50 protein-coding genes and 1 pseudogene are annotated in these 47,636 nt (G+C 67.0%); 13 read left to right on the top strand and 38 right to left on the bottom strand.

Going from position 1 to position 47,636, the window contains the following annotated elements; genetic code table 11:
* Positions 1–37 precede the first annotated feature (37 nt).
* Both WEB06_11725 and WEB06_11730 read left to right on the top strand, forming a co-directional pair.
* Complete coding sequence (locus tag WEB06_11725; protein ID MEX2556290.1) at positions 38–1,603, top strand: phosphoenolpyruvate carboxykinase; 1,566 nt, start codon at positions 38–40, stop codon at positions 1,601–1,603.
* 24 nt (positions 1,604–1,627) lie between these two features.
* Positions 1,628–2,347, top strand: coding sequence for a class I SAM-dependent methyltransferase (locus WEB06_11730; GenBank protein ID MEX2556291.1), 720 nt, complete (start codon positions 1,628–1,630; stop codon positions 2,345–2,347).
* 21 nt (positions 2,348–2,368) lie between these two features.
* Here WEB06_11730 and WEB06_11735 read toward each other — a convergent pair whose 3' ends face one another.
* The gene (locus tag WEB06_11735) at positions 2,369–2,998 is read right to left on the bottom strand and encodes a phosphoribosyltransferase family protein (GenBank protein ID MEX2556292.1); all 630 of its coding nucleotides are present in this window, start codon (positions 2,996–2,998) and stop codon (positions 2,369–2,371) included.
* Positions 2,999–3,065: 67 nt separating this feature from the next.
* Between WEB06_11735 and WEB06_11740 the strand changes: the two genes are divergently transcribed.
* Positions 3,066–3,338, top strand: a complete 273-nt coding sequence (locus WEB06_11740) for an Lrp/AsnC ligand binding domain-containing protein (protein ID MEX2556293.1) — start codon at positions 3,066–3,068, stop codon at positions 3,336–3,338.
* 46 nt (positions 3,339–3,384) lie between these two features.
* On the opposite strand, the gene WEB06_11745 is transcribed toward WEB06_11740, so the two are convergent.
* The 5 genes from WEB06_11745 to WEB06_11765 are packed head-to-tail and all read right to left on the bottom strand — an operon-like array spanning position 3,385 to position 8,367.
* Positions 3,385–4,497, bottom strand: coding sequence for a D-alanine--D-alanine ligase family protein (locus WEB06_11745; GenBank protein MEX2556294.1), 1,113 nt, complete (start codon positions 4,495–4,497; stop codon positions 3,385–3,387).
* Positions 4,494–5,678 (bottom strand): aminotransferase class I/II-fold pyridoxal phosphate-dependent enzyme, encoded by a 1,185-nt coding sequence (locus tag WEB06_11750; protein MEX2556295.1) that lies wholly within the window; start codon positions 5,676–5,678, stop codon positions 4,494–4,496. Before WEB06_11750 ends, WEB06_11745 begins: the two co-directional genes overlap by 4 nt.
* A 13-nt stretch (positions 5,679–5,691) precedes the next feature.
* The gene (locus WEB06_11755; GenBank protein ID MEX2556296.1) at positions 5,692–6,663 is read right to left on the bottom strand and encodes a threonine/serine dehydratase; all 972 of its coding nucleotides are present in this window, start codon (positions 6,661–6,663) and stop codon (positions 5,692–5,694) included.
* Positions 6,663–7,694 carry an NAD(P)H-dependent glycerol-3-phosphate dehydrogenase gene (locus WEB06_11760; GenBank protein MEX2556297.1) on the bottom strand — a complete coding sequence of 344 codons (1,032 nt, stop codon included), beginning with the start codon at positions 7,692–7,694 and terminating at the stop codon, positions 6,663–6,665. Before WEB06_11760 ends, WEB06_11755 begins: the two co-directional genes overlap by 1 nt.
* Complete coding sequence (locus WEB06_11765; protein MEX2556298.1) at positions 7,687–8,367, bottom strand: lysophospholipid acyltransferase family protein; 681 nt, start codon at positions 8,365–8,367, stop codon at positions 7,687–7,689. Before WEB06_11765 ends, WEB06_11760 begins: the two co-directional genes overlap by 8 nt.
* A gap of 87 nt (positions 8,368–8,454) precedes the next feature.
* Between WEB06_11765 and cofC the strand changes: the two genes are divergently transcribed.
* Genes cofC through WEB06_11785 form a run of 4 tightly spaced genes read left to right on the top strand, consistent with a single transcriptional unit; the run spans position 8,455 to position 11,289 of the window.
* Positions 8,455–9,096 carry a 2-phospho-L-lactate guanylyltransferase gene (gene cofC, locus WEB06_11770; protein MEX2556299.1) on the top strand — a complete coding sequence of 214 codons (642 nt, stop codon included), beginning with the start codon at positions 8,455–8,457 and terminating at the stop codon, positions 9,094–9,096.
* Positions 9,097–9,124: 28 nt separating this feature from the next.
* A complete protein-coding gene (locus WEB06_11775; GenBank protein ID MEX2556300.1) occupies positions 9,125–10,252 on the top strand; it encodes an LLM class flavin-dependent oxidoreductase in 1,128 nt (375 codons plus the stop codon).
* Between the two features lie 19 nt (positions 10,253–10,271).
* On the top strand, positions 10,272–10,478 hold the full coding sequence (locus WEB06_11780; GenBank protein ID MEX2556301.1) for a hypothetical protein: 207 nt from the start codon (positions 10,272–10,274) through the stop codon (positions 10,476–10,478).
* 19 nt (positions 10,479–10,497) lie between these two features.
* Positions 10,498–11,289, top strand: a complete 792-nt coding sequence (locus WEB06_11785; protein MEX2556302.1) for an alpha/beta fold hydrolase — start codon at positions 10,498–10,500, stop codon at positions 11,287–11,289.
* Between the two features lie 60 nt (positions 11,290–11,349).
* On the opposite strand, the gene WEB06_11790 is transcribed toward WEB06_11785, so the two are convergent.
* Entirely contained in the window at positions 11,350–11,775 is a 426-nt protein-coding gene (locus WEB06_11790; GenBank protein ID MEX2556303.1) for an HU family DNA-binding protein, read from the bottom strand.
* A gap of 299 nt (positions 11,776–12,074) precedes the next feature.
* Between WEB06_11790 and WEB06_11795 the strand changes: the two genes are divergently transcribed.
* The gene (locus WEB06_11795; GenBank protein ID MEX2556304.1) at positions 12,075–13,331 is read left to right on the top strand and encodes a hypothetical protein; all 1,257 of its coding nucleotides are present in this window, start codon (positions 12,075–12,077) and stop codon (positions 13,329–13,331) included.
* Positions 13,332–13,458: 127 nt separating this feature from the next.
* Here WEB06_11795 and WEB06_11800 read toward each other — a convergent pair whose 3' ends face one another.
* From WEB06_11800 to WEB06_11865, 14 genes and pseudogenes are all read right to left on the bottom strand, one after another.
* Positions 13,459–15,165 (bottom strand): hypothetical protein, encoded by a 1,707-nt coding sequence (locus WEB06_11800; GenBank protein ID MEX2556305.1) that lies wholly within the window; start codon positions 15,163–15,165, stop codon positions 13,459–13,461.
* A 307-nt stretch (positions 15,166–15,472) separates the two neighbouring features.
* A complete protein-coding gene (locus WEB06_11805; protein MEX2556306.1) occupies positions 15,473–16,660 on the bottom strand; it encodes an acyl-CoA dehydrogenase family protein in 1,188 nt (395 codons plus the stop codon).
* Between the two features lie 2 nt (positions 16,661–16,662).
* Positions 16,663–17,823: a lipid-transfer protein gene (locus WEB06_11810; GenBank protein ID MEX2556307.1), complete on the bottom strand. Its 1,161-nt coding sequence runs from the start codon at positions 17,821–17,823 to the stop codon at positions 16,663–16,665.
* Positions 17,820–18,239, bottom strand: coding sequence for a MaoC family dehydratase (locus tag WEB06_11815; protein MEX2556308.1), 420 nt, complete (start codon positions 18,237–18,239; stop codon positions 17,820–17,822). The genes WEB06_11810 and WEB06_11815 overlap by 4 nt, the downstream gene beginning before the upstream one ends.
* A complete protein-coding gene (locus WEB06_11820; GenBank protein MEX2556309.1) occupies positions 18,239–19,363 on the bottom strand; it encodes an acyl-CoA dehydrogenase family protein in 1,125 nt (374 codons plus the stop codon). Before WEB06_11820 ends, WEB06_11815 begins: the two co-directional genes overlap by 1 nt.
* Before the next feature lie 3 nt (positions 19,364–19,366).
* The gene (locus WEB06_11825) at positions 19,367–20,326 is read right to left on the bottom strand and encodes a bifunctional MaoC family dehydratase N-terminal/OB-fold nucleic acid binding domain-containing protein (GenBank protein ID MEX2556310.1); all 960 of its coding nucleotides are present in this window, start codon (positions 20,324–20,326) and stop codon (positions 19,367–19,369) included.
* Positions 20,323–21,504 (bottom strand): acyl-CoA dehydrogenase family protein, encoded by a 1,182-nt coding sequence (locus tag WEB06_11830; protein MEX2556311.1) that lies wholly within the window; start codon positions 21,502–21,504, stop codon positions 20,323–20,325. Before WEB06_11830 ends, WEB06_11825 begins: the two co-directional genes overlap by 4 nt.
* 6 nt (positions 21,505–21,510) lie before the next feature.
* Complete coding sequence (locus WEB06_11835; protein ID MEX2556312.1) at positions 21,511–22,290, bottom strand: glucose 1-dehydrogenase; 780 nt, start codon at positions 22,288–22,290, stop codon at positions 21,511–21,513.
* An 11-nt stretch (positions 22,291–22,301) separates the two neighbouring features.
* Positions 22,302–23,408: an acyl-CoA dehydrogenase family protein gene (locus WEB06_11840; protein ID MEX2556313.1), complete on the bottom strand. Its 1,107-nt coding sequence runs from the start codon at positions 23,406–23,408 to the stop codon at positions 22,302–22,304.
* A 4-nt stretch (positions 23,409–23,412) separates the two neighbouring features.
* Entirely contained in the window at positions 23,413–24,567 is a 1,155-nt protein-coding gene (locus WEB06_11845; protein ID MEX2556314.1) for a thiolase domain-containing protein, read from the bottom strand.
* Between the two features lie 2 nt (positions 24,568–24,569).
* Positions 24,570–25,631: a thiolase domain-containing protein gene (locus WEB06_11850; GenBank protein MEX2556315.1), complete on the bottom strand. Its 1,062-nt coding sequence runs from the start codon at positions 25,629–25,631 to the stop codon at positions 24,570–24,572.
* Positions 25,624–26,582, bottom strand: a pseudogene (locus WEB06_11855) (OB-fold domain-containing protein). The gene WEB06_11850 and the pseudogene WEB06_11855 overlap by 8 nt, the downstream one beginning before the upstream one ends.
* 3 nt (positions 26,583–26,585) lie before the next feature.
* On the bottom strand, positions 26,586–28,139 hold the full coding sequence (locus WEB06_11860) for an acyl-CoA synthetase (protein MEX2556316.1): 1,554 nt from the start codon (positions 28,137–28,139) through the stop codon (positions 26,586–26,588).
* Between the two features lie 75 nt (positions 28,140–28,214).
* Positions 28,215–30,623, bottom strand: coding sequence for an FtsX-like permease family protein (locus tag WEB06_11865; GenBank protein MEX2556317.1), 2,409 nt, complete (start codon positions 30,621–30,623; stop codon positions 28,215–28,217).
* Positions 30,624–30,763: 140 nt separating this feature from the next.
* Here WEB06_11865 and WEB06_11870 point away from each other — a divergent pair, with 140 nt between their 5' ends.
* Positions 30,764–31,843 carry a Zn-dependent alcohol dehydrogenase gene (locus tag WEB06_11870; protein ID MEX2556318.1) on the top strand — a complete coding sequence of 360 codons (1,080 nt, stop codon included), beginning with the start codon at positions 30,764–30,766 and terminating at the stop codon, positions 31,841–31,843.
* Positions 31,844–31,847: 4 nt separating this feature from the next.
* Positions 31,848–32,684 carry an SDR family oxidoreductase gene (locus WEB06_11875; protein MEX2556319.1) on the top strand — a complete coding sequence of 279 codons (837 nt, stop codon included), beginning with the start codon at positions 31,848–31,850 and terminating at the stop codon, positions 32,682–32,684.
* 100 nt (positions 32,685–32,784) lie between these two features.
* Here WEB06_11875 and WEB06_11880 read toward each other — a convergent pair whose 3' ends face one another.
* Both WEB06_11880 and WEB06_11885 read right to left on the bottom strand, forming a co-directional pair.
* Positions 32,785–33,978, bottom strand: a complete 1,194-nt coding sequence (locus tag WEB06_11880) for a cytochrome P450 (protein MEX2556320.1) — start codon at positions 33,976–33,978, stop codon at positions 32,785–32,787.
* The gene (locus WEB06_11885) at positions 33,975–35,174 is read right to left on the bottom strand and encodes a cytochrome P450 (protein ID MEX2556321.1); all 1,200 of its coding nucleotides are present in this window, start codon (positions 35,172–35,174) and stop codon (positions 33,975–33,977) included. The genes WEB06_11880 and WEB06_11885 overlap by 4 nt, the downstream gene beginning before the upstream one ends.
* A 168-nt stretch (positions 35,175–35,342) precedes the next feature.
* Between WEB06_11885 and WEB06_11890 the strand changes: the two genes are divergently transcribed.
* Both WEB06_11890 and WEB06_11895 read left to right on the top strand, forming a co-directional pair.
* Entirely contained in the window at positions 35,343–36,140 is a 798-nt protein-coding gene (locus tag WEB06_11890; protein ID MEX2556322.1) for a crotonase/enoyl-CoA hydratase family protein, read from the top strand.
* Entirely contained in the window at positions 36,140–36,745 is a 606-nt protein-coding gene (locus tag WEB06_11895) for a PaaI family thioesterase (protein ID MEX2556323.1), read from the top strand. The genes WEB06_11890 and WEB06_11895 overlap by 1 nt, the downstream gene beginning before the upstream one ends.
* A gap of 21 nt (positions 36,746–36,766) precedes the next feature.
* Here WEB06_11895 and WEB06_11900 read toward each other — a convergent pair whose 3' ends face one another.
* Positions 36,767–37,225: a hypothetical protein gene (locus tag WEB06_11900; protein ID MEX2556324.1), complete on the bottom strand. Its 459-nt coding sequence runs from the start codon at positions 37,223–37,225 to the stop codon at positions 36,767–36,769.
* Positions 37,226–37,240: 15 nt separating this feature from the next.
* On the bottom strand, positions 37,241–37,495 hold the full coding sequence (locus tag WEB06_11905) for a class I SAM-dependent methyltransferase (protein ID MEX2556325.1): 255 nt from the start codon (positions 37,493–37,495) through the stop codon (positions 37,241–37,243).
* A gap of 178 nt (positions 37,496–37,673) precedes the next feature.
* Between WEB06_11905 and WEB06_11910 the strand changes: the two genes are divergently transcribed.
* Positions 37,674–40,019 (top strand): DUF6351 family protein, encoded by a 2,346-nt coding sequence (locus WEB06_11910; protein ID MEX2556326.1) that lies wholly within the window; start codon positions 37,674–37,676, stop codon positions 40,017–40,019.
* Positions 40,020–40,035: 16 nt separating this feature from the next.
* Here WEB06_11910 and WEB06_11915 read toward each other — a convergent pair whose 3' ends face one another.
* The 13 genes from WEB06_11915 to WEB06_11975 all read right to left on the bottom strand — a co-directional run bounded on the left by WEB06_11915 (position 40,036) and on the right by WEB06_11975 (position 47,424).
* The gene (locus WEB06_11915; GenBank protein MEX2556327.1) at positions 40,036–40,158 is read right to left on the bottom strand and encodes a hypothetical protein; all 123 of its coding nucleotides are present in this window, start codon (positions 40,156–40,158) and stop codon (positions 40,036–40,038) included.
* A complete protein-coding gene (locus tag WEB06_11920; protein ID MEX2556328.1) occupies positions 40,148–40,597 on the bottom strand; it encodes a GNAT family N-acetyltransferase in 450 nt (149 codons plus the stop codon). Before WEB06_11920 ends, WEB06_11915 begins: the two co-directional genes overlap by 11 nt.
* A gap of 9 nt (positions 40,598–40,606) precedes the next feature.
* The gene (locus WEB06_11925; protein MEX2556329.1) at positions 40,607–41,593 is read right to left on the bottom strand and encodes a hypothetical protein; all 987 of its coding nucleotides are present in this window, start codon (positions 41,591–41,593) and stop codon (positions 40,607–40,609) included.
* A complete protein-coding gene (locus WEB06_11930; protein ID MEX2556330.1) occupies positions 41,590–41,787 on the bottom strand; it encodes a hypothetical protein in 198 nt (65 codons plus the stop codon). Before WEB06_11930 ends, WEB06_11925 begins: the two co-directional genes overlap by 4 nt.
* Positions 41,788–41,790: 3 nt before the next feature.
* A complete protein-coding gene (locus tag WEB06_11935; GenBank protein ID MEX2556331.1) occupies positions 41,791–42,177 on the bottom strand; it encodes a DUF4345 domain-containing protein in 387 nt (128 codons plus the stop codon).
* Positions 42,178–42,305: 128 nt separating this feature from the next.
* Positions 42,306–42,440, bottom strand: coding sequence for a DUF2442 domain-containing protein (locus WEB06_11940; protein MEX2556332.1), 135 nt, complete (start codon positions 42,438–42,440; stop codon positions 42,306–42,308).
* A 123-nt stretch (positions 42,441–42,563) separates the two neighbouring features.
* Positions 42,564–42,809, bottom strand: a complete 246-nt coding sequence (locus WEB06_11945) for a DUF6429 family protein (GenBank protein MEX2556333.1) — start codon at positions 42,807–42,809, stop codon at positions 42,564–42,566.
* A 76-nt stretch (positions 42,810–42,885) separates the two neighbouring features.
* On the bottom strand, positions 42,886–43,875 hold the full coding sequence (gene pip, locus WEB06_11950) for a prolyl aminopeptidase (GenBank protein ID MEX2556334.1): 990 nt from the start codon (positions 43,873–43,875) through the stop codon (positions 42,886–42,888).
* 129 nt (positions 43,876–44,004) lie between these two features.
* Positions 44,005–44,199, bottom strand: a complete 195-nt coding sequence (locus tag WEB06_11955; GenBank protein MEX2556335.1) for a hypothetical protein — start codon at positions 44,197–44,199, stop codon at positions 44,005–44,007.
* Positions 44,200–44,327: 128 nt separating this feature from the next.
* Positions 44,328–44,726 (bottom strand): SRPBCC family protein, encoded by a 399-nt coding sequence (locus WEB06_11960; GenBank protein MEX2556336.1) that lies wholly within the window; start codon positions 44,724–44,726, stop codon positions 44,328–44,330.
* Between the two features lie 76 nt (positions 44,727–44,802).
* Positions 44,803–45,615 (bottom strand): alpha/beta hydrolase, encoded by an 813-nt coding sequence (locus tag WEB06_11965; protein ID MEX2556337.1) that lies wholly within the window; start codon positions 45,613–45,615, stop codon positions 44,803–44,805.
* 95 nt (positions 45,616–45,710) lie between these two features.
* A complete protein-coding gene (locus WEB06_11970; protein MEX2556338.1) occupies positions 45,711–46,163 on the bottom strand; it encodes a PaaI family thioesterase in 453 nt (150 codons plus the stop codon).
* Positions 46,164–47,094: 931 nt separating this feature from the next.
* On the bottom strand, positions 47,095–47,424 hold the full coding sequence (locus tag WEB06_11975) for a putative quinol monooxygenase (GenBank protein MEX2556339.1): 330 nt from the start codon (positions 47,422–47,424) through the stop codon (positions 47,095–47,097).
* Positions 47,425–47,636: the final 212 nt, after the last annotated feature.

The following is a 47,636-nucleotide window of genomic DNA, read 5'->3' on the forward strand; positions in this document are numbered from 1 at the left end:
TCGTCGGCGTCCTGCCGATGACGCAAGGAGCCCGGCCGTGACCCAGAAGAAGCTCGAAGGGCCTTCTTACCTTCTCGAAGCGAGATCGTTCCTCGTCGACCCCTCGCAGGATGAGCTCATCGAGCTCACCGCGAAGATGCCCAACGCGAAGTGGACCAGTTACGAGAACCTGAACGTGACGACGCGCGTCGACTCGCGCAGCGCCGCCTCGACCTTCATCGCGACCGACTCACCCGACGCTCACAAGGGTCACAAGACGATCACGCGGGAGGAGTACGCGCGCGTCGCGGAGATGCAGGAGGCGTACATCCGCGACCAGGACATGGTCGTGATCAACGGCTACATCGGCAACGACGAAGCCTTCCGTGTGCCCGCGCGACTCGTGATCGAGGCGCGCAACGCGAACGTCGCCGGCTCGCAGGACCTCCTCTACTTCCACGAGGGCCAGTCGCCCGACCACGAGCCCGAGGTCACGGTCATCTACACGCCGAACCTCCAGGCGCCGGGCTATCCGAACGAGCGCCTGATCGCGGTGGACCTCGAGAACAACGTCACCCGCGTCATCTACTCCGACTACTTCGGTGAGTCGAAGAAGGGTGGCCTGCGGATGTGGAACAAGATCGTCTTCGACCGCGGCGGTCTCGGCCTGCACGCGGGCGGCAAGGTCATCCCGACGCCGAACGGCGACAAGACGTTCTTGATCATCGGCCTGTCGGGGACCGGCAAGACGACGACGACGTTCACGCGGCAGAACGACTCCAAACCCGTGCAGGACGACTTCATCGCGCTGATGCCGGGCGGCAAGATCTACGGGACCGAGAACGGCTGCTTCGCGAAGACCTACGCGCTGTCGCCCGAGTACGAGCCGACGATCCACAGCGCAGTCACTTCACCCGGCTCGTACCTAGAAAACGTCTCGCAGAAGAACGGCGATCTGGACTTCTTCGACGAGTCGTTCACGGCCAACGGCCGCGCGGTCTTCGCGATGGAGAAGCTGGGCTGGTTCAAGGACGCGCGTGAGGCCGGCACGGTCGACTACCTGCTCATCCTCAACCGGAACAACAACATCATCCCTGCCGTCGCCAAGCTCAGGCCCGAGCAAGCCGCTGCCTACTTCATGCTCGGCGAAACGCAGGGCACGAGCGCCGGCGGGAAAGACGAGGCCGGCAAGGCGCTCCGCGTGCCCGGAACGAACCCCTTCTTCCCGCTCCCGCACGAGCTGCAAGGGAACCGCTTCCTCGAGCTGCTGAACACGCACTCGATGGAGGTTTTCCTGATGAACACGGGGTGGATCGGCGGGGACGACGCCGACGAGAAGGAGGGCCGCGCCAAGAAGGTCAAGATCCCCATCTCGAGCGCCGTCGTGAAAGCGGTCGCCGAAGGCACGATGACCTTCGAGGAGGACCCCGACTTCGGTTACGGACTCGCGACCGCGGTGCCGGGCATCGACGACCCCGAGTTCCTGAAGCCGTGGCTCCTCTACGAGCGTCAGGGCCGCGCCGGCGAGTACGGGGAACAGGTCGCCCGATTGAAGAAGGAGCGCGCCGAGTTCCTGGGCGGCTTCACAGGCCTCGGCTCTTCGATCGCGTCAGCCGTGTCCTAGCTCCGATCCGTTAGGCTTAGTTTCATGGTCGACAGAGCTGCCCTGCGAACGTACATCCGGTCGATCTACGAGTCCGAACGCGTGGTGAGCGACAATGGACGGGAGTTTCCCCTCTCCCCGACCGGCATCTCCGAGGAACAAGGCGAAGCGATCCGCGACTCGGTCATGGCCGAGGGCGCGACGCGCACATTGGAGACCGGATTCGGGCTCGGGCTGTCGGCTCTCTTCCTCGCGGAAGGCCTCCTGGCTTCGGGCGATCCCAGCGCGAGACACGTTGCCGTGGATCCATTGCAGAAAGCGCTGTTCGACGACGTTGGCCTCCGCGTCATCCACGAAGCCGGCCTCAGCGAAGTGGTAGAGCTCGTTCGCGAGCCGTCTTCGCTCGCGCTTCCCCGGCTCGTAGACGACGCGCTCAACCACGGGGGCAAGATAGAGCTCGGGATCGGCTCGGTCGGCGCCTTCGACGTCGCCTTCATCGACGGCGATCACCATTTCGAGAACGCTTTCCTCGATATCTATTACTCGTTCGCCCTCGTGAAGCCAGAAGGGCTGATCATCATCGACGATGTCCTCTTGCCCGCCGTGGGGAAGGCGCTGAGCTACTTCGAGAACAACCTCGTGCTCCATCGGCTCCCGTCACCGATCGGCTCGCGCATACACAAGGGGAAGATCCTCCGAAGGGGGGGGGCAGCGGGAAGAGGCCGTGGCGTTCCTGCGCCGGCCCTCGGAAGCGATCGTCCGTGACTGGGATCAATTCGTAACGTTCTAAGCGCCTTCGGCCCCGAGCGCGACGAGCACCTCGGCGTCGCTCACCTGAGGGAAGTGCGCGTACCACTGCCCCACGGCGGCGAAGGGCTCCGGCGTCGCCAGGCACACGACCTCATCAGCGACGGCGCTGAGTCTTTCGATCGATTCGTAAGGCGCGACCGGAACGGCCAGCACGACCGACCGCGCACCCTGCGCCCGGAGCGATCGAACGGCCACCTCGGCGGTTCCGCCGGTCGCGATGCCGTCGTCGACGACGATACAGTCCCTGCCGGATACCGAGAGTCGGGGACGTCCCGCACGATAGAGCGCGAGCCGCCGCTTGATCTCCTTGAGCTGACGGGCGACCTCCGCGGCGATGTACTCCTCCGTCACGCGAAGCGCGTTGACGAGCCGTTCGTCGAGGACGGTCGTCCCGTCGGCCGCGACCGCGCCGATCCCCAGCTCCGGGTTGGCCGGCGCGCCGAGCTTGCGGGGCACCACGACGTCGAGCATCCCACGGGTGACTGGGGCAACCTCCACAGCGACGATCACGCCGCCTCGCGGGATCCCGAGCACGAGCGCTCCCGCCCGCTCCCCCAGCGCCTCACCGAGCATCCGGCCGGCCTCACGCCGATCCGAGAAGATCACCGTTCGAGTCTACGCCGTGGGCCGAGTTGTCCCGGCCTCGGACGCCCCGTATAGAATCCCGGCTCTCATGGCTGCGACAAAGACGCGTCCCAAGGAGGTGAGGTCCGTGGTAAACGCGTACATCCTTATCCAGACCGAGGTCGGCCGCGCCGCGCAGGTCGCCAAGGAAGTGGCGCGGATCAAGGGCGTGAAGTCGGCCGAGGACGTGACCGGTCCCTACGACGTCATCGTCCGCGCCGAGGCCCGAACGGTCGACGACCTGGGCAAGCTGGTCGTCGCGAAGATCCAGGGCGTTGAAGGGATCACGCGTACCCTCACCTGCCCCGTGGTGCACCTCTAGACTCCGCAATAACGGCGAGCGGGCCACGAGCCCGCTCGTTTCGTTCTCAGCCGGGACTCCCGTGCCGCTCGAGCGCCAGCTCTATGAGCCGGTCGATCAGCTTCGCGTAGGGGACGCCGCTCGCCTCCCACAGCTTGGGATACATCGAGATCGGCGTGAAGCCCGGGATCGTGTTGATCTCATTGAGGTAGAGCGTCCCGGAATCGTCCTCGTAGAAGAAGTCGACGCGGGCCATCCCCACGCAGTCGATCGCGCGGAACGCTTCGATCGCGACCCGGCGGACCTCATCGGAGATCTGCTCCGGGATCGGCGCCGGGATCCGCAACTCGCTCCCCTCTTCGAGGTATTTCGCTCCGAAGTCGTAGAACTCGTGGTGCGGGACGACCTCGCCGACGATCGACGCTTCGGGCTCGTCGTTGCCGAGCACGGCACACTCGAGCTCCCGCGCGGGGATCGCGCGCTCGACGAGCGCCTTCCGGTCGAACGACAGCGCCGTCTCGAGCCCGGCGCGGAGCTCGACAACGTTGCGACATTTCGAGATCCCGACGCTCGAGCCCATATTCGCCGGCTTCGTGAAGCACGGGAAGCCGATCTCTCCTTCGGCCAGCTCCACCAGACGAGCGGGGCTTCGCCGCCAGTCTTCGACGTGGACGTGGATATGCGGCACGACGCGAAGCCCGCGCGATGCGAAGAGCTGCTTCTGCATCTCCTTGTCCATCCCCAGCGCCGATGCGAGCACCCCAGCGCCCACGTATGGAACGCCGGCGAGCTCGAGCATCCCCTGCACCGTGCCGTCCTCCCCATACGGACCGTGGAGCACGGGGAAAACGACGTCGACCGAGCCCGATCCCTTCGCGCCGGAAGCGCCCTCCAAGGGCCGGAGCGTCGCCTCACGGCCTTCCCTGACGAGCGCGACGCCGGTACCCTCTTCGCCGGTGCCGGGCAGCGCCCCCGGCGTCGCCTCGAGCTGCTCGAGAGTCTTGGCAGGGAGAAGCCACCGTCCTTGCTTGGTGATGGCGATCGGGACCACGTCGTACTTATCGAGATCGATCGCGGCCATCATCGAGCGCGCGCTCACGACGGAAACCTCATGCTCGGCCGAACGGCCGCCGTACAGGATCGCCAGCCGGATCCTCCTTGCCGGTTCACGCCCACTCAAGAAAGGGCCTCCACCAAGTCGGCGATCAGATCTTCGGGGTCTTCGATCCCAACGCTCACCCGCATGAGCCCGTCGGTTACCCCGGCCGCCTCACGGTCCTCACGCGAGAGTTGCGTGTGCGTGATGCTGGCCGGGTGGACGATCAGCGTCTTCGTGCCGCCGAGCGACGCCGCCGGCGACGCCAGCCGCACGCGCTCGAGCACGCGCCTTCCCGCCGGGATGCCGCCCGATACCTCGAACGTGAGCATCCCGCCGAACCCATTCGGGAACTGCTTCGCAGCGAGCTCGTGCTGCGGATGGGACGCCAGCCCCGGATACGTGACGCGCTCGACGGACGGCAATCGCTCGAGCGCCTTCGCGACCGCCTTGGCGTTGGAACAGATCCGATCCATGCGCAGTGCCAGCGTCTGTACGCCCCGGATCGTCAGCCACGCCTCCAACGGTGCGAGGCACCCGCCGTAGTCGATGCCGAGGTGGCGGATGCGTGCGATCGCCTCCGCGGTTCCGGACACGACGCCGGCGGTCACGTCCGAGTGACCGCCGAGATACTTGGTGGCCGAGTGCACCACCAGGTCCACGCCGTGCTCGACGGCCGTGAACAGATACGGCGTCGTGAACGTCGCGTCGACGATCACCGTCACCCCTCGATCGCGAGCGATAGCAACGAGTGCGTCCACGTCCGCGACCGGAAGCGAAGGGTTGCCGATCGTCTCGAAGTACAGCACGCGGGTGTTGTCGCGGAAGGCGCCGGCGACCGAGTCCGGGTCGGTCACGTTCACGAAGCTCACGTCGACGCCGGTTCGGGCCAGGATCTCGTTGAACAGCCCGAACGTTCCTCCGTAGATCTGGCGGGCCGACACCACGTGCTCTCCGGCCCTCACGCACGACGCGACCGTGCCGTGGATGGCTCCCATGCCGCTCGCGAACGTCGCGCTCGCTTCGGCGCCCTCCAGAGAGGCGATCGTCCGGGAAAGCGCGTCGACGGTCGGATTCGCCCAACGGGAGTAGAGATACCCACCCGAGATCTTGGATTTCCCGACGGCCGCGAACTGTTCCATGTCCGAGAAGATGAACGGCGCGGACTGGTAGATCGGCACGCTTCCCGGCTCCTCCACCACCGGCTCGGTGGCTCGGCTCGCGTGCACGGATCTCGTCGTGAAGCCTCGCCGTTCCTCGACCACGAGGGCTCGCCTCCTACCAGGAATGGATGTCGTTCAACGCGCGGTTGAGCACGTGCCACGGAAGATTTCCGCCGGACAGTACCGTGCCGACGATCCGCCCGGCCAGCTGTTCCCGGAGCTTCACCACACCCGCGAGGCCCGCCGCGCCGGCGCCTTCGGCCAGGTTGTGCGTCTTCTCGAGGAGCAAGATGATGGCGCGCCGCATCTCCTCTTCGGTCACGGTGATCACGTCGTCGACGAGGTCGCGCACCATCTCGAACGTCAGGGCCGGAGGTTGCCGGACGGCGATCCCTTCCGCGAACGTCGAGTTCGGCGCGCACTCGACGATCTGTCCGGCGTTCAGCGACTCCACGAAGCCCGGCGTGCGCTCGGCCTGAACGCCGATGACTTCGACCTCCGGTTTCAGGGTCTTCGCGACGAGCGCCGAGCCGCTGATCAATCCGCCGGCGCCGATCGGGAACACGATCGTGTCGAGCGTGGGCTCATGGGCGAACATCTCGAGCGCCACGGTTGCGTGACCCGCCACGATCAACGGATCGTCGGCGGCATGCAGATAGGTCGCCTTCCGCTCGGCCGCGATCTCCCACGCCTTGGCGACCGCCGCCTCGAAATCCTTGCCGTAGGTGACCACCTCCGCGCCGAGGTTGCGCATGGCTTCGACCTTGTCGGGGTTGGCCTTCTCGGGCACCACGACGGTCGCATGCGCTCCGACGATCCGAGCCGCGTAACACACGCCCTGCCCGTGGTTCCCTTGCGAGGCGGTGACGAACCCTCTCGCCCGCTCCTCATTCGCCGCTCCCAGCATGCGGTTCAGCGCGCCGCGGACCTTGAAAGACCCCACCGGCTGGTGGTTCTCATATTTGATGAACAGCCGGAGTCCGAGCATCTTGCCCAGCGAGATCGACTCGTAGAAGGCCGTCGGCGTGATGTACGGCCTGATCGTCCGCGCCGCAGCGAGGACGTCCACGAATGCGGGCCGGTCCACTATCCGCTCCCTGGCAGGATGCCCAGGAACTCGGGCTCCGGGTCGCGGGTCAGCAGCTCCTCGACCATCGCCGCCGGGTCGGCGCCTTCGTCGACGATCCGTCGAACGCGCGTGGCGATGGGCATGTCGACCGCGTTGCGCCCGGCGAGGGCGGCGATCGAACGCGACGACTTCACGCCTTCGGCCACCATGTTCATCGAAGCGATGATCTCGTCGAGGGTTCGGCCCTTGCCGAGCTCCTCGCCGACGTGCCGGTTGCGGCTCTGCCGGCTCATGCACGTGGCCACCAGATCGCCCACGCCGGCGAGCCCCGCCATGGTGAGGGGGTTCGCTCCCAGCTTCACGCCCAAGCGCGTGATCTCGACCAGCCCGCGGGTGATGAGCGCGGCCTTGGAGTTGTCGCCGTACTCGAGCCCGTCGGCGATCCCGGCCGCGATCGCCACGACGTTCTTCGCCGCGCCGCCGATCTCGACCCCGCACACATCGGTGTTGGTGTAGACGCGGAACGAGCGGCAATGGAAGAGTCGCTGGAGCCGCTCGGCGCGGGCGATGTCGGCGCACGCGATGACGGTTGCGCCGGGCAGATCGCGGGCGACCTCCTTGGCCAGATTCGGTCCCGAGACGGCCCCGGTCCTTTCCGGATCGACGTTTCCCGCCTCCGATATGACCTCGGTCATGCGTAGGAGCGATCCTTGCTCGACGCCCTTCGTGAGGCTCACGACCGAAGCATCCGGCGAGATGAGCGGACCCATCTCCTTCATCTTCTCGCGCAGGGCGTGCGATGGGACGGCGACGACGACGACGGAAGCCCGCCCGACTGCTTCCTCCAGATCCGCGGTCGCCCGCAAGGTCGTGGGCAACGCGCAACCGGGCAGGTAGGACTCGTTCGCGTGGCGCGTGTTGATCTCGCGGGCGAGCTCGGGCCTGCGGGCCCACAAGAGCGTCGGCAGGTGGTTCCGCGCGAGCACGGTCGCGAAGGCGGTCCCCCATGATCCGGCGCCGACGACGGCGAGGTGCCCCCGCTTACCCATCCTGGCCGATCAGCTCCGGGACGGCACCGCCGTCGGGGTGGATCTTGTGCAACTCGCGCACGAGCCGGTCCAGCTCCCCCATGACGCGGTCGGTAACCTCGCGCGCGGCTTCGGCGTCATCACGCCCCTTGAGGTCGTCGAACCGCATCGGCTCACCGGCTTTGACCGCCATCAACCGCCGCATCTTGTTCGAGCGCCTGCGCCTCTTCGGCCGCACCCACTGCGAACCCCACACCGCGATCGGGACCACCGGCGCACCGGTCGCGAGCGCGACGCGTCCCACGCCGGTCTTGCCCTGCATCGGAGTGAGGTCCGGGTTGGTGGTGATGGTTGCCTCCGGGTAGATGATCACGAGCTCGCCCCGCCCGAGCCATTCGATCGCTTTCTCCACCGGGCCCGTCTCGCCACTCCCCCGCTCCACGGGGATCTGATGCGCGTGCGTGAGCACCAGCCGGAGGAATGGGTTCTTCCACAGCTCGGCCTTGGCGAAGAAGCGACACTTCCGCCCCGCCCGGTCGATCATGTACGCGTGGCAGAGCGGATCGAAGTATGAGATATGGTTGCAAGCCACGATGACGGGGCCCGACGTGGGGATGTTCTGTGCGCCGAGCAATCTCCATCGACAGAACAGCTTCAAGAACGGCAAGAGCAGCGCCCGCGCGAACGCATACATCGGTTCCACGTACGACCTCCTGAGCCCGTCGCCGGGAAGACGCGCCCATCCTAGCAACGGCCCCTACGGGCTCGAAGGTGCTTCCCGATGAGGATCTGCCTCGTTCCGATGAAACCGCTCGCCGGAGCGAAGGAGCGCCTCGCACCGGCCCTCGACCCCGACGAACGACGCCGCCTGTCCCTCGCCATGCTTGCCGACGTGATAGCTGCAGCACACGGCTTCGACCGGGTGTGGGTACTTCAGTCCGACAACGACGCAGCGGTAGTCGCACAGCGCTTCGGCGCCGATCCGCGCCCCGACCCCGCGCCGGGCCGCGGCCTCAACGCTTCGCTCGACGCAGCGACCGCGGACGCCGTGTCGGCCCGCGCGACCGGCGTGCTCGTCGTGGCGGCGGACCTCGCGGCCGCGACGGCGGAAGACCTTCGCGCGCTCGCGCAGGGGGACGGCGTGGCGCTCGCCCCAGACGCCGGCGGCTCGGGAACAAACGCCCTCTGGCGCCACCCGGCGGACGTCATCGGGGCGGCGTTCGGTCCGGCCAGCCGCGCCGCGCACGAAGCCGCCGCCGCCGCGGCCGGCGCGGCGTTCCGCACCCTGAACTCGCCCCGGCTGGCCGCCGACGTCGATACTTCAGAAGCCCTCGCCGCGGTGTGGGCCCTCGGGCCGGGGCCCGCGACCCGTCGTGCGCTCGAGGACATGGGCATCGCGGCGCGCTTGCGGCTCGCCGGCTGAACGGTTCGCGAGAACGAGGAGACGTCATATGACGTTGGAGATCGGTGCTCCCGGAAACATCATGCCGCCCATCGAGGGCGTACTGAGGACGGCGATGCGCAACGAACAGAAGGGCTACGACGCTCTCTGGTGGCCCGACCATCTGATGGGCTGGCATCCAGAGTCGATCTGGACGGCGGACGTCACGCCGCTGGCGAACTTCCAGTCGAACCCGCACATCTACTTCGACCCGGTCGCATGTATCGCGGCGGCCGCGACCCACACCGACCGCATCCGCCTCGGCACGAGCGTGACCGAGCCGGTCCGGCGGCATCCGGCCATGCTCGCGAATGAATGGCTGACGCTCGATCACTTCTCCAAGAGCCGCGTGATCCTCGGGATCGGAGCCGGCGAAGGCGAGAACATCATCCCCTACGGCATGGACTTCTCGAAGCCGGCGTCGCGATTCGAGGAGGCCCTAACGATCATCCGCTTGTTGTGGGAGAACGACGAGCCGGTCGACTTCGACGGGGACGTCTGGACCATGCGGCGCGCCGTCTGCGGCATGGGCCCGTACACGCCCGGCGTCTTCCCCCCGATCTGGACGGGCGCACACGGCCCGCGGATGCTCGAGATCACCGGCCGTCTCGCCGACGGCTGGCTCCCGACCCGGATGTCGCCCCAGGAGTACGGTCATCGCCTCGGGGTGATCCGCGCCGCCGCCGAGAAGGCGGACCGCGACCTCTCCACGTTCACGCCCGGCTTGTGGGCGTACACGGTCGTCGCGAACGACCACGAGGAAGCACACCGCATCCTGAACGAGACGCTGCCGAAAGGCTTCCAGTTGGTGCTGCCGAGCGAGGAGTACGAGAAGCGCGGTTTCTCCCATCCGCTCGGCTCGAAGTTCCAAGGCCTCCGCGACTACATCCCGACCCATTTCGCGAAGGACGAGGCCCTCAAGGCGATCGGCCAGATCCCAGACGAGATCTCGCACGAGTTCACGCTGCACGGCACGCCCGACGATATCGTGGCCGAACTCCGGGAGTTCGAGGCCGTCGGCGTGCGACACGTGGTGCCGTGGAACATCACGTTCCTCGGCGACGCGACCAAGGTCCGCGAATCGTTCCATCTGCTCGACGACGTCCTCGCGTCGATCAAGTCCCGTTCGGTATCGTAGCCGCGCCCAAGGAGGACGCATGGCACAGGGAACCATAAGGACGTACAACGCCCAGAGCAGGAGCGGGCTCATCCTGGACGACGCGAAGAACGAGATCCCGTTCGACCACCAAGCCTTCCGCGATACCGGGATCCGCGAGTTCCGGATCGGCCAGCGAGTGAAGTTCAACCTGGAAGGCGACCGGTCGCAACCGAAGGTCCGCGACCTCACCATCGTCAGCTTCTGACGATCCGTCCGGAGGACCTATGCCGCAAGGTGAACTGAACGGCTGGCGTTACGCCTACACGGACGAAGGATCGGGCCCCGCCGTCCTTCTGCTGCACGGCCTGCTGATGGATCGTTCGATGTGGGATGGTCAGATCGACGAGCTCAAAGACCACTACCGGCTCGTCGCGATCGATATGCCCGGACACGGCGAGAGCGCCGGGGTCGAGCTCGGCATCGACTTCTGGCAGTACGCAGACATGGTCGCAGCGATCTGCGATCAGCTCGGGATCGGCTCCGCATACTGGTGCGGTCAGTCGACGGGCGGATGGACGTCCATCCGTGCTGCGATAGCGCATCCCGATCGCGCAATGGGTCTGGTTCTCATCGACACCCAGGCGCATGAGGAGGACCGTGACAAGCTCGCGCAGTACGAGGCGTTCCTTCAGGTCGCGCTCGCCGACGGAGTCAGTGAGGATCTCGCGTCGATCCTCTTGACGCTCCTGTTCAGCGGCACCTACGCGGCGAAGCCGGAGTCCGACGCGTGGCGCAAGAAGCTGATGTCTGCCGACATCGAGGGCGAGCACGCCATCGTTCGCGCGGTGTTCGATCGAGAAGACGTTCACGACCGGCTGGGCGAGATCAACTGTCCCGCGGTCGTGATCCATGGGCTCGAGGACATCGCGATCGAGCCGGAGCGCGGCGAAGAGCTCGCGCGAGCGCTCGGAGCCCCGTACGTCCCGATCGAGGCCGCGGGCCACGCGTCTCCGGTGGAGCAACCCACACCAGTGACGGCGGCCATCCGGGAGTTCCTGGACTCCCAGAAGACGTAGCTCATGTGCGGAATAGGTTGAGGGCGGGACTGGGTCCCGCCCTCAGTGCTACCCAGCCGTCTAGCGCTTGCGCTTGGCCGGGCCCTTCTTCGCAGCGGCCTTCTTGGGCGCGGCCTTCTTCGCCGTCGCCTTCTTGGGCGCTGCCGTAGCCTTCTGCGCGGGGAGCGCCGGGAGCTTCAGGCTGCCCGACACGTACTCTTTGAACTGCTTCGCCGGCGAGAAGCGCGGGAGGCGCCGCTCGGGGCGCGCCGCGATCTTGATGCTCTCGCCGGTGAAGGGGTTCTTCCCCATGCCGGCCTTGCGCGCTGCCTGCACGCGCTGGGTGAACCGACCGAAGCCGGTCAACGCCACCTTCCGCCCCGACTTCACCGCGTCCTGGATGGTACGCACGGTGTGCTCGTAAACCTGCTCTACCTCCTTGCGGGCCATGCCGGTCCGCTCAGAGACGGTCTTGAGCAGTTGCGAGCGATTCAGTGTGTCTGCCACTAACCACCTCCCGGTATCGATGCCGTCGGAACGCTAACCGAGGAGAGGGCAAGAGTCAAAGAACCCCGTGTTTTCTAGGGGAAACCGCGCTTGGTTAACCAACGGGCATTTCTCCTCCGATGTACCAACGGCCATGTCCGGCCATCTGCCTGCACGGCGACCCTGGTGGAAGCAAGCCCTACCCGGGCGGACGGTGGGAGGTAGAGATGACCTGGTGCGCGAGATGCGATGTGCTCACGACGGTATCCGTGGGCGACCCGTGTCCGGCGTGTGGCGTCCCAACTCTCGACGCGGCACCGGTGAGAGGCAAGGCACGTTCGCCGATCCAGGTGCTCGAGCTTGAGGAGGCACCGATCGTTCATATCCCGGACGCTGGTCTCGACACCACCGACCCATCCGTCGAGCCGAGCAAGCCGCAGAGCCGACGACGCGCCGTGTTGTCACGTCTCCGCGCTCATTCGCGGCTCATCGCGATCGCGCTCACGACGGCGCTCGTCGGCGCGGTGTACGTAGGGACGCGGCCAGATCCGGAGGCGGGATCCAGGGCGCAACCGACGGGGACGCCGACCGCGTCTCCGGCTCCCCAAGGACCCGTTCTTAGAGAGCCGGCCAACGGCTGGGCGGTGTTCGCGCTCGAGCACGGCTTCACGCTGCTCGATCTGCCGACCGGAGCGGAGCACAGCATCGAGGTGGAGGGCTCGATCCTCGAATTCGCGCCATCACCCAGGGGCGGGCGCATCGCATACACCGACGAAGTTCGTGTTCTCTATGTCACGACGGCCCAAGGCCGAGCTCCCGTCACCATAGCCACGGAGGTCAGCAGCTTCTCGTGGACCCCAGACGGCGACGCACTCGTCGTCGGTCGTTCGCAGACGGACGGACAGGGCTCGGAGCGCATGCGAGTCGAGCTGATCAGCTTGGCCGACCGCACGCCGCTCCTCCTCATGGAGAGTCAGTGGTTCGCGGGTCCGGTGATCTCCTCCGGCTTCACACATCTCGTTACGCTCTACGAGGGTGACACGCCGAGCGTTTTCGACCTTCAGCCGGGCAGCAAGCCGCGGCTGATCCGTAAGAACGCGGCGCTGCTCGACGCCTCGACGGACGGACGTCATGCCCTGCTCGCGACCAACAACGGCCAGCGTCTGATCATGGTCGACTTGCAGACCAAGAAGGCCCGCCGGATCGGGCCCGACATCTTCCTCACGGCCGCTGCGAAGTTCTCCCCCGATGGTCGGACGGCCGCCGTCACCGGCACGTCACATTTCACGCTCGAGGAGAGCCACTGCGAAGCCCCGGAGGCGACGTGCGACCGCTATCCCTACCCGACGGATCAGACGCTGTGGTCGCTGGACGTGAAGACGCTCGAGCTGAGCTCCATCCGGTCATGGCCGAGTCCCGAGTTCGCGAGCGCGCCGGTCTGGGGTCCGAACGGATGGGTGTTCATGGCCAACTCCCAGGGGCCGGTCGCCATCTCCATGACCGACCCATCCAAGACCCCGGTCGAATTCACCACCACGTACGGCGCCGCAGAAACCGCGCCCAAGTACCTGGCTTGAGCCCCCCGCCCGGGGAAAGGCGGGCCGGCTCAACGGGCCGGCCCGCCGCACGTTCGCGGGCGTCGACCCTTGGAAGGCGGGAGCCCGGCCTATTCGGCCGGGCTCCGCGGCTTGCCAGGGCTTCGCGCTACGGCTTCGTGCGGCGCAGCGACCTGATGCTCACACCCGCGAGGCTGAGGAGGCTCAGGGCGCCCACGTAGAAGGCTCCGCTGGTCCCAACACCCGTCTCGGGGAGGAACTTGGCCTTGAGCACGACCAGCACCTTGAGCGGAGGCGAGTTGCCCACGACCGTGCTGCCGTCGCCCTCACCGTCGCAGTTGCCGAGCACCGCGGCGGCGGTCGCGATGTCTTCGATGATGCCACCGCCGCCCTGCGCGCGAAGGGTCACGGACACGGTCTTGCTTCCGCCCTTCGCGATCGGACCGATGTTGTCCCATACCACGGTCCCCGAATCGAGATTCGATCCCGCGGGAACCTGGTTGGCTGTCGGGCTCGTGCTGAGCACCTGGAACTTCGCGTCACCTTCGGTCGTGATCTTGTCGACGACCTTGACGACCGTCATGTCGCAGCCGAAGGGGTTGTCGACCTTGATCGACGTGGTGAACGCCTGGCCGACCGTGACGCCGTTCAGGTTCGAGGTCTTCGAGACCGGAATGCCGCAGTCGATGCCGCCCACCGGAACCTGCGCTGCGACCTCCATGTGACCGAAGCGGAGGTCCAGTGCCTCACCGTCGAGCACCTTGACGCGGACGACGTCCAGCGCCGCCGAGGCGCTGGTGCCGTTCGCCGCGACCGAAGGCTCGGTCGTGTCGTCGCCGCCGATCGCCCGCGGGTTCTCGCCGATGACGAGCTCGAGGACGCCGGGGATGATGATCGGGAGACCCTCGTCACCGAGGATGTCCTGGAACGTGATGATGTCGGTGATCTCCCCGTCCTGGATGATGCGCAGGATCGGCGTCGAGGGGCTTGCCTCGCCGGGACCGAAGTGGATGTGCGAGCTGCCGGGGATGCCCCCGGCCGTCGCGCGCAGGACCCACTCACCGAGGAAATCGAGCGTCAGTGCGCCGTCCGCCAATGTCACCGGAGCGATCGTCATCCGTACCTCGGACGAGAGACCGAACCTCAGACCGAGCGGGTTGCCGGCCGCGTTCTGCTGAACGTCGAGGAACGTGTGCGAGAACGACTGAGCGACCCGCCGGTCGGCCGGAAGCTCGGAGTTAACCGAGATCAGCGGCGCGTCCAGGTTGCCGTCGCCCTCGGGATCGGTCGTGCCCGTCTCGACAAGCTCGACGTTGGCCGCGTAGCCGAGGCCGTTGCTGAGGTCCTTGCCGAGCACGCAGGTGCTGGAGTTGCTCCAGTTCGCTTCCGCTGCGCCGCGGAGCAGCGAGGCGTACGCGATCGGCGAAGCGGGGAGGCCGAGAAGCTCGTCCATCGTCGAAGTGTTCGGCGGAGCAGCCGCTTCGGCGATCTGGATCTGGAGATCGTTCGCCGTGTCGTCGTCGACACCAAGCCCGAGCTCGAGGCCCGAGCCGCGGCCGGCCGTCTTCTTGGTCGGCTGCGCCGCGATCACGGTCCGGTCGAGGCCGGCTTCGTTCTTGATGGCGCTCGTCAACCCCTTCGAGTCGACGGCCGCGCCGGTCCAAGCCTCTTCCACGTTGGCGACGTTCACGCCGGTAGCGTGAAGCGCGTCTGCGTGGAGCACTTGACCGGTTGCGTAGCCGGAGAAATCCGCCTCATCGAACGGGACTGCCGATGCCGGGATCGCCACAACCGCGATAGCGAGTAGGGCGACCAGCAGGGCGGCTACCAACCGTCCGCTCCTGTGTACTGCCATCTGCTCCAACCTCCCTCGACGAACCAATCCGACCTTTGTTTCTACCCTCGCCGGAACCACACTAACTTCACTCAAGTTCCCAAAGCAGAGCCTTTCGCCGAAACCGCTCAGGACCCTGCTACTTACCTAATGCGAATGCATGAGGAAACTCTTACGCGACTGGTTTCCCCTCTTAACGACGTGACTCCTCTCAGTGGCCGTCAGGTTACCCGCTCTGGTTGCTTTTGAACCGGAACGTAACCATTGCGCGAACACGGTAGGTGATGGTAGGACTTCGCAGATTTGGCCTGGGACGAAAAACCCGTCCTTATCGGCGCAGCGACCCGAACGGGACGTCCTTGTCGGGTGCGGAATCACGCGGCAGACCAAGCACTCGCTCTCCGATGAGGTTGCGCTGGATCTCGTCGGTCCCCCCGCCCAGCCGGAATGCCGGCCATCCCAGAAACGCCCGTTGGACTCCTTCTTCTCCCATAACGCTTCCATCGGGCCCAAGGACACGCATACCCACCATCGCGGTCTGTCCAACGAGGTTCGCAAGGACGAGTTTCGCGATCGACCCTTCAGCGTCGGGGATCTGCCCGCGGCCGAGCTTCGAGAGGATCCGGGCGTTCAGCAGTGCAAGTATCCGACCCTGCGTGTAGACCCGGGCGAGCGCGTCCCGTGTTAGCGGATCGATCCCGTCCGGCGCCCGCTCCCGCGCCAGCTGCACGAGACGTTCGAAGGGGAACGTGTAGCCGCCGCTCGCACTGCCGATCGACATGCGTTCGTGCATGAGGGTAGTGATGGCGATCCGCCAGCCGTCGCCCGGCTCGCCCAGCCGGTCGGCGTGCGGCACGCGGACGTCGTTGAGGAAGACCTCGTTGAAGTGCGAGTTGCCGTCCATCTGCTTGAGGGGGCGAACCTCGACGCCGGGCGACGACATGTCGACGATCAGATAGACGAGGCCCTTGTGCTTCGGCACGTCGAAGTCGTGCCGCGCAAGGAGCAGGCCGTAGTGCGCCTCGTGAGCGAGCGAGGACCAAACCTTTTGACCGTTGACGACCCACTCGTCGCCGTCACGGACCGCTCGTGTCGACAGCGACGCGAGATCCGAGCCGGCACCGGGTTCGGAGAAGAGCTGGCACCAGATCTCGTCGCCGTTGAGCAGCGGCGGAAGGTACCGCGCTTTCTGCTCGGGCGAGCCGTGCGCGATGACGGTAGGCCCGGCCATCCCGAAGCCGACCACGTTGAACGGGATCGTCGCACCGATGCGAGCCTTCTCCTCGCCCCAGATGGTGGATTCGAGTGGGCCGAAGCCGCGCCCCCCGAACTCCGCCGGCCACGAGGGCGCACCCCATCCGGCTTGCGCAAGGCGGTGCTGCCATGCGCGCGACCGTGCCGGGTTCGGCACGCCGGTGTCGGGATGCTCGGCGTTGAACGCCGGCCAATTCTCCTCCAGCCAGGCGCGCGCCTCGGCGCGTACCGCTGCGAGATGCTCGGGCTCGTCGAAGCGCATCATCACTCCCTCGATAGAACGATCCCGCTCGTCGGCACGCCGACGCCGGCGGTGACGAGCACGTTGGACACGTCGGGCACTTGATTGGCCGCGGCGCCGCGGATCTGCCGAACGCCCTCGGCGACGCCGTTCATGCCGTGGATGTATCCCTCCCCCAGCTGGCCGCCGTTGGTGTTGATCGGAAGCCTGCCGCCCGGGCCGATGCCCGTGTCACGCACGAAGTCCTTCGACTCACCCGGGCCGCAGAAGCCGAACTCCTCGAGCTGCAAGAGCACGAACGGCGTGAAGGGGTCGTAGATGACCGCTGTCTGGATGTCGGCCGGCGTGAGGCCCGACTGCCGCCAGAGCTGCCGCGAGACGGCGGCTACCTCGGGGAGGTGGGTCAGGTCGTCGCGGTAATAGGACGTCATCTCCTCCTGGCCCGCGCCGGAGCCCTGCGCGGCTGCTCGGATGATCGCCGGGGTCTGGCGGAGGTCTTTCGCGCGCTCGGCGCTCGTGACGACCACGGCCACGCCGCCGTCGGATTCCTGACAGCAGTCGAGCAGGCGGAGCGGCTCGACGATCCAGCGGCTGGACTGATGATCCTCCAAGGTGATCGGCTTCCCGTGGAACCAGGCGTCCGGGTTCGTTGCCGCGAACGCGCGATGCGCGACGGCGACGCGCCCGAGGTCCTCGCTCGTCGCGCCGTAGGTGTGCATGTATCGCTGCGCGAACATCGCGACCCAGCTTGCCGGCGTCGTGAGGCCGAACGGCGTGTACCAGCTGTAGTGGATGAGCTCGGCCGTCGGCTTGTCGTGGATGCTCAAACCGAATCGGCGCCAGGAGCGGCCGTTCAGTGCCCGGTACGCGATCACGACTTCGGCCGAGCCGGTCGCGACGGCCATCGCCGCCTGGTGGATAACGGCGCATGCTGCTCCGCCGCCGTAATGGATCCGGCTGTAGAAGCTCAGGTCGCCGCACCCGAGGTTCCGGGCGAGCTCGATCTCTTCGTTCGAGTCCATCGTGAACGTGCAGAACCCGTCGACGTCGGCGGGGCTGAGCCCGGCGTCGGCGAGCGCGGCGGAGGCCGCCTCGACGGCGAGGCGCATCTCGGTGCGGCCGGACTCCTTGGAGAACTCGGTCTGGCCGATCCCGGCGATCGCGGCGCGTCCGGCGAGGCTCATGCGCGGTCCTTGCCCGCCAGCGTGAGCCGGACGGTTCCGGAGACATGCTCCCCGAGGCCGGTCGTGCCGCGGATCGAGACCTCGACGTCGTCCCCTTCGACGAGCGTGACATGGCCGGCGAGGCGCATCACGTCGCCGGGGTAGTTCGGGGAGCCGAGCCGGATGGCGACCTTGCGCAGGATGGCCTCGGGTCCGGCCCAGTCCGTGACGAAGCGTCCGACCAATCCGTTGGTCGTCAGGATGTTCATGAAGATGTCGCCGGCCCCGCGCTGCCGCGCCAGCGCGGCGTCGTGGTGGACGTCCTGGAAGTCTCGCGACGCGAGCGCGCCCGCCACGATGAGGGTCGCGGTGATCGGGATCTCGCTCGCGGGAAGCTCGTCGCCGACCGTCACGTCGCTCGGGCTGAGCGTGCGCATCACCGCTCCCCTCCCGAAGCCATCCCGGCACCGAGCCGCGCGAGCTGCCGGCCGGCGCCGCCGAGCATCAGCTCGACATGTTTCGCGCCGAGCGTGTAGCGATGCAACGGGTACTCCATGTCGACGCCGATCCCGCCGTGAAGGTGCTGCGCGGCGGCGAGCACGCGGTGTCCGCCGTCGGCCGCCCAGAACTTGGCGATCGCGACCTCATCCGTCGCCGGCAGCCCCTCGTCGAGGCGCCACGCGGCTTGCCACATCGTCCACCGCATCGCCTCCACGTCGATGTAGGCGTCGGCGGCCCGCTGCTGGACCGCTTGGAACTTCGCGAGCGGCCGCCCGAACTGCTCGCGGCCGGACAGGTACTCGGCCGTCATGTGCAGCGCGCGCTCGGCCATGCCGACCTGAAGCGCGCAGAGGCCGGTGAGCGCCGCGTCGTGGAGCCACCCGAGAGCGGCGGGGTCGGTTCCCGGCTCGACCAGGACGTCGTCCTCGGGCACCGAGGCGCCGTCGAGGGTGAGCATCGACAGGATCTCGCCGCTGGTTGCGGACTGCCGCTCGAGGGTCAGTCCCCCCGAGCGCGGGTCGAGCAGGAAGATCCCGACGCCGCCGTTCGACCGCGCGGGGACGAGGACCCGCTCGGCGAGATGTGCGGCGGGCACAGCGATCTTCGCGCCTTCGAGTCGCCACGCGTCGCCCTCCCAGGTCGCGGTCGTCGCCGGCCGTAGCGGGTCATCTGAGTCGGGCTCGGCGAGTGCGGCGGTTAGGACGGCGTCCCCGGAGACAACACGCGGCAGCAGCGAGGATCGAAGCGACGGCGACCCGTAGCGGGTGATCGTTCGCGCGCCGAGGACGAGGGCGGGCCACAGCGGCACGGACGCCGCCGCCGCGCCGGCTTGCTCGAGCAGAAGGCAGACCTCGGTGAGGCCGCCGCCGATCCCGCCGTGGTCTTCGGAGATGCCGACGCCGAGGAGGTTCGCGCGGGCGAGCTCGGCCCAAAGTGATCGGTCGAAGCGATCGGGATCGGCCTCGACCTGCTTCAGCCGGTCGGTCGTCGTGTGCGCGCCGAGGATCTGACGCGCGAGGTCCCGCAGCGCCTCCTGGTCCTCGCTGAAACCCAGATCCACGGCTCAGCTCCTTTGCTTGAAGACCGGCAACGTGACCGCGTCGTCGATGGTGAGGAAGTCCAGCTCGACCGGCATGCCGATGCGCACCTCGCCGGGCTCTACCCCGACGATGCTCGTGACGATCCGCGTCCCTTCCTCCAGGGCCACGAGCGCGACGACGTAGGGCATCTCGAACCCCGGCACCGGCGGATGGTGCACCACGACGTACGAGAAGACCTCTCCTCGGCCGCTCGCCCGGACCGCATCCCATTCGAACGAGCCGCAGGCGCCGCACATCGTCCGCGGCGGATGCCGGAGGGTATTGCACGCGGAGCAGCGCTGGATCAGGAGCTCCCGTCGCGCCGTGCCGTCCCAGAAGAACCGGGTGTCCTGGTTCATCGCCGGCCGCGGGCGCCGCCCGGTTCGCGGCGGGACGGCCGCGGCCTCCGGCCGGAACTTCAGGTAGCGCTGCATCATGCGCCCGACGACTTCGCCGGTCGCGTCGCAGCAGGTCGTCAGCGTCGTGAAGAAGTGGCCGGGCCCAAGACCGGTGCGCTTCTCCTCCGAGACCGACTCGATGATCGTGGTCGACGTGATGAGGTCGCCCGGCCGCAGGTAGCGGAGGTACTCCTGCTCGCAGTTCGTCGCCACGATCGAGGTGAATCCGGCCTCGTCCAGAGCCGCGATCAGCTCCGCCTGCGCGTTGTCGGGCGACGGCGGAGGCTTGAGACCTTTCATCGTCCAAACCTGCAGCATCGTCGGAGGCGCGACGATGCTGCCGTGGACCGACCATTTCGCGAACGTGGGATCGGTGTAGGAAGGATTGGCGTCACCGAGCGCCTCGCACCAATGGCGGATCATCGACTCGTTCACCGGGTCCGGCGAGGTGAACTGCGGCCCGGCCCGCCGCCCGACGAAGGACCGCAGCCGCTCGACGAGATCCTCGCGCTCGGACTCGGTGCGGCGGTCCGCGGTCTTGCTCACCGGCCGCTCCTCGGCATCCCGAGCCCGGCGGTCGCGATGATGTCGCGCTGGACCTCGTTGACGCCGCCGCCGAACGTAACGACGTATGCCCAGCGGTACATGATCTCGACGCGGCCGCCCAGCACCGCGCCCGGAGAACCGTGACGGATCTCGCCCGCTTCGCCCAGGACCTCCATGAGGCTGCGATAGACCTCGACGAACAGCTCTGTGCCGTAGACCTTGACGACCGACGCGTCGGCCGCGTTAAGGATCCCTTTCGTCAGCTCCCAGGCGAGACGCCAGTTCAGCAGCTTCAAGGCCTCGAGCCGAGCGCGCGTTCGGGCGAGCGTCATCTGCACCCAGGGGCGGTCGATGATGCGGCCGCCGTCGGACGCGGTGGTCTGGGCCGCCCACGCGAGCACGTCGTCGAGGAGCTGCTCGGCCTTGCCCGAGCATGCCAGCGCGACGCGCTCGTGGTTGAGCTGCGTGGTGATGAGCCCCCACCCCTCGTTCTCGCCGCCGACGATCGCGTCGGCCGTGGCGCGCACGTCCTCGAAATAGACGGCGTTCGTCCGCCCGTAGTCGATGGTCTCGATCGGGGTCATCTTCACTCCGTCGTGTGACGTCGGGACGATGAAGATCGTGAGGCCCTTGTGCTTCGGAGCCTCTGTGTCGGTGCGCGCGGCGAGCCATATGTAGTCCGAGTCGTGCGCGCCCGTCGTGAAGATCTTCTGGCCGTTGATCACGTAGCCGGTGCCGTCCTTGACCGCGCGGGTACGGAGCGACGCAAGGTCGGTTCCCGCGCCCGGCTCCGTGTAGCCGATCGCGAAATGCATCTCACCGCGAAGGATCGGCCGGAGGAAGCGCTGCTTCTGCTCCTCGGTGCCGTACTGGATCAGCGTGGGGCCGACGGTGTTTAGGGTTACGAACGGGAACGGCATGTCGGCGCGGCGGCACTCGTCGATGAAGAGCTGGTGCTCGATGAACGAGCGACCTTGCCCTCCGTACTCCTTCGGCCATCCGAGGCCGAGCCAGCCGTCCTCCCCCATCTGCCGGACGACGCGGCGGTAGGCGGGCCCCATCTGCTCGCCGGCGCGCGGGCCCAGCTCCGCGCGAAGCTCCGGCGTCAGGACCTTCGCGAAGTACGCACGGAGCTCGTCGCGCAGCGCGATCTGCTCGTCGGAATAGGCGACGCGCACGTCCGGCTACCCAAATCGGGGCACGTGTCCGCCCCACCCCACGAAGGACGTCGCGCCGCCGTCGACGACGAACTCGGCGCCGGTGCAGTAAGAGCTTTCGTCGGACGCGAGGAACAAGACCATGTTCACGATGTCGTCGGGGACCCCTGCGCGACGGAGCGGGATACCCGACTCGAACAGCTTGTCGACGTCGATGTCTTGCAGGCCCTGCGCGCGGGTCATCGGCGTATCGATGAAGCCCGGGTGGACGGAATTGACGCGGATCTTGTGCCGGCCGAGCTCCACCGCGGCGGACTTGCTCATCCCGCGGACGGCGAACTTGCTGGCCGTGTATGCGGTGAGACGCGGAAGGCCGCGCAATCCCTCGACCGAGGAGATGTTGATGATCGAGCCGCCGCCGGCGCGCTTCATGGCCGGCACGGCCGCCTTCATGCCGAGGAACACGCCGACCTGGTTCACGTTGATGATCTGCATGTAGTCCTCGAGGGTCGAGTCCTCGAGCTTGCCGAACTTGAGGATGCCGGCGTTGTTGAGCAGGACGTCGAGGCGGCCGAACGACTGCTCGGCGTCCTTGACGGCCGAAACCCAGTCGTCCTCCTTCGTAACGTCGAGATGGGTGTAGATCGCGGCGTTGCCCAGCTCCTGGGCGAGCGCCTTGCCCTCGTCGTCGAGGATGTCCCCGAGCGCGACCCGGGCACCCTCGGCGACGAACCGGCGAGCAGCGGTGGCGCCCTGGCCACGCGAGCCACCGGAGATCAGCGCGACCTTGCCGTCGAGCCGTCCCACAGCTTGTCCTTTCAGATCCCGAGCCGGGTTGCCAGCAGCTCCCGATGGTAGACGGGGTCGCCGAACAGCAGTTCGGAGGACTTCGCACGCTTGAAGTACAGATGCGCGTCGTGCTCCCAGGTGAATCCGATGCCGCCGTGGACCTGGATGTTCTCCGAGGCGGCGAAGAAGTAGGCGTCCGAGGCGACCGCCTTGGCGAGCGGCGCGCTCAGACGGAGCTCGTCGTCATCCTTGGCCGCGACCCACATCGCGTAGTAGGCGGCGGTCTTCGCCGACTCGATCTGGAGGAGCATGTCGGCGCACTTGTGCTTGATCGCCTGGAATTGGCCGATGGGGCGACCGAACTGAACCCGGTTCTTCGCGTAGTCGACGGCCATGTCGAGGCAGCGCTGCGCGCCGCCGACGATCTCGGCCGCGATGCAGACGGAGATGTGGTCGAGCAGCTTGTCGAGCGACGCGGGGATGTCCCCAAGCGCGGTTCCGCGCACGTTCTGGAGCTCCAGGCTGGCCTGCTTCCGGGTCTGGTCGAGTGTCGGCAGCGCCTCGCGGGTCAGCCCGCCCGCGTCGCCGGGGACGACGAACAGGCCGACGCCCTCGGGCGCCCTGGCGGCGACGATCAGCAGGGAAGCGATCCCGCCGTCGACCACGAAGCGTTTCGTGCCGTTCAGGATCCAGTCGGAGCCTTCTTTGCGCGCGGTCGAGGAGACGCCGGTCGCGTCCCAACGGCCGTTGGGCTCGGCGAACGCGAGCGCGGCGATCGTCTCGCCGGACGCGATACCGGGCAGCAACTCCTTGCGTTGCGCGTCGGAGCCGAGATCGAGGATCGCGTTGCCGGCCAGGCACACGCTCGACAGGAACGGCGCGGCGAGCAGCGACCGGCCCATCTCCTCGAGCACGATCCCGAGCTCGACGAACGAGAAGCCCTGTCCCCCGTACTCCTCGGGGATGTGGAGGCCCTGCAGGCCGAGCTCGGCGGCCATCTGCTTCCAGACAGACTCGTCGTAACCGCCGGGCGTCTCCATGAGGCGGCGGACTTCGGTCGTCGGCGACTTGTCCTCGAGGAAGCGCCGCATCGTTCGGCGAAGCTCTTCCTGCTCGTCGGTGAAGGTGAAATTCATATGGTTACGGCCTTTCGCTCGAGACCATCCACATCGCGAAGAACTGCGAGCCACCACCGTACGCGTGACCGAGGGCGAGGCGCGCGCCGTCCACCTGATGCTCGCCGGCCTGGCCGCGGACCTGCATCGCAGCTTCGGCGAAGCGGAGCATGCCGGACGCGCCGATCGGGTTCGACGAGAGCACGCCGCCGGACGGGTTGATCGGCAGGTCGCCGTCCAGAGCGGTCACGCCCTTGTCGGTGAGCTGCCACCCGGTCCCTTCATCGGCGAAGCCGAGGTTCTCGAGCCACATCGGTTCGAACCACGAGAACGGAACGTAGACCTCGGCGAGGTCGATCTGGCCGCGAGGGTCGGTGATCCCGGCCTGCGCGTAGACGTCGGCGGCGCAATCCCGGCCGGCGCGCGGGTTGACCTCGTCTCGCCCGGCCATCCCGAGCGGCTCGCTGCGCACGGCCGTCCCGCGCACCCAGGCCGCCGGGTTCTTGCCGGTGGCCGCGTACCGCTCGCTGGTGAGCACCATCGCGCATGCGCCGTCCGAGGACGGGCAGCACTCGAGGAAGCGGATCGGATCCCATAGCATCGGCGACTCGGCGACCTTCTCGAACGAGATGTCGGGGATCCGGAGGTGCGCGTAGGGGTTGCGCATGCCGTTCACGCGGTCCTTGACGGCGACCTCGATCCCGATGTGGTCGGGGGCCTTCGCACGGCGGATGTACTCGCGGATGTGCGGCGCGAAGTAGCCGCCGGCTCCGGCGACGAGCGTCGGCTGGAACGGGATCTTCGGCGCGAGGGCCCACATCGCGTTGGACTCGGACTGCTTCTCGAACGCGACCGTGAGGACCCGCTCGTAGAGACCCGACGCGACGTGGTGCGCGGCAACGACCGCGGTCGACCCGCCGACGCTGCCGGCCGTGTGGACGCGGAGCAGCGGCTTTCCGACGGCGCCGAGCGCGTCGGCCAGGTAGAGCTCGGGCATCATGACGCCCTCGAACATGTCCGGCGCCTTTCCGACGACGACCGCGTCGATGTCGGACCAGCCCATGTTGGCGTCGTCGAGCGCGCGGGTGGCAGCCTCGCGCACGAGCCCGGCGATCGAAAGGTCCTCGCGCGCGGTGTCGTGCTTCGTCTGGCCGATCCCGACGATCGCGGTGCGCTCCATCGCTACTCGCCCTCCAGGACGCAGATCAGATTTTGCTGCAGGCACGGGCCGGAGGTCGCGTGAGCGAGCGCGCGGTTCGCTTCGCCGTTCGAGATCCGCGTCGCCGCCTCGCCGATCCGGATCAGCCCGGCGGCCATGATCGGGTTCGCCGCGAGCGCGCCGCCGGAGGGGTTGATCTTGGTTCCGTTCGGCTTCGCGAGCCCGAGCGCGTCGCGCAGGATCAGCTCTTGGTGGGTGAACGGCGCGTAGAGCTCGGCGACGTCGATCTCTCCTTCGAGCGCGCCGGCCACCTCCGCGGCCTTGCGGGTCGAGGGGGAGCGGGTCAGGTCGCGCACGCCCGGATAATGCGGCTCGATGCGGTGGTCGATGCCGCGGATCCACGCGGGTCGATTCGAGACCTTCCGCGCCAGGTCCCCCGCGGCGAGCACGACCGCCGCGGCTCCGTCTGAGATCGGCGCGCAGTCGTGTTTGCGGAGCGGCGACACGATGTAGGGATCGGCCAGGATCTGCTCGGCGTCGAAGTCGCCGGTCACTTGCGCGTTCGGGTTGGCCTTCGCGTCGCGGCGGCTACGCGCGGCCACCTCGGCCATCTCTCGCTCGGTGTGGTCGGTCGACTCGAGCAGCGCGCGGGCCTGCAGCGCGGCGAGCGAGATCGCGTCGGGCCAGAGCGGCGCGAGGTAGTACGGGTCGAGCTGTCGGGTCAACACGTCGCGCACCTGCCCCGGGGAGGACTTTCCGAAGCCGTAGACGAGCGCGGAGTCGATCACGCCTTCTTGCAATAGCACCCACGCCTCGTACAGCGCCCACGCGCCGTCGGCCTCCACGTGTGACTCGCGGACGGGCGGCCAGGCGCCGATCGCCTCGAGGCCGTACACGAACGCGAACGGCTGACCGGCGAGGTAGTCGGCCGAGCCCGAGCACGTGAAGCCGATCTCCTTCGATGGGATCCCCGAGTCGGCGACGGCTTTCTGGATCACCGGCATCAAGATCTCGACCTCGTTCTGGACGGCGTTGTTCCGCACGCTCGTCGATTGCGCGAAGGACACCACGGCGACGTCACGCATCGGCGCGCATCCTCTTCAGCACGTCGTCGATCGGCGCGTCGGGCTCTCCGGTCGGGCGCCAGTAGCGGATCGAGTCCCCCGTCGGTCCCCGTTCGGCGTCGGGCACCCAGACCGCCTCGACGCGCATCCCCATGCGGACGTCGGCCGCCTGGACCTCCTGCAGCAAGGCCGTCAGCGGGATGTCGGCGCCGTCGAGCAGGATGGCGGCGGTCGTGTAGGGGATCTCGACGGTCGAGCCGGCGAACGGCACGTTGACGACGCAGAAGGTCGTGACGGTCCCGACGTGCGGGAGCTCCACGACTTCGGTCATCGGGATGCCGTCGCGCGGGCACGCCCCGCTGCCGCCGCCCACGTACACCTTGTGGCAGCGCTCGCAGCGCTCGCCGAGGATGCGGCCCTCCGCGAGGCCGTTCAAGAATCGCGACCGCGCGACGCCGGGGGTGTAGTTGTACTCGAGCCGGATCGGCGTCTGGATGATCTCGACCGGATCGGACATCACGCCTCCGGCTCGAAGCATTCGATGTCGAGGATGTGGCCGGTGCGCTCCTCGCGCCAGCGCGGTTTCACGCGCATCCCGGTCGTCATCTTCGTCTCGTCGCCGGCGTCCACCGCGTGCAACAGCGCCGTGTCGGCGCCGTCGAGGCGGATCAGCGCCCACGCGAACGCCTTCTGCAACGGATTGTTGGGGCGCGGCTCGGCGATCCAGGCCCACGTCGTCACGACGCCGGACGGGCCGACCGCCACGAACTCACTGAGCTCGGCGGCGGTCTGCGGGTCGTACTCGACCGGCGGGACGATCACGCGGCCGTCGCTCCCGCGGATGCCCTCGAGCTTCTTGTCGCGCAGGCCGGTCAGGAACCGACCGATCACCCGGCCGACGCTTCGCTTGTACGGATACTCGAGGACGTGGAGCGCCGTGAGGACCTTGGTGTCGCCCGCCCCCGCTCTCATGGCTCAGATCGCCCGTTCGCGTCCGGCCCAGTACGGGTCGCGCAGCTTGCGCTTGTAGAGCTTGCCGTTGGGATCGCGCGGAATCTCGGCGATGAAGTCGATCGTGCGCGGGATCTTGTACTTCGCGAGACGGTCGGAGAGGAACGCGGTCAGCTCTTGCTCGAGCGCCGGGCCCGGCTCGATGCCGGCCGACGGCTCGACGACGGCCTTGACCTCCTCGCCCCAGTCGTCGTGCGGGATGCCGAACACGGCGGCATCGCCGACCTTGGGGTGCTGGTGCAGCGTTCCCTCGATCTCGGCGGGATAGATGTTGACGCCGCCCGAGATGATCATGTCGATCTTGCGGTCCATCAGGAACAGGTAGCCGTCCTCGTCGAGGTAGCCGATGTCCCCGACGGTGAAGAAGCCCTCATTCCAGGTCTTGTCGGTCTTCGCCTTGTCCTTGTGGTACTCGAAGGTGTAGTCGCCCATCTTCATCCACACGGTGCCTGGCGTCCCCGCCGGGACGGGCTTGTTGTCGTCGTCGAGCACCGAGACCTGCGAGATCGGCCACGGCTTCCCGACCGTGCCGGGCTTCTTCAGCCACTCCTCCGGCGTGACGAGCGTGCCGCCGCCCTCGGTGGCGGCGTAGTACTCGTAGATCACCGGGCCCCACCAGTCGAGCATCCTGCGCTTGGTCTCGATCGGGCACGGCGCGGCCGAGTGGATCATGTAGCGCAGCGAGCCGAGATCGCGGGTGTCCTTCGCGTCGTTCGGGAGCGCGAGCAGACGGTGGAACTGCGTGGGAACCATGTGCGAGCTCGTCACCTTGTAACGCTCGATGCGCTCGAGCGTGCCCTCGGGGGTCCACTTGTCCATCAGCACGACGTTGTGACCCATGTGCAGGGAGCTCGACGCGAAACGCAGCACGGCCGTGTGGTACAGCGGCGAGACGACGAGGTGGGTGTTGTTGTCTTTCGGCTGGATGCCGAACAGCATCAGGAACAAGCCGTTCAGCTCGGCGTTGGTGTCGGGGTCGAAAGGGCTCCCCGGACGGCGAACGCCCTTTGGGCTGCCGGTCGTTCCGGCGGTGTAGTTCATGATGTCGCCGGTCGCCCGGTCCTCGGGCATGGCGTCCGGCCGGCCGGCCTTCACGTCGGCGTAAGGACGAAAGCCTTCGATGTCTCCGGCGACCGCGAAGCGCGCGTCCGTCGGGAAGCTCGCCTCCTCGGCCGCGGCGTGCGCGGCGTCGGCGTATCGCGCTTCGGAGATGAAGGCTTTGGCCTCGGAGTCCTCGAGGATGTACGCGATCTCCGGCGCCGTGAGGTGGTAGTTGATCGGCACGAGGTACCAGCCCGCCTGCATGACGGCGAGGTAGGCCTCGACCGCGGCGATCGAGTTCGGGAGCAGGATCGCGACGGTGTCGCCCTTGTTCAGGCCGAGCGCACGCAGCCCGTGAACGAGGCGGTTCGTCTCGGCGAGCAGCTCGCCGGCCGTGACCTCGACCCCCTCGGGATCGACGAGCGCCAAGCGCGAAGGATCGGCCTGCGCGAGGTTCCAGAACCCGAGTTCGCCCACGTCGGCGAAATTAGAACACGTTCTCGTTATTGGGCGCAACCTGCCCGGCAGCCAGGGCACGAGCCCCGCGCCACGTCATTCCGTCCGGAGGATCACGGCCGGTTGGAGGCGTGCCGCCGTGCGGCCGGGGATCGCCGCCATCAGGTTCGCGAGGAGGATCGCCGCCGGAGCGATGAGCAGGACGACGATCACCGGTACCACCGCGCGCGGCACCACGCTGATCTGGGCGGCGAGCAGATGCCACGTCCAGCGTCCGAGCGCGATCCCGCCGGGCACCGCTGGGCAGATCGACGCGACCGTCAGCACCGTCGCCTGCCAGGCGACGGTCGCGCGGAGTTGCCGCCCCTCGAACCCGAGGGTCTTGAGGATCGCAAGGTCCCGGCTCCGGCGCCGCACGCCGCTCGCCATCGTGTGCGCGAGGGTGGCAGCGGCGACGACCGCGAGGATCGACCCGAGGACGAGCGGGAGGCTGCGGACACGACCGAAGCTGACGACGTCCGCCGGGGTCTCGCTGGGTCCTTCGCCAAACTCTTCCGCCGTCCGTCCGAAGAGGGGGGCCAGGGAGCTGATCACCTCCTCACGGTCGGCCCCGGGGGCGAACCGGATCATCGCGTCGCTCACGAGGCCGGTCAGGTCGATGCCGGGAGGAGCCAGCCGGAACGCTCCGTCCAGGGTCAACAACGCGCCCTCGCCCGGCTCGGCGTTCACGAATCCGAATGGTGGGATCACCGTCTGTCCGACGATCGTGTAGGCGGCGGGCTGAGCTTCGCCGATGGGGATGCGAACCCTGATCGTGTCTCCTATCCGGGCGTGAACGCGTCGCGCGGTCTTGGAAGTGAGCGCGATCTCGTTCGGGTTGCCGGGCTCGCGGCCGTCCACGATCGGCGGCCCGGCGGCGCCGCGCACCGGTTCGATGCCGAGCGCGAAGACCTGCCGGCCGCCGACCTCGAGCGGGATATCGGTTCCGATCGTCACGTCGGTGACGCCGGGATTGGCGAGGAACCCGGCCGTGTTGTCCCGGAGGTCGGGCCCGTCGCCGTAGTGGGTAAGGAACGCGTCCCAGCCCACGCCGTACAGGGGCGGGGAGGCGATCAGGTGGTTGAGGCTCGCGCCGAACGTCACCGTCGCGATGAGCACCGCGAGGCCGAACGCGGCACCGACGACCGACGACCGAACGGGGACGGCCGTGCCTCCGCGCCCCATCTCGAACGCGAGGCGCGCTCCGGCGACGCCGGAGGCGGGCATGGACGCGCGGGCGAAGAATGCCGCGACGCGCGAAGGGCGGAGCGCGAAGCTTTCCCGCAACGAAGACGCCGAACGCATCCGGGCCGACCTCCACGCGGGATACGCCGTCAGCAGGACGGTCACGAGGAGCAGGCCGGCGGCGCCGAGGCCGACGACCGAGACGTCGAACGCGAGGCCGGGAGAGGGCTCCGCGAAGCGCGCGTCCCCGACGGGAGTCAGCGGCGATAGCGCGAACGCGACGAGGACGGCGAGCGCGGCCGACGCGATCCCGACGATCCCGGCCCGAAGGACCCCGATCGACGCGAGCCATCCGCGTCCGAAACCCAACGCCGAAAGCGTCGGGAAATCTCCCGAGCCGAGGAACGTCTGCCGTGCGAGCGCTTGTCCGCCGATGAGGATCGTCGCGATGCCTCCGAACAGCGCGAGGAACCAGAGGCCGGTGGCCTGGAAACGGAACGAGCGTTGCGTGCCGAAGCCGAGCTCCTCGGCCGTGGTCGGGAAGAGCGGCAGCTCGGGCGCGAGCTGGTCGAGGGCGGCGCGAAACGCGGGAACGTCCGCGGCGCCGTTCTTCAGCTTGAGGAACAGCGTTCCGCGCTCCGGCGCCCCGTCCCCCGAGGAGAGCCTGTTCCCGTAGACGCGGAACAGCGCGGGCGTCAGGTGGATCGAGGGGTAGAGCCCAACGTATTGGGGAGGGAAGTCGCCGGGCCCGGCGACGATCCCCACGACCTTCAACATCGCATTGGGCAGTCCCTCTGCCGCCAGGTCGTCGTCGAACTCGTCCTCGACGAGCGGGAATTCGCTTCCGACTTTCAGATCCAGGACGCGCGCGATCCCGATGCCGACCACGACTTCCTCCACTCGCGAGGAGTCGTACATGCGCCCCTCGATGATCTTGAAGCGGTTGATCGTCCGGCCGAGCCGATCGTCCACGGACGCCACGGCAGCGTGGTCGCGCTCGAGGAATATGACCAGCGACCCGCGGGCGTACGCGGAGACCTGGGGCAAGCGGATGATCTCGTCGAGGGGGACGTCGATCCCGAAGCTCCCGTCGTCGAGGATGATGAGATCCGCGGCGGTCTGCGCCTCCAAGAACCGGTCGTGCGCGCTGTCGGTTCGTCGCGCGCCGGCGGCGGCCGCGATCACGATCCCTCCGGCGAGTCCGAGCAGCAGCACGATCCCGGTAAGCGCCTTCCAGCGAGCACGAAGCTCGGCTCGTAGCCACATCAGCACCGCGCTCACGCGCCGAACATACCGCCACCGTGGTCTCGGCTCGATGCAGCCCGCCACCGTGTCCACGGGGGTGCCAGCACGGCGGTTGAGCCCGCGAGGGAGAACGTGTTCTAATTCTTGTCCAACCAGTCCGAGCACGGAGGTCGACGATGCGAGCAGCTATCCTTCCTGGTCTCAACGAGAAGCTCGAGGTACGCGACGACGTGAGCGTCGTCGGGCCGGGCCCCGGCGAGGTCCACATCCGGATCGTCGCCAGCGGCGTCTGCCACTCCGATATCTCGGCGCAGAACGGGACGCTGCCGTCGCCGATGCCCGGCGTGCTGGGGCACGAGGGTGCCGGCGAGATCCTCGCCGTCGGCGACGGCGTGACGACCCTTGCTCCCGGCGATCACGTGATCGTGTCCTGGGTCCCGCCGTGCGGATGGTGCCGCTTGTGCCTCGAGGGACAGCCCAACCTCTGCCAGACGTATCTGTTCGATGCGCTCACGGCGCAGCGGTTCACGATGGGCGACACACCGATCGGCGCGATGGCCGGGACCGGCACGTTCGCCGAGGAACTCGTCGTCCCGCAGGTCGCAGCGATCAAGATCCCCGACGACGTGCCGCTCGACGTGGCCTCGCTGGTGGGGTGCGGGGTGATGACGGGCGTCGGCGCCGCGCTTAACACCGCCAAAGTAAGGCCCGGCTCGTCCGTGGTCATCTTCGGCTGCGGTGGCGTGGGAGTGAGTGCGATCCAAGGCGCGCGCATCGCCGGCGCGGCGGAGATCGTGGCGGTGGACCTCCTTGACCACAAGCTCGAGTCCGCGAAGAAGTTCGGCGCGACGCACGCGGTGAAGCCGGGCGATCTCGCGGCGTTGTCCGCCGACCTGACCGGCGGGCTCGGCTTCGACTACGCGTTCGAGGTGATCGGGCTCCCCGACACGATCCGCAGCGCGTGGGATGCAACCCGGCGCGGCGGGACGACGGTCGTCGTCGGAGCCGGCCGGGCCGAGGCGATGGTGTCGTTCAGCGCGTTCGAACTGTTCTATTTCGAGAAGAAGCTGCTCGGCTGCTTCTACGGCTCGGCGGACGTCCGCACGGACTTCCACCGGATGTTGCGGCTGTGGCGGGCCGGAAAGCTCGACCTCGAGGGCATGATCACGCGACGGATCGACCTGTCGGAGATCAACGACGCGTTCGACGCCTGCAAGAACGGCGACGTGATCCGCACGGTCATCGAGTTCAAGTAACCGCGTGTCGACGGTCGTCGTCACCGGATCCGCCTCCGGGATCGGTGCCGCCTGCGCCGCGCGCCTCGCGAGCGAAGGCCATGAGATCATCGGCGTCGACATGCGCGACGCGGATGTGATCGCGGATCTGTCGACCGTGGACGGCCGCCGCTCGGCGATCGACGCTTGCGGTTCGGCGCCTGGAGGGTCGATCGCGGGCCTGGTGACGTGCGCCGGCCTTGCGGGGATGCCCGACCGGCCGGGGTCGCTGCTGACGGCGGTGAACTACTTCGGCACCGTCGAGCTGCTGGAAGGGTTGCGGCCGCTGCTCGGCGGCGGAGCGGCGGTCGCGATCAGCTCCAACTCGACGACCGTGCAGCCCGGTGTGCCGATGGACGTCGTCGAGGCATGCCTTTCCGGGGACGTCGAGCGCGCGGCCGCAGCGGCCGACGCGACGCCCGGCGGATCGATCGCGACCTACCCCGCCACCAAGATGGCGGTCGCCCGTTGGGTACGGCGGCAGGCGCCGCGGAAGGCGTGGATCGGAGCCGGGATCCGGCTCAACGCGGTCGCGCCGGGGTTGATCACGACTCCGATGACCGACGAGCTTCGCTCCGATCCCCTCCTCGGCCCGGCGCTCGACCTGTTCCCCGTGCCGATGGGCCGGCCCGGCACGCCCGAGGAGGTCGCAGCGGTCGTATCGTTCTTACTCGGACCCGACGCGAGCTTGCTGGCCGGCTCGATCGTGTTCGCCGACGGGGGCTCGGACGCGAAGATCCGCGCCGACGACTGGCCGGCTCCATGGGTCGTGGACGATCCAGCCGCCGCGTGGTTCGGCGATCGGGAAGAGCCGGACGACTAAGCCCTGGGGTCGGGTACCTCTTTCCCGAAGCGTCAGACACGTCAGACACGTCAGACACTTCGGGAAGAAGGTCCTGACCCCTGCCGAGCTCAGACCGCGGCTAAAGGCGCTCGGGGGTGAACTTCACCGGCAGGTGCTTCAGGCCGTTGATGAAGTTGGAGCGCAGACGTGAGGGCGGGCCCGTCATGGCCATATCGGGCAGCCGCGCGAGCAGCTCCTCGAACATGATCTTGATCTCGAGCTCCGCCAGCGAGAAGCCCAGGCAGAAGTGCGCTCCGCCGCCGCCGAACGTCACGTGCTCGCACTCGGGCCTGCCGACGTCGAAGCGGTGCGGGTTCTCGAACACCTCGTCGTCGCGGTTCGCGGAGATGTACCAGAGGATCACCTTGTCGCCGGCCTTGATCTCCTGGCCGCGCATCTCGAAATCGCGCGTCGCCGTGCGGCGGAAGTGCATGACCGGCGTGGCCATGCGCAACATCTCGTTGATGGCGGTCGGGAGCAACGACTGGTCGTCGAGGAGCCGGTCGCGCTGCTCCGGGTTCTCCATCAGGAAGTGCATGCCGTGCGAGATCAGGTTGCGTGTCGTCTCGTTCCCGGCGACCGCGAGCAGCAGGAAGAACACGTCGAACTCGAGCTGGTTGAGCTTCTCGCCCTCGACCTCCGCCTCGAGCAGGAGGCTCAGCAGGTCGTCGCGACGCTCCTCGCGACGCTCCGCAGCCAGCTTGTCCCAGTAAGCGAACATCTCGGACGCGGCGTTGGTCGCGATCTCCATCGAGCCGCCGTACTCGGGGTCCGCCCCCATCGCGATCATCGTGTTCGACCAGTCGAAGATCTTGCGATGGTCTTCAGGCGGCACCCCGATCATCTCGGAGATGACGGCGAGCGGCAGCTCGGCGGCCACGTCGACGACGAAGTCGCACTCCCCTTTCGTCGCGACCGAGTCGACGATCTGCCGGGCGATGTCTCGGATGTGCGGCTCGAGCTTGGCGATCATCTTGGGGTGGAAGCCGTGGCTCACGAGCTGACGCAGCCGCGTGTGTTGCGGCGGATCCATGTTGACCATCATCAGATCGGCGCCGCCTTGCGGGTCCTCGATATTGGTTCCGTGCGCGGAGGAGAACGCCTCGTGATGCCGGGACGCGTCCACGACGTCGGCGTGCTTCACCAGGTTCCAGAAGCCCGTCCCGTACGGCTGCGGGTTGAACGAAACCGGCGCGTTCTCGCGCAGCCAGTCGAAGACGTGATGCGGGACGCTCGGGACGAAGAGATCGAGATCGTCGAGGTCGACGTTCATCCGCGCTCTGGGGTGAACTTCACCGGCATGTGCTTGATGCCGTTCACGAAGTTCGACGCGAGGCGCTGCACCGGGCCGGCGAGCGCCATGTCGGGCAAACGGGCGAGCAGCTCCTCGAACATGATCTTGATCTCGACCTCGGCCAGCGAGAAGCCGAGACAGAAGTGCGCACCGCCCCCGCCGAACGTCACGTGCTCGCCGGGATTGCGGCCGACGTCGAAGCGGTGCGGGTCGGGGAACGCCTCCGGGTCGCGGTTCGCCGCCACGTACCAGAGCAGGATCTTGTCGCCGGCGCGCATCTCCTGGCCGCCGACGGCGATGTCGCGTGTGATCGAGCGCCGGAAATGCATCACGGGCGAGATCATGCGGAGCATCTCGTTGATCGCGCTCGGCAGGAGCGTCGGCTCTTCGAGCAGGCGATCGCGCTGCTCGGGGTTCTCCATCAGCAGCTGCATGCCGCCGGAGATCAGGTTGCGGGTCGTCTCGTTGCCGGCGACCGCGAGCAGCAGCAAGAAGATGTTGAACTCCATGTCGTCCAAACGGTCGCCGTCAATCTCGGCGTTGATGAGGATCGTCGTGAGGTCTTCCTTCGGGTCGGCGCGGCGCTTCGCGGCGATCTCACCCCAGTATTGCCACATCTCCATCGCGGCGGCCGTTGCGTCCTCGATCGAGCCGCCGTACTCGGCGTCGCTGCCGGCACCGCCCGCGATCAACCGGTTCGACCAGTCGAAGATTTTGGCGTGATCCTCTCGGGGAACACCGATCATCTCGGCGATCACGGCGAGGGGAAGCTGGGCGGAGACCTCGGTGACGAAGTCGCACTCCCCCTTCGCGGCCACCCCGTCGACGATGCGGCGGGCGATGTCGCGGATGTGCGGCTCCATCGCGTTGATGGTTTTGGGGTGGAAGCCTTTACTCACCAGCGACCGGATCCGCGTGTGCTTCGGCGGGTCCATGTTGACCATGGCCAGCTCCCAGCCGCCGTGGGCGTCCTCGATGTTGACGCCGCGGGCGGACGAGAAGATCTCGTGGTGGCGCGACGCGTAGACGACGTCGGCGTGGCGAACGAGGTTCCAGAAGCCATCGCCGTCGGGGAGCGGGTTGAACGAGACGGCCGCGTTCTCGCGTAGCCAGTCGAAGACGTGGTGGGGAACGCTCGGGACGAAAAGCTCGTGATTGCTCAGGTCGACGTCCACGCAGGTACCCCCTTGGGAGCCATCCAAGAGTAGAACACGTTCTCATTTCGGGTGCAAGGCGTTCGCGTTCGGCCAGGCGAACGGCCAGGTTGCCCCCCAGAAATAGAATGTGTTCTACTTTTCGTCCCAGCGGGATCCCCACCCGCCCGAGCCCGAAAGGACGCCGGAGTGAGCGAGCAACCCCACCTCCTCGTCGAGCGCGAGGGGCACGTTCTGACCTTGACGATGAACCGGCCGGAGTCCCGGAACGCCCTCTCCTCCGAGATGGTCGTCCGGCTGGCCGACGCCTGGGAGGAGATCAACTCCGACGACGCGGTCCGGGTCGCGATCCTGACCGGCGCGGGGGGGCACTTCTCGGCCGGCGCCGATCTGAAGGCGATGGCCGGCGGGTACGGGGAGAACGAGTGGACCGTTCGCGCGAAGGCGGACCCGGAGATGCCGTGGAAGGCGTTGCTCCGGAGCGTGCGGTTGCGCAAGCCGCTGATCGCTGCGGTCGAGGGATACGCGGTGGCCGGCGGCACCGAGATGCTCCAGGCGACCGACATCCGCGTTGCCGGCGAGAGCGCGAAGTTCGGCCTCGCCGAGGTGAAGCGCGGCTTGTTCCCGATCGGCGGTTCGACGGTGCGGCTGCGTCGTCAGATCCCATACGCGATCGCGGCCGAGATCCTGCTGACCGGCGAGCTGCTCACAGCGCAGCGCGCGCTCGAGGTCGGACTGATCGGTCACGTCGTCCCCGACGGGCAGGCGCTCACCAAAGCGCGCGAGATCGCCGGCGTGATCGCGTCGAACGGCCCGCTGTCGGTTCAAGCGATCAAGCGCTCGCTGCAGGAGACGGAAGGCTTGCCGGAGCAAGAAGCGCTGAAGATCGAGCTCGAGATCGGGCTGCCGATCTTCATGACCGAGGACGCGCGCGAGGGCCCCAAGGCGTTCGCCGAGAAGCGCAAGCCGAACTTCCAGGGACGCTAGTGCCCCGCGAGCGGCTCGCCGATGCGCTTCGCCGTCTGATCGAGCACGCGGTCGTCTCGGACGTCCCCGATGAAGCGGTCGCCGAGATCGCCGACCAGCTCGAACGCATCGACGAGCGGCTGAGCGCCTATCCGCACAGCCGGTTCCGTCCGCGCGAGCTCCCCGACTTCAACGATCTGCAGGCGACGTTCCGCGGCGACCCGATCATGGGCGAGCACAACCCGCTCGCGCCGCCGGTGATGGTGGAGCGGGACGGAGAGACGATCCGAGGGAAGGTGAACCTCGGCCCCGCGTACGAGGGACCGCCGGGCTACGTGCACGGCGCGATCATCGCCGGGATCTTCGACATGCTGCTGGGCATGGCGAACATCGCGAGCGGGAACCCCGCGATGACCGGCACCCTCAAGATCAAGTACTTGCGTCCGACACCGCTGCACACCGACCTCGCGTTCGAGACGCGAACCGACCGCGTGGACGGCCGGAAGATCCACACCAAGGGGACACTCCACGTGGACGGCGAGCCGACCGCCGAGGCCGAGGCGGTCTTCGTGCGGATCCGCATGGAGCATGCGCTGAAGTACTTGAAGCAGTTCGAGAGCGAGTAAAACCCTGCCCAGAAGGGCAAGCTATGCCCGTCCGTACACTGGCCGCAAACGGCGGATGTGCGTTCGCTCGCGGGCTACCAGCTCCGCGGGGTCGAGGGCAACCCGCATGAGTTCCTCAGATCGCGCGGCCAGTTCCTCGACACGCCGGGTCGCCTCGTCTGCCGACTCAGCATCTCTGGCGAATCTATCGATGGATCCCCTGAGGGCCGTGCGCATCTCTTCGACAGATCCGTAGTAGGTCGGCGATTCGAACACGCCCTCGTCTTCCACAATGAATAGACCACGCTGCGTTACCTCTGTCAGTGAATCATCCGCCTGTTGAAAGTCCGTACACCACTGGCGGACCGACAGCTCGCCGACCGGAACGATCCTTCCACCTCGATGGATCTCGACAGGCATCGACTCGGATACAGGATGGATGTCGAACAGCCTGCCGGTAGGCTTCAAGAGGCGGTGGATCTCCTCAAGGGCATGAACCATGCCCCCGTATTCCATTCAACACAAGGCCCAGGACAAGATCACGATGTCGAAGGCAGCCGGTGGGCTGGTGGACGCGAAGTCTTCGAACCCAACGTGGTGAAACTCGACGCGGCCCTGAAGGTGCGCCGGCAGATGCTCACTCGCCGATGAGATCTGCTCGGCGGCAGGATCGATGGCCGTGACGTGTCCGGCCTTGTCCGCAAAGGTCCACGTGAAGCGGCCGTCGCCGCAACCGATCTCCAGCACGTGCTGACCTTCGAGATCTGCCATGCCGGAAAGAGCGCGGCTTCCGTTTGCTTCAGGGTCTATCCGTATCGCCACTACGCTCCTTCCCGCGCATACTGAACTGAATCTACCCCCCAAAATGCGATGGGGCTCGACCGGGCCGGACGGCATGGAACACGGTGCAGGGGAAGGCCCCGGCCGCGTGGAATCTGTTCTGAGTTTGATGAAGGAATCGAACAAGAACACAGGTTCCCGTCTCCGCGTCGCGGCGGCGGGGGTTCTGGCGACCCTGCTGGCTCTCCCTCCCAGCTACGGCGGAGCGGCCTCTGATCAGCAGCTCAGGATCCGGGTGCTGTCCAACCGCGCTGACCTCATCAGCGGCGGCGACGCGCTCGTCGAGGTCATGATGCCCGCCGGGTCGAGTGCCGCCCAGCTGCGCATGGACGAGGACGGCCGCGATGTGCGGCAGGCGTTCGCCGCCCGGAAGGACGGCCGGATCACCGGGATGATCACCGGCTTGTCGCTCGGCGACAACGTGGTGACCGCGCGGCTCTCCGACGGCCGCGCCGCTCAGATCACGATCAAGAACCATCCGATCGGTGGGCCCGTGTTCGCCGGGCCGCAAGTGCAGCCGTGGGTGTGCCAGGCCGGCGCCCTCGACAAGCAGTGCAACGCGCCGACCACGTACGACTTCCTCTACGCGCCCGCCGTCATCAGCGGCGGAGGCGCGAACGTCCCCGGCGTCGGCGGCGTGGGAGGGTTCCGCCCGTACGATCCGGCGAATCCCCCGTCGTCGTCGCAGATCGCCACTACGACGACCGACAACGGCGTGACCGTCCCGTACATCATCCGCGTCGAGACCGGCTATATGGACCGCGACCAGTACGCGATCGCGGCGCTTTACGACCCGGCTCAGCCGTGGACGCCCTGGTCGCCGCAACCGCAGTGGAACCGCAAACTGCTCATCACGCACGGAGCAAGCTGCGGCATCGACCATCAGACCGGCACCGCACCGAGCGTGACCGACGACGCCGGGCTGTCGCGCGGCTTCATCGTGATGTCGACGGCGCTGGACAACGCCGGACACAACTGCGCGCTGATAACCCAGGCGGAGTCGCTGATCATGGCCAAGGAGCACCTCATCGAGGCCTACGGCGAGATCCGCTATACGATCGGGACCGGATGCTCGGGCGGTTCGCTCGTCCAGTATCAGGTCGCGAACGCGTACCCCGGCCTGTACCAGGGGATCCTGCCGCAGTGCAGCTTCCCAGACGCCTGGTCGACCGCCCAGCAGCTCGTCGACTACCACCTGATCCGTGAGTACGTGGAGCACCCGGACCGATGGGCTCCGGGTGTGGTGTGGGATCCGGTCACGATCGGGCTCGTCGAGGGGCATCCGAACCACGTGAACTCGATCGTTCTCGACGAGCTGTACTTCACCGCGACCGGCGATCCGGACAACCCGTGTGCCGGCGTATCGGACGCCGAGCGCTACGACGCTCAGACCAACCCGAAGGGTGTCCGTTGCACGCTGGCCGACGTGATGGTCAACGTGTTCGGTCGCCGTCCGCAGGACGGGTTCGCCGGCAGGCCGCTCGACAACATCGGCGTGCAATACGGGCTCAGCGCGCTGATGTCGGGACTGATCACGCCGGCGCAGTTCGCCGACCTGAACGCCAAGGTCGGCGGCGCCGACATCGACGCCGAGCCGACGGCGGAGCGCATCGCGGCCGACCGCCCGGCGCTCGCGAACGCGTACCGGAGCGGCGCGATCAACACCGCCAGCAACCTGGATCAGACCGCGATCATCGACCTGCGCGGCCCGGACCCCGGCGCCTTCCACGACTCATACCGCGCGTGGGCGGTGCGTGCGCGGCTCGAGCGTGAACACGGGACCCACGCCAACCAGGTCATCTGGGGAGGCGCCGCGCCGATCATCGGGGACGTCAACTACACGACGTTCGGGCTGGTGGCGATGGATCGCTGGCTCGCCGCGATCGAGAAGGACCACCGCGATCTGCCCCTCGCTCAGAAGATCATCGAGGACAAGCCCGCCGACATCCACGATCAGTGCAGCGACGGGATCGGCCACGTGATCCCCGTCGAGGAGGCGTGCCCGTTGATCGTCCCCATCTACTCGACGCCGCGTGTCGTAGCCGGAGAGTCGATCGCGACCGACAACAACAAATGCACGCTCAAGCCGCTGCGTCGCAGCGACTACACGCCGGTCCAGTTCTCCGACGCGCAGTGGGCGCAGATCGAGCAGACGTTCCCCACGGGCGTCTGCGACTGGAGCAAGCCCGGCGTCGATGAGCAGGACACGATCCCGTGGCAGACCTATCACGATCGGGTCGGTGGGCGGGGGCTCGGAGTCGCGCCGGCCTCGCGCCCGCTCGGCGCTTCCGCGTCGGCGGGGTCGCCGCGGGTGTTGTCGGGCCAGATCCCGGCCGATGAGCTCCCGGCGACCGGACTCGTGGGCGTCCGGCTCGCCGGCTTCGTCGCGCTCGGGATCGCGATCGCGGTTGCCGCGATGATGCGACCCGTTCGCGGGCGTCGTAGCCGCCCCTAACGCAGCCGTCCGGGTTCTAGCGCGGGAGAGTGTTCCCCCACGCGATCAAGGCCGCGACGACCACGATGAGCACGGCCGTGAAGAGCCCCTTGCTGCGGGCGTTCCGGAGCCAGATCTTGAGCCGCGGGTTAGGTGCCATCGTTCAGATCCTTGATGAAGGAGCGGAGCAATTCCGCCGTCCGAAATCCGAGGGCTTCATGTGCTTCGGCAGACGCGACGTTCTCCATTAGAGCATCGGATCCGAGCTGTGTGTACCCACGGCTCCGTGCCCAGTCCTCGGCGGCGCCGACGAGCATCCGACCGACGCCTTTCCCTCGCGATCCGGGCTCGACGAACCAGCCTTCGATGAACGGGGCCGACACAGAGTCGGCGCCGGGCACATACGGGCGAACCGAGAGCTCGAGGAAGCCGACGGCCTCGTCCCCTTCCCATGCCAGGAAGCCGGCCGCGATCACGGGGGTGCCTCTGTCGAAGAAGTCTCGAACGTCCGCCGCAAGCTCTTCGAGCGGCTGATCGGGCCATAGGGCAAGGCGAAAGCTCGACCAGGTATCCGCGTCTGCCGGCGTGGCCGCGCGCACCTCCACTGCTCACGCTCCCTGCGGCGAGGGTCGTCGATCCCACCACTTCAGCACACGCAGCGCGCGGAGCGTGTTCCAGCGGCTCGGGGCGCCTCGGCGTTCCATCTCGAAGAAGGTCTTCCCGGGGTACGAGTGCTGGGCGATCCAGCGACCGTCATCCCGCCGGCGGGCACGGAGGATCTCGATCGCCTCGGCCAGGCGCGGGTCGGTGGGCGCGTCCACGGCTTGGAAATAGTCGAGCGCGCGCAGGATGTCGTAGTGCCACCGTGGCGGGAACGACACGCGAGTGAACTCGCGCTTGATGATGTCCCCGGTCCGGTGGGAGCGGAAGAGCCGGTGGATCAAGAGGAACTCCCGGCCACGCGATTGCGCCGCCCGGATCGCCCGCACCTTGCGTCCACGGTGGAGCTCATAGAGCCGCAGGCCCTCGAGCGCGTTGATGGTCGTGTGGAACGAGGCGTGCGTCGCGCCACGCGGGCGATCGCAGTTCCACCCGCCGTCGGTCATCTGTTGCGCCAGAAGGTGGTCGGCGATCGTGTCGAGGCGATCATCGCCGTGGTCGAAGTGATTGAGGATCGACAGCACCATCCCAGTGACGCACGTCTCGCTCTGGCCTCGCGATGCGTACAAGCCTCGCGATCCGTAGTTGATCCCGCCGTCCGGACGGAGCCCTTCGTCGAGGAGGTGCGCGCACGCTTTCCGCGCATGCCGGTCCTTCGCCGGCAGGCCGAGGTCGCGGAGCAAGAGCATGGTGTACGTCGTCGAGATCCATTTCGGAGTGTAGAGACTACCGTTCGACGACTTCCCGACCGCCCACGTGCCTTCCGGGTCTTGCCTCGCGAGGAGCCGGGCTCCCCAACCTTCGTGCGCCACCTTCCTCCGCTCTCGTTCGACGGTGCGATCTCCCGCTTCGACCAAGTCGCGCAGCGTCTGCCAGCGGATGGCCGGATCGCCCGCGAGGAGCCAGCGGAGCGACCGGTCGGTCTCCTGCATCACACCAAGGCGCACAGCTCGGCGACGTGCCCACCGGCCTCGACCCCTGGCGCGATGACGAAGTCACAGCCCGCCTCGACCGCTATCTCTTCGGGCGCCTTGGGGGCGAGCTCACGCATCAGGTCTCGCAGCATGTTCGCGACGTCGCGGAGCTCGGGCGCGACGTTGTCGTTCACGAACTTGTCGATCTCGTTCATGTTCTAACAGTCGCTCGACGCTTTCCGAAGGAGTATCAGGGCCGCCACCGATAGCGCGACCTCGAACGTGAGCGCCCCGACCATACCGGCCGTCGCCTCGCCGTCAACGATGAGGCCGAAAGCGCGCGAGGCGGCGACCGCTGAGATGGTCACGGCCAGCAGCATGAGACCCGCGTGATGCCGTGCCGCGTCGTAAGCCGCCCAGATAAGGAACGCGCCGATGCCTAACTGGAGCCCACCGTAGGTGGCACGCAGATCCGTGAGGGCTTCGGGCGCGAGCGGACCGAACCCACTCGGGTCGGTGAGCGTCTCCGGCGAGACGGCGTAGAGCAGGCCGAAAACGAGGAAGACGGCACCCCCGATCCGGAGGAACCAGCGCACGAGCTTCATCGCACGAACTATAGGGCGTCGTCCCGTCCAAGCGGCCGCGCGGCGCCGAACGTGCACGAGCAGGGCTCCTCGAGATCGGCAACTCAGACGGAGAAACGCACGGGCTATCGCAACGCCGAGGTCATTTCTTATGCCGCGGCGCTAGACTTTGCACGCTCATAGAGTGTCTCAGGCGCGATATCGGCCCCGTTCGGCCAAACCATCGCGCCGCCCTCAACAAAGAAGCGTCGAAAGTGCCCGATTCCATGCTTGCGATAGAACATCCGGATCACGATTCCGACGAATATCGAGATGACACGCACGTGGACATGTTACCGGCGAGGTGAGACGGCATAACGACCTGCGGCTCATCGGCCGCGAGTTCTACGGCACCACCGCGACGAGACTCAATCGCTACCCACCCCGAAGTGCTCTTCGAACAACTCTCGAGCCAATCTCTCGCCATCGTCGGTTAGAATCACCGACTTCGCTTTCGACCTTGGGTCCGAGATCAGGCCTCGATCATGAAGACGGTTCATCGAGTCCCAGTCGAACCCCTTCCAGGCACGAGTCACACCTTGGTCCTGGAAGCTGTTCAGGAACAGCAGCGCCAAGACCGCCGCGTCCACCTTCTCGGTGTCGAAATCGGCCACCTGAACTCAGTCCGTAGAACGACCTGACGCGTCAGCGGCCGGACGCGGAAGGCGGACGGTCCGTTGCACGCGCGAGTTAACCAGCAGCGTTTGCCCTTCCGGCGAATCGGTCGGTCGCACGCACGATCTCCCTCTCGATCCCCCGATTGTTGGCTGAGTGGCCAGCGTTGTCAACGACAACCAAATCCGATCGCGGCCACCTGTTGTGAACCTCGGCTGCGATCTCGGTTGGGGCTTGCGCGTCACGCTCACCAGAGATAAGCACAGCCGGGATCGCCTCGAGCTTCTCGATCCCGGCCATGATCCTTCCGTCCCCAACCCAGCCGTCGTGTCTCACGTAATGAGTGACGAGCCTGGCGAAGCACACTGCGTAGGCCGGATCCCGGAAGCGGGGGGCCAACTCCGATGAGGGCGGCCACTGTGAGGTTGCTGACTCCCACAGACACCACTCGTGGGCGGCCTCTTCGCGGACCCGGCGGTCGTTGCTCGCCAACAACTGGCTATAAACCTCGATGGCATCACCTTCGATCCGTGCGCGCGCCACGAGCGCCTGCCGCCGCGCCCAGGCAGCCGGGTGGGTCGATCGCAGCCCTTCGCGGAAGAGCTGATTAAACTCCTCATGCCTGCCCGTCGTCACTCCGAACAGGATCAGCTCGGTTACGCGTTGTGGAAACGCTTGCGCGTACGCCAGCGCCAAGCAACTACCCCAGGAGCCACCAAGGACGAGCCAACTAGGTATCCCCAGGTGATGTCGGAGCCGTTCGATATCAGCGATTTGCGCGTCTGTCGTGTTCGCGGAGAGGTCCGTTGCGGGATCGCTCGCGTAGGGTTGGCTCCGACCGCAATTTCGTTGATCGAACAGGATCACGTTGTACAACGCGGGGTCGAACAACCTGCGGTGCCACTCCGAGCAGCCCGATCCTGGACCGCCGTGTAATACCAGCGCCGGCTTGCCCCGGGGATTTCCGCACGCCTCCCAGTAGAGCTCATCCAGGGCACCAACCGGGAGCGTGCCGTTCGCGTACGGCTCAACGGCTGCGTACAAGGCCGTCACGATCCCGATCAACTCTGCCAGACGGAGGAGTCACGCGCAGGTCACATGGTCTCGGAGTCTAGATAACGACCCTGCGGCTCATCGCACCGAGCCGCACTTGCGCGGCCGGCGTCCGTTGCAGCCGCGAGTTATGTGGCCGTCTCACCGCTCCCCTTTTGCGATGAGCTCCCGAATGGCCGGCACAAGCTCAGCAGGGACTTCCATCACCGTACGAGAGGCGTCGAAGCGCTCCTCGTCCTCGGCGAGAGCCTCCTCATCTGCCTGCTGCTCATAGTGCTCAAGGACGCGGCGCACGCGCTCCTCGTCCCAGCCGGGAGGAAATCGGTTCTCAGTCATCGTCTCCTTCTAAGTCTACGCCGAGAGCCTTGAGCGCCTTCGGGCCGCCGCGAGTTAACTGGCACCGGCCTCTCTCCGCCCCGATTCCGCCTCTCGCTTAACTGTCGCGTTGTGATCGGTAATCAGCTTCAACAAATACCGCCGGAGAAGTAACGAGTCCACGAAGCGACCCACACACCGAACGGCGAAGCAAATGAGACAACATCGATCATCTTCGTCCCATCGCCGTCCGGTTCGAAATAGTGATCGTGTCGAAACGACGCGAATCGACCCGCGACCATCTCGTCTCGAAAGTGGCGAGGACGATCGAAGGCTGTGATCCGACTGGTGTGACGGTGACGCAAACCGAAGTGTCGCGCCTCCCACGTCACTGCATCCCCCGAGTCGAGCAGTCCTGAAGTCTTTCCCGCGATGGCGCGCTCCCTAGAGAAACGCATCGACCTCATATGCAGGTCGACATCGCGAGACAAGTCGAAGCAACGCTCCAGCGGAGCGGCGATCAAAGTCTTTAACCGGAATGACGCCATCCGAAGATCACTGGCCAGTTAACGACCCTGCGAATGAGCCGCGCGAGCGTGAGCGAGCGTCGGCTCCATTCGCGATTTAGGCCGCATCGGCGTCCATACAGAAGCGACGAACATGAGCATTGAACGCCTCGGGTTGCTCCATGTTGCTAACGTGTCCTGCTTTGGGGATGATCGCAAGCTCGGCGGAACCGATGGCGTTGTGAAACTGCTTCGCGATCTGCAGCGGGCTTCGACGATCGTCGTTACCCCAAAGCAGCAGCGTAGGAACGTCGATCTTAGGCAAGAGCTCTCTCGTGTCCATCTCGGCCGATGACCTCGACATCACTCGGAAGCCAACCGGGTGGAACTCGGACATGATGGCCGAGAGTTCATCCCGTGCACCTTCAGTGACACCATCAGTGAACATCCCTGGCAGCAACTTGGCCACGAGGGCCTCGGGCGGCGCTGTTGAGTCACGCAGGCAACTCTCCAGGCGCTCCCTCCAGACGTCTTCCGCAAGCGAGCCCTTCCAGCCAGCATAGGTATCGGCCAGAACGAGGCTGCGCAGCCGTTCGGGGTATAGCCGGTAGAACTCCTGTGCCAGAATCCCGCCCCACGACAGGCCGACGACGTGTGCGCGCATGACGCCGAGGGCGTCCAGGAAGCTGGCAAGAGAACGCGCGTAGTCCGCCGTCGTGAACGACTCAAGGGGGTCAGAAGACGACCCGGCTCCTGGTGCATCCCACGCGACGACCCTGAACCCGTCGGATAGCCCGTGGAGCTGCTGGCTCCAACACCGAGAGTCACAAAGGAATCCGTGAAGGAGGACAAGCGCTACGCCCTGCCCGTTTTCCTTATACGCGATGGAGTGCCCGTCCACCTGCACGAAACTCGACGCGGTATCGCTCATCCCGGTCGGGCTAACGGTATGGCGCGTCAGCGGCCGGACGCCGAAGGCGGACGGTCCGTTGCACGCGCGAGTTGGGCAGCACCAACGACTCGCCGTCACTGAGCGGCTGCAGACTTCCTGTACCGACGCTTCCTCTGCCTTGCAGCACCTTCGGTGAGGATCGTCCCGCTCGAATCCAGGATCGCGGCTGTCGCACGAAAGCCTTGCTCATCCTCCTCGAGCAGTTCCCCGCGCACGACTATCGGTTGCTCGACGGGAACGGGCCGTTTGTAACTGAGACTCAAGTCGGTCGTAACGGTATATGTCTCAGGCGGCCAGAAGAGGTACGCAGCAACCGACACTGCCTCATCGACGAGCACCGCCTGAAAGCCCCCATGTACAACCCCGCCCATGCCGCGGTACGCGGCAGGCACGCTGTACGTCGCCTCAACGGTCTTCTCTGCGGTTCGAGTGAACACCATGGCGAGACTGTCCGATCGCTCCTGACTGCATCCGAAGCACTCATTGCCGCGCAGGTCGAAGACGATGGTCTCACCGATAGCATTCATGCTCAGATCCCTCCGATCTTCTCTTGGCATGGCCTCGGGGCGAGGAACTTATTCTGTCGGCCGGAACGTTATCGGCGCTGATCCCCCTTCGGTCTGCCCAACGACCTTGCGGCTCAGCGGCCGATGCAGCCGCGAGTTATACAGTCACACGAGACTCTCACAAAGTCACGCCCGAGCACGGGGAGCCACCGCCCTCAACCTAGGCCGTATGGCAGATAAGTAGATCAGAGCCCCGAGAGGGCCAGTAGCCAACTGAAGGATGAGCCAGAACGTCGGACGGTGACCAGCAGCTTGCCAAGCCTCATCGGATCGCAGGCTTGCATCAACTGTCCCCCATAGGGGCAGCGCGATAGAGGCGACCGAAACAATCCAGAACGCAAGTTCTCCGCCTGTCATTCGCTTTCCATTCTCCGGTCTGTGTAACGACCCTGCGGCTCATCGGCCGCGATCGGCAACGTAGTGCCGACACGGTCCGTTTCAGCCGCGAGTTATACGGGAACCCCTGAAGTTCGTCACTCGATAGTCTTTCGAATCGCCACCACAGCGAACTCCGCGGCCGAGCCGCCAAGCACGACTACGGCCATGATTACCCCACCGAGAGCGAGCGGTGAGCGAAGATCCCCATCGGATCGAGACAACGACCACGACGGCGCCGATCGCGAGGAGCCATGCCAGGGGGAGAGCGACAAATCCGCCACTCCAGATGAACGCGTGCGCTCCGGCGGCAACGATCAGCGCCGTGAGGCCCAGATACAACGCCAGTCGCTCACGCGAGGATGCCACAGCGGCGGTTCGTTCCATCACAACCGCTCCGTATAACGACCCTGCGGTTCAGCGGTCGGACGGCTGCGAAGTGGGCGGCCGGTCCGTTGCAGCCGCGAGTTAGCCGTCGCCCCTAACCGCCCGGCGTGGAGACCGGCCGCGCGCATGACTACTGTGCGATCCCGGCTCCCGCGAGGACCTGCTCAAGCGTAAGCGTCGAGGCAACCTCGTGGACAGACGCTTCAGGAGGTGCGGCGAAGACGTCGCCAAGTGCAGCCATGAGCTCCCCGAACTGGTTGCGGAAATGGGTGTACACCACGTTCAGGTTCGCCCACTGCTCCACGATGATGAATTTGTTCGGCGCCTCGAGGTCCTCAGCGACTTGATAGCCCTCGCACCCCTCCTCGGCCCTCGTCTGAGCTGCGTTTCGCCGAATCACGTCGAGCCAGCGGTCGCGCTGCTCAGGCTTGATCGAAGCTCTAATGACCTGGATCAACATGCGCTCCCCCTCCTTCCTTCCCTCTCTTGTTTGGCCCCTTCAAAGTACCCTCCCTGCGAGCGAGCGGACAATCGACCTTGGCCCTCGGCAGGTAGGGCTAACGCCCCTGCGGCTCATCGGCCACAATCGCTGCGAAGCGGCGACGCGGTCCGTTGCAGCCGCGAGTTGAACGGCGACCGTCAGCGAGCTTCATCGAGGGGACGGACTGCGAT

The sequence above is a fragment of the Actinomycetota bacterium genome (genome assembly GCA_040905475.1).
Lineage (GTDB): Bacteria > Actinomycetota > AC-67 > AC-67 > AC-67 > DATFGK01.

What these genes read in the sequence shown, in the direction of transcription:
- WEB06_11910 (MEX2556326.1), top strand. Translation starts at nt 37,674, where the DNA reads ATGAAGGAATCGAACAAGAACACAGGTTCCCGTCTCCGCGTCGCGGCG.
- WEB06_11775 (MEX2556300.1), top strand. Translation starts at nt 9,125, where the DNA reads ATGACGTTGGAGATCGGTGCTCCCGGAAACATCATGCCGCCCATCGAG.
- WEB06_11900 (MEX2556324.1), bottom strand. Translation starts at nt 37,225, where the DNA reads ATGGTTCATGCCCTTGAGGAGATCCACCGCCTCTTGAAGCCTACCGGC.
- WEB06_11845 (MEX2556314.1), bottom strand. Translation starts at nt 24,567, where the DNA reads ATGGAGCGCACCGCGATCGTCGGGATCGGCCAGACGAAGCACGACACC.
- WEB06_11760 (MEX2556297.1), bottom strand. Translation starts at nt 7,694, where the DNA reads ATGGGTAAGCGGGGGCACCTCGCCGTCGTCGGCGCCGGATCATGGGGG.
- WEB06_11805 (MEX2556306.1), bottom strand. Translation starts at nt 16,660, where the DNA reads ATGCGCTTCGACGAGCCCGAGCATCTCGCAGCGGTACGCGCCGAGGCG.
- WEB06_11850 (MEX2556315.1), bottom strand. Translation starts at nt 25,631, where the DNA reads ATGCGTGACGTCGCCGTGGTGTCCTTCGCGCAATCGACGAGCGTGCGG.
- WEB06_11800 (MEX2556305.1), bottom strand. Translation starts at nt 15,165, where the DNA reads ATGGCAGTACACAGGAGCGGACGGTTGGTAGCCGCCCTGCTGGTCGCC.
- WEB06_11975 (MEX2556339.1), bottom strand. Translation starts at nt 47,424, where the DNA reads ATGTTGATCCAGGTCATTAGAGCTTCGATCAAGCCTGAGCAGCGCGAC.
- WEB06_11730 (MEX2556291.1), top strand. Translation starts at nt 1,628, where the DNA reads ATGGTCGACAGAGCTGCCCTGCGAACGTACATCCGGTCGATCTACGAG.
- WEB06_11870 (MEX2556318.1), top strand. Translation starts at nt 30,764, where the DNA reads ATGCGAGCAGCTATCCTTCCTGGTCTCAACGAGAAGCTCGAGGTACGC.
- WEB06_11810 (MEX2556307.1), bottom strand. Translation starts at nt 17,823, where the DNA reads ATGAGCCTCGCCGGACGCGCCGCGATCGCCGGGATCGGCCAGACCGAG.
- WEB06_11930 (MEX2556330.1), bottom strand. Translation starts at nt 41,787, where the DNA reads ATGAACGAGATCGACAAGTTCGTGAACGACAACGTCGCGCCCGAGCTC.
- WEB06_11960 (MEX2556336.1), bottom strand. Translation starts at nt 44,726, where the DNA reads ATGGCGTCATTCCGGTTAAAGACTTTGATCGCCGCTCCGCTGGAGCGT.
- WEB06_11940 (MEX2556332.1), bottom strand. Translation starts at nt 42,440, where the DNA reads ATGTTCTATCGCAAGCATGGAATCGGGCACTTTCGACGCTTCTTTGTT.
- WEB06_11880 (MEX2556320.1), bottom strand. Translation starts at nt 33,978, where the DNA reads ATGAACGTCGACCTCGACGATCTCGATCTCTTCGTCCCGAGCGTCCCG.
- WEB06_11970 (MEX2556338.1), bottom strand. Translation starts at nt 46,163, where the DNA reads ATGAATGCTATCGGTGAGACCATCGTCTTCGACCTGCGCGGCAATGAG.
- WEB06_11785 (MEX2556302.1), top strand. Translation starts at nt 10,498, where the DNA reads ATGCCGCAAGGTGAACTGAACGGCTGGCGTTACGCCTACACGGACGAA.
- WEB06_11780 (MEX2556301.1), top strand. Translation starts at nt 10,272, where the DNA reads ATGGCACAGGGAACCATAAGGACGTACAACGCCCAGAGCAGGAGCGGG.
- WEB06_11740 (MEX2556293.1), top strand. Translation starts at nt 3,066, where the DNA reads ATGGCTGCGACAAAGACGCGTCCCAAGGAGGTGAGGTCCGTGGTAAAC.
- WEB06_11905 (MEX2556325.1), bottom strand. Translation starts at nt 37,495, where the DNA reads ATGGCAGATCTCGAAGGTCAGCACGTGCTGGAGATCGGTTGCGGCGAC.
- WEB06_11955 (MEX2556335.1), bottom strand. Translation starts at nt 44,199, where the DNA reads ATGACTGAGAACCGATTTCCTCCCGGCTGGGACGAGGAGCGCGTGCGC.
- WEB06_11840 (MEX2556313.1), bottom strand. Translation starts at nt 23,408, where the DNA reads ATGAATTTCACCTTCACCGACGAGCAGGAAGAGCTTCGCCGAACGATG.
- cofC (MEX2556299.1), top strand. Translation starts at nt 8,455, where the DNA reads ATGAGGATCTGCCTCGTTCCGATGAAACCGCTCGCCGGAGCGAAGGAG.
- WEB06_11765 (MEX2556298.1), bottom strand. Translation starts at nt 8,367, where the DNA reads ATGTATGCGTTCGCGCGGGCGCTGCTCTTGCCGTTCTTGAAGCTGTTC.
- WEB06_11965 (MEX2556337.1), bottom strand. Translation starts at nt 45,615, where the DNA reads ATGAGCGATACCGCGTCGAGTTTCGTGCAGGTGGACGGGCACTCCATC.
- WEB06_11915 (MEX2556327.1), bottom strand. Translation starts at nt 40,158, where the DNA reads ATGGCACCTAACCCGCGGCTCAAGATCTGGCTCCGGAACGCCCGCAGC.
- WEB06_11815 (MEX2556308.1), bottom strand. Translation starts at nt 18,239, where the DNA reads ATGCGCACGCTCAGCCCGAGCGACGTGACGGTCGGCGACGAGCTTCCC.
- WEB06_11935 (MEX2556331.1), bottom strand. Translation starts at nt 42,177, where the DNA reads ATGAAGCTCGTGCGCTGGTTCCTCCGGATCGGGGGTGCCGTCTTCCTC.